The organism is Parabacteroides gordonii MS-1 = DSM 23371 (genome assembly GCF_000969825.1).
GTDB lineage: Bacteria > Bacteroidota > Bacteroidia > Bacteroidales > Tannerellaceae > Parabacteroides > Parabacteroides gordonii.
Genome location: NZ_KQ033919.1, coordinates 344,716 through 402,386, shown reverse-complemented (window position 1 = coordinate 402,386; position 57,671 = coordinate 344,716). Strand labels below are relative to the sequence as shown.

The 57,671-nt window shown below is 45.4% G+C and carries 40 protein-coding genes (2 of these 40 only partly in view); 18 read left to right on the top strand and 22 right to left on the bottom strand.

All coding sequences use genetic code 11. The features are described from left to right. From HMPREF1536_RS01605 to HMPREF1536_RS01575, 6 genes are all read left to right on the top strand, one after another. On the top strand, positions 1-1,130 hold the 3' portion of the coding sequence (locus HMPREF1536_RS01605; RefSeq protein ID WP_028730391.1) for a Gfo/Idh/MocA family oxidoreductase. The gene continues 385 nt to the left of window position 1, outside the view; only the last 1,130 of its 1,515 coding nucleotides appear in the window; its start codon lies off the left edge, out of view; it ends in the stop codon at positions 1,128-1,130. Between the two features lie 22 nt (positions 1,131-1,152). Next, a complete protein-coding gene (locus tag HMPREF1536_RS01600; RefSeq protein WP_028730390.1) occupies positions 1,153-2,007 on the top strand; it encodes a sugar phosphate isomerase/epimerase family protein in 855 nt (284 codons plus the stop codon). Positions 2,008-2,097: 90 nt separating this feature from the next. Then, a complete protein-coding gene (locus tag HMPREF1536_RS26940; protein WP_081693447.1) occupies positions 2,098-2,652 on the top strand; it encodes an RNA polymerase sigma factor in 555 nt (184 codons plus the stop codon). Positions 2,653-2,745: 93 nt separating this feature from the next. Then, the gene (locus tag HMPREF1536_RS01585) at positions 2,746-3,624 is read left to right on the top strand and encodes a FecR family protein (RefSeq protein WP_028730389.1); all 879 of its coding nucleotides are present in this window, start codon (positions 2,746-2,748) and stop codon (positions 3,622-3,624) included. Between the two features lie 240 nt (positions 3,625-3,864). Beyond that, positions 3,865-7,218: a TonB-dependent receptor gene (locus HMPREF1536_RS01580; protein ID WP_374938064.1), complete on the top strand. Its 3,354-nt coding sequence runs from the start codon at positions 3,865-3,867 to the stop codon at positions 7,216-7,218. Positions 7,219-7,236: 18 nt separating this feature from the next. Further along, a complete protein-coding gene (locus HMPREF1536_RS01575) occupies positions 7,237-8,883 on the top strand; it encodes a RagB/SusD family nutrient uptake outer membrane protein (RefSeq protein WP_028730387.1) in 1,647 nt (548 codons plus the stop codon). 65 nt (positions 8,884-8,948) lie between these two features. Here HMPREF1536_RS01575 and HMPREF1536_RS28050 read toward each other — a convergent pair whose 3' ends face one another. The 12 genes from HMPREF1536_RS28050 to HMPREF1536_RS01520 form a co-directional block, all read right to left on the bottom strand. After that, entirely contained in the window at positions 8,949-9,194 is a 246-nt protein-coding gene (locus tag HMPREF1536_RS28050; protein WP_028730386.1) for a hypothetical protein, read from the bottom strand. Then, on the bottom strand, positions 9,161-9,418 hold the full coding sequence (locus HMPREF1536_RS28045) for a hypothetical protein (protein ID WP_225607996.1): 258 nt from the start codon (positions 9,416-9,418) through the stop codon (positions 9,161-9,163). The genes HMPREF1536_RS28050 and HMPREF1536_RS28045 overlap by 34 nt, the downstream gene beginning before the upstream one ends. Positions 9,419-9,426: 8 nt before the next feature. Then, positions 9,427-13,416 (bottom strand): SUMF1/EgtB/PvdO family nonheme iron enzyme, encoded by a 3,990-nt coding sequence (locus tag HMPREF1536_RS01565; protein WP_028730385.1) that lies wholly within the window; start codon positions 13,414-13,416, stop codon positions 9,427-9,429. Positions 13,417-13,659: 243 nt separating this feature from the next. After that, positions 13,660-15,135 carry a RagB/SusD family nutrient uptake outer membrane protein gene (locus HMPREF1536_RS01560; protein ID WP_028730384.1) on the bottom strand — a complete coding sequence of 492 codons (1,476 nt, stop codon included), beginning with the start codon at positions 15,133-15,135 and terminating at the stop codon, positions 13,660-13,662. Positions 15,136-15,159: 24 nt separating this feature from the next. After that, positions 15,160-18,297 (bottom strand): SusC/RagA family TonB-linked outer membrane protein, encoded by a 3,138-nt coding sequence (locus HMPREF1536_RS01555; protein WP_028730383.1) that lies wholly within the window; start codon positions 18,295-18,297, stop codon positions 15,160-15,162. A 169-nt stretch (positions 18,298-18,466) separates the two neighbouring features. Then, positions 18,467-22,564, bottom strand: a complete 4,098-nt coding sequence (locus tag HMPREF1536_RS01550; RefSeq protein ID WP_028730382.1) for a hybrid sensor histidine kinase/response regulator transcription factor — start codon at positions 22,562-22,564, stop codon at positions 18,467-18,469. A gap of 10 nt (positions 22,565-22,574) precedes the next feature. Beyond that, on the bottom strand, positions 22,575-22,940 hold the full coding sequence (locus HMPREF1536_RS01545; RefSeq protein ID WP_028730381.1) for a hypothetical protein: 366 nt from the start codon (positions 22,938-22,940) through the stop codon (positions 22,575-22,577). Positions 22,941-23,327: 387 nt separating this feature from the next. Continuing rightward, positions 23,328-25,796: a glycoside hydrolase family 2 protein gene (locus tag HMPREF1536_RS01540; protein WP_028730380.1), complete on the bottom strand. Its 2,469-nt coding sequence runs from the start codon at positions 25,794-25,796 to the stop codon at positions 23,328-23,330. Between the two features lie 56 nt (positions 25,797-25,852). Then, positions 25,853-27,097, bottom strand: coding sequence for a glycoside hydrolase family 88 protein (locus tag HMPREF1536_RS01535; RefSeq protein ID WP_028730379.1), 1,245 nt, complete (start codon positions 27,095-27,097; stop codon positions 25,853-25,855). A 42-nt stretch (positions 27,098-27,139) separates the two neighbouring features. Continuing rightward, entirely contained in the window at positions 27,140-28,306 is a 1,167-nt protein-coding gene (locus tag HMPREF1536_RS01530) for an alginate lyase family protein (protein ID WP_044193718.1), read from the bottom strand. 179 nt (positions 28,307-28,485) lie between these two features. Further along, complete coding sequence (locus tag HMPREF1536_RS01525) at positions 28,486-29,313, bottom strand: DUF5032 domain-containing protein (RefSeq protein ID WP_028730377.1); 828 nt, start codon at positions 29,311-29,313, stop codon at positions 28,486-28,488. Positions 29,314-29,416: 103 nt separating this feature from the next. Further along, complete coding sequence (locus HMPREF1536_RS01520; protein ID WP_028730376.1) at positions 29,417-31,678, bottom strand: monovalent cation:proton antiporter family protein; 2,262 nt, start codon at positions 31,676-31,678, stop codon at positions 29,417-29,419. A gap of 147 nt (positions 31,679-31,825) precedes the next feature. Here HMPREF1536_RS01520 and HMPREF1536_RS01515 point away from each other — a divergent pair, with 147 nt between their 5' ends. Then, complete coding sequence (locus HMPREF1536_RS01515) at positions 31,826-32,692, top strand: alpha/beta hydrolase (protein ID WP_028730375.1); 867 nt, start codon at positions 31,826-31,828, stop codon at positions 32,690-32,692. Between the two features lie 7 nt (positions 32,693-32,699). Here HMPREF1536_RS01515 and HMPREF1536_RS01510 read toward each other — a convergent pair whose 3' ends face one another. After that, on the bottom strand, positions 32,700-33,698 hold the full coding sequence (locus tag HMPREF1536_RS01510) for an isoaspartyl peptidase/L-asparaginase family protein (protein WP_044193715.1): 999 nt from the start codon (positions 33,696-33,698) through the stop codon (positions 32,700-32,702). A gap of 133 nt (positions 33,699-33,831) precedes the next feature. Between HMPREF1536_RS01510 and HMPREF1536_RS01505 the strand changes: the two genes are divergently transcribed. The 7 genes from HMPREF1536_RS01505 (at position 33,832) to HMPREF1536_RS01475 (ending at position 45,962) form a co-directional block, all read left to right on the top strand. Next, the gene (locus HMPREF1536_RS01505; protein ID WP_044193713.1) at positions 33,832-34,797 is read left to right on the top strand and encodes a tyrosine-type recombinase/integrase; all 966 of its coding nucleotides are present in this window, start codon (positions 33,832-33,834) and stop codon (positions 34,795-34,797) included. A gap of 426 nt (positions 34,798-35,223) precedes the next feature. Beyond that, complete coding sequence (locus HMPREF1536_RS01500) at positions 35,224-35,502, top strand: HU family DNA-binding protein (protein ID WP_028730371.1); 279 nt, start codon at positions 35,224-35,226, stop codon at positions 35,500-35,502. A 55-nt stretch (positions 35,503-35,557) separates the two neighbouring features. Beyond that, complete coding sequence (locus tag HMPREF1536_RS01495; protein WP_028730372.1) at positions 35,558-36,007, top strand: HU family DNA-binding protein; 450 nt, start codon at positions 35,558-35,560, stop codon at positions 36,005-36,007. Between the two features lie 242 nt (positions 36,008-36,249). Next, a complete protein-coding gene (locus HMPREF1536_RS27555; protein ID WP_046151777.1) occupies positions 36,250-37,767 on the top strand; it encodes an Mfa1 family fimbria major subunit in 1,518 nt (505 codons plus the stop codon). 11 nt (positions 37,768-37,778) lie between these two features. After that, positions 37,779-38,789: a FimB/Mfa2 family fimbrial subunit gene (locus HMPREF1536_RS01485; protein WP_028727637.1), complete on the top strand. Its 1,011-nt coding sequence runs from the start codon at positions 37,779-37,781 to the stop codon at positions 38,787-38,789. Beyond that, complete coding sequence (locus HMPREF1536_RS01480; RefSeq protein WP_028727638.1) at positions 38,790-40,118, top strand: fimbrial protein; 1,329 nt, start codon at positions 38,790-38,792, stop codon at positions 40,116-40,118. It begins immediately after the preceding gene. A 15-nt stretch (positions 40,119-40,133) separates the two neighbouring features. Continuing rightward, positions 40,134-45,962 (top strand): T9SS type A sorting domain-containing protein, encoded by a 5,829-nt coding sequence (locus HMPREF1536_RS01475; RefSeq protein ID WP_028727639.1) that lies wholly within the window; start codon positions 40,134-40,136, stop codon positions 45,960-45,962. Positions 45,963-46,055: 93 nt separating this feature from the next. Here HMPREF1536_RS01475 and HMPREF1536_RS01470 read toward each other — a convergent pair whose 3' ends face one another. From HMPREF1536_RS01470 to HMPREF1536_RS01450, 5 genes are all read right to left on the bottom strand, one after another. Further along, positions 46,056-48,272 (bottom strand): GH92 family glycosyl hydrolase, encoded by a 2,217-nt coding sequence (locus tag HMPREF1536_RS01470; protein ID WP_028727640.1) that lies wholly within the window; start codon positions 48,270-48,272, stop codon positions 46,056-46,058. Between the two features lie 84 nt (positions 48,273-48,356). Next, positions 48,357-48,725: a HepT-like ribonuclease domain-containing protein gene (locus HMPREF1536_RS01465; RefSeq protein WP_028727641.1), complete on the bottom strand. Its 369-nt coding sequence runs from the start codon at positions 48,723-48,725 to the stop codon at positions 48,357-48,359. Next, positions 48,718-49,011, bottom strand: a complete 294-nt coding sequence (locus tag HMPREF1536_RS01460) for a nucleotidyltransferase family protein (protein WP_028727642.1) — start codon at positions 49,009-49,011, stop codon at positions 48,718-48,720. Before HMPREF1536_RS01460 ends, HMPREF1536_RS01465 begins: the two co-directional genes overlap by 8 nt. 145 nt (positions 49,012-49,156) lie before the next feature. Continuing rightward, positions 49,157-50,014, bottom strand: a complete 858-nt coding sequence (tatC, locus tag HMPREF1536_RS01455) for a twin-arginine translocase subunit TatC (RefSeq protein WP_028727643.1) — start codon at positions 50,012-50,014, stop codon at positions 49,157-49,159. 3 nt (positions 50,015-50,017) lie between these two features. After that, on the bottom strand, positions 50,018-50,212 hold the full coding sequence (locus HMPREF1536_RS01450) for a Sec-independent protein translocase subunit TatA/TatB (RefSeq protein ID WP_007652767.1): 195 nt from the start codon (positions 50,210-50,212) through the stop codon (positions 50,018-50,020). A gap of 140 nt (positions 50,213-50,352) precedes the next feature. Here HMPREF1536_RS01450 and fabD point away from each other — a divergent pair, with 140 nt between their 5' ends. Further along, positions 50,353-51,234 (top strand): ACP S-malonyltransferase, encoded by an 882-nt coding sequence (gene fabD / locus HMPREF1536_RS01445; RefSeq protein ID WP_028727644.1) that lies wholly within the window; start codon positions 50,353-50,355, stop codon positions 51,232-51,234. 56 nt (positions 51,235-51,290) lie between these two features. On the opposite strand, the gene HMPREF1536_RS26515 is transcribed toward fabD, so the two are convergent. After that, positions 51,291-52,061 (bottom strand): hypothetical protein, encoded by a 771-nt coding sequence (locus HMPREF1536_RS26515; RefSeq protein WP_052349823.1) that lies wholly within the window; start codon positions 52,059-52,061, stop codon positions 51,291-51,293. A gap of 205 nt (positions 52,062-52,266) precedes the next feature. On the opposite strand from HMPREF1536_RS26515, the gene HMPREF1536_RS01435 reads away from it, so the two are divergent. Further along, the gene (locus HMPREF1536_RS01435) at positions 52,267-53,106 is read left to right on the top strand and encodes a formamidopyrimidine-DNA glycosylase (RefSeq protein ID WP_028727645.1); all 840 of its coding nucleotides are present in this window, start codon (positions 52,267-52,269) and stop codon (positions 53,104-53,106) included. Here HMPREF1536_RS01435 and HMPREF1536_RS27810 read toward each other — a convergent pair. Together HMPREF1536_RS27810 and HMPREF1536_RS01425 are read right to left on the bottom strand one after the other, a co-directional pair. Further along, positions 53,103-53,465, bottom strand: a complete 363-nt coding sequence (locus tag HMPREF1536_RS27810) for a type II toxin-antitoxin system RelE/ParE family toxin (protein ID WP_181988966.1) — start codon at positions 53,463-53,465, stop codon at positions 53,103-53,105. The genes HMPREF1536_RS01435 and HMPREF1536_RS27810 overlap by 4 nt on opposite strands. After that, the gene (locus tag HMPREF1536_RS01425) at positions 53,462-53,758 is read right to left on the bottom strand and encodes a hypothetical protein (RefSeq protein WP_028727646.1); all 297 of its coding nucleotides are present in this window, start codon (positions 53,756-53,758) and stop codon (positions 53,462-53,464) included. Before HMPREF1536_RS01425 ends, HMPREF1536_RS27810 begins: the two co-directional genes overlap by 4 nt. A gap of 88 nt (positions 53,759-53,846) precedes the next feature. Between HMPREF1536_RS01425 and HMPREF1536_RS01420 the strand changes: the two genes are divergently transcribed. Beyond that, the gene (locus HMPREF1536_RS01420; protein ID WP_028727647.1) at positions 53,847-54,434 is read left to right on the top strand and encodes a nitroreductase family protein; all 588 of its coding nucleotides are present in this window, start codon (positions 53,847-53,849) and stop codon (positions 54,432-54,434) included. Between the two features lie 72 nt (positions 54,435-54,506). On the opposite strand, the gene HMPREF1536_RS01415 is transcribed toward HMPREF1536_RS01420, so the two are convergent. Next, on the bottom strand, positions 54,507-56,567 hold the full coding sequence (locus HMPREF1536_RS01415; RefSeq protein ID WP_225608080.1) for a glycoside hydrolase family 2 protein: 2,061 nt from the start codon (positions 56,565-56,567) through the stop codon (positions 54,507-54,509). Positions 56,568-57,086: 519 nt separating this feature from the next. On the opposite strand from HMPREF1536_RS01415, the gene HMPREF1536_RS01410 reads away from it, so the two are divergent. Continuing rightward, a protein-coding gene (locus tag HMPREF1536_RS01410) for an HU family DNA-binding protein (RefSeq protein WP_028727649.1) crosses the window boundary here: on the top strand, positions 57,087-57,671 show its 5' portion. 6 nt of this gene lie beyond the right edge of the window; only the first 585 of its 591 coding nucleotides appear in the window; the start codon lies at positions 57,087-57,089; its stop codon lies beyond the right edge, outside the window.

Below are 57,671 nucleotides of genomic sequence, written 5' to 3'. Positions count from 1 at the left end.
ACACACAGAAACCCCTGACCCATTCCGTATATGAATCACGTCTACTGACAAAGCTGGCTAAAAAGTACAAAGTTGCTACACAGATGGGGAATCAGGGTAATTCCTTTGATTGGTGCCGTCAAATTGCCGAATGGATACAGGCTGGTATCATCGGTGATGTATATGAGGTACATTGCTGGACAGACCGCCCTATCTGGCCACAAGGTTTGATGCAACCGAAAGATGCACCGAAATGTCCGAAGACATTGGATTGGGATCTATTCATCGGCCCGGCACAAAAACGTCCGTACAATCCAGTCTATACTCCGTGGAACTGGCGCGGATGGTGGGATTTCGGTACCGGGGCTCTCGGTGATATGGCCTGTCATATTATGGATCCGCTTTATTGGGCACTGGACTTGAAATATCCGAGCAGTGTAATCGGTAGCTCAACCTTGAGTAACCTATATTCACCCCCACATGCTCAAATTGTGACTTACACATTTCCGGAACGTCCTTCTAAAGGGAATGTCAAAATGCCGGAAGTAAAAGTTTACTGGTACGATGGCGGCCTCATGCCTCCACGTCCGGAAGAGCTGAAAGACGGCCAGATGATGGGTGACGAAAACGGAGGTATCATCTTCATCGGAACAAAAGGGCAGATCATGACCGGGTGCTACGGTATGAATCCGACATTATTACCAATCTCGGATATGGAACATTTCAATCAGCCTAAGCCAACGATAGCCCGAATAAAAGGGGGAAACGGTGATATATGGTCTACCAATGCACACGAACAAGACTGGATCAGGGCTTGTAAGGAGTCACCGGAAAACCGGACAGAAGCATCTTCCAACTTCCAGTTCTCAGGGCCTTTCAATGAAATGGTCGTAATGGGCGTTTTAGCCGTTCGCCTTTCGGGTCTGCAGGGATTGCACCGGGAGTTACAATGGGATGGGGAAAACATGAGGTTTACCAATATCTCTCCGACAGATAAAATAAAAATTGTAACGGTAGACGATTTCAAGGTTATCGACGGAGATCCCCGTTTCGATCGCCGCTTCGCTGAATTCAATGCAGCAGAGATGGCAAATGAATGGATCAAACATACATACAATAACGGATTCTCCTTGCCAGAAATGCCCAAATAATCATTAAAACAGTAAATCAGTTATGACAAAACAACTACTCAAGGCTTTTATAGTCCTGGTTTGCAGCCTGTTTACATTTTCGTCACAGGGGCAGACCAAAGCCGAAAAGAACGGATGGCGCCTGGGAATGCAATCGTATAGCTTTCATTTATTCACTTTAACTGAAGCTCTCGATAAGACACAGCAACTGGGATTGAAATATATTGAAGTCTATCCGGGCCATAAACTGGGAGGCAAATGGGGAGACAAAATATTTGATTTCAATCTGGATAAAAAGACTCAAAAGGAACTAAAGGAACTGGCTGCAACGAAAAATATAAAAATTGTAGGAACAGGCGTTTATGTTGCGGAAAAATCCTCTGATTGGGAAAAGATGTTCCAGTTTGCAAAAGACATGGATATGGAATTTATCACATGTGAACCGGCATTGGGCGATTGGGATTTAGTAGAGACACTTTCCAAACAGTACAATATTAAAATCTCAGTCCATAATCACCCCCAACCTTCTGATTACTGGAAACCGGAAAATCTATTGAATGCAATATCCAAACGCAGCACATCTTTAGGCTCCTGTGCAGACGTAGGTCATTGGAGAAGAGAAAATCTAAATCAGATCGATTGTCTGAAAAAGCTGAAAGGACGTCTTATCTCTTTACATTTTAAAGATATAGCCCCTAAAAAGGAGGGAGAAAAAGAACAGCATGATGTAATTTGGGGCACTGGCATATTAGATGTAAAAGGCATGCTGAAAGAACTAAAATCCCAGAATTTCAAAGGTGTGTTCTCTATTGAATATGAATATAATTGGGAAAATTCAGTTCCCGATATCAAAGAATGTATCAGATATTTCGATAAAGTAACTGAAGATATCTTATAAGATAGGTTATAGTTTACAGGTAGTATGCATAGGTCTGAATAATACCAGGCCTGTGCATCTATCTTCATAATAAAAACATTCGACAAGAAAATGACATCTGATGAGCAAATAATCACACAGATTAAATTAGGGGATGTATCCACTTTCAACTCTTTGTTTAATTCAGTTTATATCCAGTTATACATTCATTGCCGGAAATTCATATCCGATCCGGAGGAGGCTAAAGACCTTCTGCAAAATGTCTTTCTTCATTTCTGGGAGAAAAGGGACTCTATTGACATTCATACTTCTTTAAATGCTTATTTATATAAATCGGTACAGAATGAATGCTTAAACCATTTACGTACTCTCAAAACGATCTATACAACAGAAAATAAAGACTCTGATGTAAACAAGGATAAAATAATAGAGAATACAAATCCTTTTTCTGAACTAACAGTTCTTGAAATTGATCAAATAACAGAAAACACGATAGAAGAATTACCAGATCAATGTAAATCCATTTTTAAACTTAGCCGTGTAAACGGATTGAGAAATCAGGAGATTGCCGATTCGCTCGATATCTCAATACGAACAGTAGAAACACAAATTTACAGGGCACTTAAGATTCTAAAAAACAGGCTGAAAGATTATTTGGCTTCTTAACAAATTTATCACATAAAAAAATAAAACAATCTTGTAAGTAGTCCATCCCGTAAATGTGTCATACTTAGAGAAAGGGAAAAGTAAAATAGAAAAATGAAGGAGTATATAAAAAATATAATTGAAGAAAGTTTGATCAATGAAGTAGAAGTCGATAAAGAATGGGAACGCTTGCTATCGTCCATTAACACGAACAAGGGAAAGCCATCCTTTTTTATCACCCAAAAGAAAGCACTTCATCAGATCATGAGGTATGTTGCGGCTATTTTCATTGGAGCCGGACTATCTTTTGCCACTTTCTATATTATAAATCAAAAAACACCCGCAATAATAGGGAACTACAAATTAGTGACCTTGAAAGGAGAAAAAAGCTACCTGCAACTTCCTGATGGAACCAAAGTATGGTTAAACTCCTGCACGACTATTCAATATGCAGAAGATTACGGCCATTCAAACCGTGATATCCACCTGAACGGAGAAGCCTATTTCGAAGTTGCTCCCAATAAGGAAACACCATTCATCGTGAAAACCAACGGGATTAATGTAAAAGCAGTCGGGACGGCTTTCAATATATCTGCTTATGCGGAAGACCCTCAACTGATAACCACACTCTTCAGCGGAAAAGTAGCCGTTCAGCCCACACTTACCAAACAACAGGTTATGCTTACCCCCAATCAGGTTGCTATTTATCATAAAAGCGGGAATAAGATAGAAGTAACCCCTTATGATAAAAAATTATTTGCCCAGTGGCGAGGCGGGTATTTATCTTTTGAAATGATGTATCTGCAAGACATCACCAAACTGTTGGAACGGAATTATAATGTAGTATTTCGTTACGACAATCAAAAGATCAAGAAATTAAAATTCAGTGGAAGTTTCCGTAACAGTGAAGACCTTACCCAAATTCTGAATGTGATCAAAACAAACACAGGCATTCAGTACCAGATAAAACAGGATACTATAGTAATCAAATAATACACAGTATTAACCTTTAAAATTAAATTGCTTATGAAATAAGACTGAAAAATATCTTTTCTGTTTAATGGCGGTTCATTCCGTCAAAGGTAAAATTTATTACTAATCTTAAATTTACAAATTATGGCAAATCATTCAGGGAGCTCCGGAAGAGCTAATTTGGGCACCCTTAAAAGATATACGATTATAGGTTTGTGCCTGATTATTTTTCAATTAAATGTGGTTGCAGCAGCAGCCCAAATGATTTCGTTAAGTATCACGAAAGGTACCATTTCCGATGTTTTTAAAGCGATAGAAGACCAAAGTGATTATAAATTCTTTTATAACAATAAACAAGTCAATATCAACGATGAAGTAGATATCAAAGTTCATGACAGTTCCATAGAGAGCGTTTTAGATAATATCTTCAAAGGAACAGATATTACTTATAAGATTGTAAAAAACCATGTCGTTCTCACGAATAAAAGAATTGAAGAAACTCAATCAGAGTCAGTAAATCAGGATAAGAAATCGGTATCCGGTAAAGTTACAGACCAAAACGGAGAGCCTCTTATCGGAGTAAATGTGGTTGTAAAAGGAACGACAACAGGAGCTATGACCGATATTGACGGTATATACAGACTGGAGAATGTTCCGGCTAATGCAACCGTTGAATTCTCATATATAGGCTATGTTCAACAAAGCGTAAATATTGGGAACCGGAATAGGTTGGACATTATTTTATCAGAAGATACCCAAAAGCTGGATGAGGTAGTTATTGTTGGCTACGGTTCTTTCAAGAAAAGGGACTTAACAGGAGCTATCACCCAGGTTAAAGGGGATGAGATTGCCAACCTGCCACTTCGCAGTGCAGCAGATGCTTTACAGGGAAAAGCCGCAGGTGTTACAATCACTGCCAGCTCCGGTAGCCCAGGTTCTTTGGGCGATGTACGTATCCGTGGTGTAGGAACGATCAACAACAATAATCCTTTATATGTAGTGGATGGCTTACCTCAAGACGATATAGGTTGGCTAAACGCACGCGATATCGAAAGTATCGAAGTGTTGAAAGATGCATCAGCCCAGGCTATTTACGGTGCTCGTGCAGCCAACGGCGTGATCCTTGTCTCCACTAAACGCGGTGACTCAGGAGAAAGTTATCGGAGCAATATCGAGTTTGATATGAATATTGGTTTCCAGAATATCCCCAAACGATACGATGTATTGGATGCCGAAGGTTTTATGGAGTATAAGAACAGAGCCTATACAGCTGCCGGTAAGGCATTGATCGATGACTTCTCCACTCCTGAAAAACGGGAACAGATCCTCTCCTTCCTCGACAAAAACGGAGGACGTGAAGGAACGGATTGGTGGAAAGAGACGACAAGAAAACCCTCTGAAGCAATTAATCAGAATTACAACCTGGCATTTTCCGGAGGTCTTAACAAGCTTAGATACCGCAGCAGCTTTGGATACATGAAGCAGGACGGTATACTGAGAGGCTCCGACTATGAACGTCTGTCCGGACGTTTAAACATGGACTCCGAAGTAACCAAATGGTTGAATTTATCAGCCAATGTGAATGTAATTTATGAATCCAGAAGGAACCTCGATGAGAATAATTCATATACGGCAACCGTATTCAGTACGATCAGTGCCGACCCGATTACGCCCGTGTACAGAGATAACCTTACCGATATTCCGGATTTCCTTCAAGCCCGCATCATGGGAGGATATGAACCTACCAATCCCTGGTCGAGATATACGGGTGTTATTTACTCGAATAAGCCGAATACAGTGGCACAGGTAGACCGCATGGCTCAGAATAAATGGCATGGAATAGCTACAAAATCAAACATTTCAGGAGAATTCAAGTTATTCCCGTTCCTAACATTCAAATCGAGCATCGCTTTAGACCTGAACCGTAATCAAAGCGACGGATTTACACCTAAATATTATCTGGATGGAGATGAATACAGTACCTATGCAACAGTAAGCCGGGGAGTTTCCAACACAGACTATTGGGTCTTCGATAACTACCTTACTTATAATCAGAAATTCAACAAACATTCCGTAAGTGCTATGGCCGGTACCTCAGCCGAAAAGAAACGTTATGAATATATCGGTGCATCCAAGCAGGGTATGGTCAATAATGATCCAAGCCAGCAAATTATAAATGCCGGAACCCTCAACCCGGGAGCTAGCGGATATGTTGTAACAAACTCTTTGAATTCATACTTTGGCCGTATATTCTATTCGTTCGATAATCGTTATATGCTTACAACCAATATCCGTTGGGACGGTTCTTCCCGCTTTGCTGACGGAAACAGATGGGGATGTTTCCCTTCTATCTCTGCCGGATGGAATTTCTCGGAAGAAGCATTCATGAAAAACTTCGACTGGTTATCCCAAAGTAAGTTAAGGATCAGCTGGGGTGAGATCGGTAATCAGACTATCTCAGACGGTGCCTATCTGAATACTTTCGGAAACGGTAGTTACTATATCTTTGGAAATCCTTACACGACCAGTTTATACGGAGGACGTGCACAGGTTGGTAACCCCGACTTAAAATGGGAAACGACCCGCCAGCTCGACCTTGGTTTAGACATGGCATTCTTCAACGGTTCCTTACGAGCCAGTTTCGATTATTTCAATCGCAAGACACAAGACATGCTTGTACAGGTACCTGTCCCGACCAGCCTTGGATATCCGAATGTACCCTGGATGAATGCAGGTAGTGTCAGCAACAAAGGCATCGAATTAACCATAGGATACAATGGCAAGATCGGTAGTGATTTTAAATATGCGATCGACGGTAATATCTCGACTTACCGTAACAAAGTGGAAAGCCTGGGCAGCGGGGCTAACATACCGGGAAAAGGAATCCATCTGGGATATTATACTTATACAATGACCGAACCGGGCATGCCTATCGGCTATTTCTACGGATATAAGACAGACGGTGTATTCCAGACCCAGGAAGAGATCGATAATTATAAAAACAACGGACAAGTCGTTATGCCGGGAGCCAAACCGGGCGACCTGAAGTTTAAAGACCTGAACGGAGACGGTAAATTAGATGACGAAGACCGGACAATGACAGGGAATCCACATCCGGACTTCACATTCGGTCTGACATTATCTGCCGAATATAAAGGTTTCGACATATCGGCTTTCTTCCAGGGATCAGTAGGTAACGATCTATTAAATGTATTGAAGTATGACATCTATTCCGGAACCGGATGGTATAATGCCCCTAAAGATATCCTAACGACTTACTGGAACGGGCCGGGAAGTACCAACAAAAACTTCGGCATCGATGCAGATAGCCGCATGAATCTGGAAATGTCAGACTGGTATGTAGAAAACGGCTCTTATGTCCGCCTGAAAAACCTGCAAATAGGTTATACATTACCGTCTTCTTTAACCAGAAAGATTACGATCGACAACCTACGAGTGTTTGTTGCCACCCAGAATTTATTCACAATAACAGGGTACTCCGGTCTTGATCCTGAAGTCGGTGAAATCAACAGCAACCCTCAATATAAAGGTTGTGATATGGGCTTTTATCCACAGGCAAGAACATTTATGTTCGGTGTAAGTTTCAAACTATAATCTTAAAAAGAAGATATTATGAAATCAATAATAAATAAAGGAAAGCTATTTTTATCGATAGTATGCATTAGCTCCCTGACTGTTAGTTGTAGCTCCGACTTTCTGGACAGGCCGACATTAGGAACTCTTGATGAAACGACTTATCTCAGTACCGAAGATGCAGGATACAAAATGCTGGTAAACTGTTATCAACCCATATTGAACCAATGGGATTTTCAAACAATGAAATTCGATATCGGCGATCAGTTGACAGATGATTGTTCGAAGGGAGGATCGGATGCAGGCGATCGCTCCGTTATTACAGAAGTAACCCGTGGGAACCCTGCTGCCACCAGTAGTATGCTGACACAACTCTGGGATCACCGGTATAAACAAGCTATTTCCCCCTGCAACGTTTTCCTGTCATTAATAACTCCTGAAGTGCAGCTTATACAGGCCGGAGGCGCTTTAGTTTCCACCGAAACAAAGAAGCGCTGGATAGCTGAAGCACATTTTATGCGTGCATTCTACTATTTCGATCTGGCAATGCTGTTTGAAAATGTGCCGATTATCGATAAACCGTTAAATGTAAGCGAGAAAGAAAACATCACAAAAGCAAACAGGGAAGAAGTAATGAAGTTCATACTCGCTGACCTGGAAGCAGCAATAAATGAACCCAATCTGCCGGGAGCAAGTGTATTGCCGGCAAGCGAACTGGGACGTATCACCAAAGAAGCGGCATTAGCATTCCGGGCACGAGTTTATCTGTTTTACGGTAATTATGAAGCCGCAAAAGCTGATCTGAAAACGGTTGTAGAATCCGGTTGTTATGAACTGATCGATAACTATGAGGCTTTGTTTAATAGTGCGGAGAAAGGTTATATGTCTAAAGAAGCTGTATTTATCACTTTACGCTCTTATATTCCTAATTATACCAACGGTAGTGTTTGTCCGCAGATGAATACCGGACGTGCAGGCGTTGGCGGTTGGGGCGGTGAGTGCCCCACGAACGATCTGGTCAGTGAATATGAAGTCGGCGATCCCCGCCTGGTTCATACGATTCTTTCTTCCGGTGATATTTTTATAAAATCAGACGGAACAGAGGAAGTCCATGATTATTCCGGATACGATAACTTCTCGCTGCAACATAGCCGTAAACAATATCCGGACTGGTCAAGAAGACCGATCGGGGATTTACAGAACACAGATTGGACATTCTATCATATCCGCTATGCCGATGTTCTATTGATGTATGCCGAATGCCTGATCGAAACGGGAGACGATAAGCAAAAAGCGGTAGACCTGATCAATCAGGTTCGCCATCGTGCCTTCGTCTCCAGTACAACGACAGACAGTTATGCCCAGTATCGTAAATTCAATATTCCGGAAGAAAACAGGATAACGGAAGAGGTATTTAATTCAAAGTATAAGGTAAAAGTATCCGACGATCTGAAGAAAGCGATCCGCCATGAACGGCGGGTAGAATTAGGATGCGAAGGGCTACGCTTGTACGATTTGCTCCGTTGGGGAATATTCGTTCCTACTATGCAGGCTTTCGGCCAAACAGCCGAAGGTAAATATTCCGGAGCCGGAACACACGTAACAGATAAAACCTGGCCCTATCCTATCCCGCAAAATGAGATCGATTATGTAGGTGGCGCTTTAACTCAGAACGATAATTATTAATTATATTGAGTTTCATTGAAAAGGCTGAATTCTCTCGGAATTCAGCCTTTTACTCTGCTAACCACCTATTTTATCAAAATACACAAAATCTCTTTTTTCTGTCTGGCCATTAACTGTGCGATATACAGGGAACGGGGAAAGATATTGATCTCGTTCTGTCCTTCCCAGACTCCTTCCGGACGATCGGTAAAATGACCGGGATATTTTTCTCCTTTCATTCCTATATTATAGTTCTTTCCCGAAGTCGAATGTGTCCCTACGGGCACGAAGTCGTCCGTTATCTTTGTCCTTGTACCTTGTACTTCCTGCATACTGCCGGATAACAGGGAATACTCCTATTGCCATGATGATAACCGACCCGGCTGAAATCGGGAATTGTGTTACCTTCCTCATCCGGCATATAAGTTAATAGACCCTCATTACTGATCTTTACCAGATCGGATTGCCAGGCCGGAGATAACTTTGTTTGTGCATGAGAACAAACAACTGTTACTCCGGCTACCAATCCTACTACTATTTGTTTAAAAGCGCTCATCTATATAATCAATCTTCGATAATGACACGGAAACCTACATTATGCACTTTCTGCCAAGGAAGATAAGACCGGCGATAGTATGCCGTTGCCGTCTTCGGATGGTCGATCCATGAACCGCCGCGTACCACCTTTTCAAGTCCGCTTCCCTGTACTTTCTCATTATATGGATAAGGCAGATAGTCTGAACGAGTCCATTCCGCCACATTCCCCTGCATATCATACAAGCCCCACGGATTGGAACGGTAGCCGCCCCCTTTGACCATCAGCATATTGCCATCGTCTACCTGATTATCTTTCGGTTGATAGGTGTAATATTTGTACCACGGATCCGTAGGACTCATCGGTTGCGGGTCTACCCCCCTTACAGCCAGTTTGTTCAATTGCTTATCCGCCATATTCTCATAGGCTGAAAAATCGGTATTCAATGCTCCGAACCAGAAATCAGAATCACTACCGGCACGGCAAGCCCATTCCCACTGTACTTCTGTCGGCAAAGTAACTTTCAGGCCAGTCTTCTGACTTAACTCTTCACAGAAAGCCATCGCTTCCTCCCAGCTCACACGAATAGCGGGTTGTTCCGGTTTATTGGCCGGATAACCTTCGTGCACATGGTCTTTCCATAGCTGGTTGATAAAGCGGCTGTTATGATCCGGATAAATTGTACGGAACTGTTCATTGCTCACTTCGATCTCTGCCATCCAAAAAGCTTTCTTCACCTCCTGTTTATTAACCGGGGAATAATCGGAATGTCCTTTGTTGTTTCCCATCACAAACGTTCCGGCCGGAATACGGACAAAATTCATAACAATACCCGGTGCCAGTTCAATGCTTTTCTTTGTCTCCTGCTCTTTCGCCTGCATATTGGAAGCGATTGATGCATCGAACGGCCAACCTTTTATTTTGACTTCTTTATCCTTATACTCTTTCCGTTCCGGTTTTACCGGAGACGGCTTCGGCTGCTTACTCAGGTAGTCGGCATACGAACGGATTTCCTCTTGCCAGTCAACCCCGGAAGAGGCATATTTATTCGTCAGTTCGGTTCTGCGGCTGATCTGCTCCACACCTTTGAAGATGTTCGCTTTAAACTTACTATGATAAGGAGCATTAAAGTCGATCCAGTTATAAAGAGTCTTCCATTCCTTATCCGTCAACGCCACACCATGATGTCCAGTTTTCAGTATCTTGATTAAATCACTGGCCGATGCATGGTATTCATATGGATTCAGCACTTCGATCTCTGCTTCCGGCCCCTGACGGTGAATATACGGATGCAGGTTCAGATAACTTTCACCGAAACCGGAGAAGCTATCGATACGACCGCCTGTAAAATCAGCCAATTTATTTGATCCGTCATGGCAAGCGATACAGGCACGGTCGAGAATGGGTTGTATTTCCAGTTCGAATGTGAAGGGACGTTGTCCGCCTTCCGGTAACGCGATTGCGTGCGGTTTAATCGTTGAAGCCACTACCCGCTTCGGGATAGGTAACTGATTCTGGTCTTCGTGGCAACCGATACAGGATACTGTTTCTCCCGGCATACCGGTCAGCCAACTTCGCATCCATTGTACAGCCCGTCCGCATGAGTCGAGCGGTTGTAGTGAGATCGGTGTATTTGCCGGGATAGTAAATAAAGCCGAGCCATCCTCTTCCACAGGAACCGTACCCAACAGGCGTTTAATATCCCATCCGCTCTGAACGCCCTGCGCCCAATGGTCTGACGGAGTTTTATTATAAGCATATTCATAAGACAGTACACGAAAAGCTTTTACCGTACCACGAGGTACGCCTTTTAATCCTTCACCCTCGTAAATATCCTGGATAAAGACCGTAGCTTCTTTCGTATCCGGCTTGGTTCGATCGGGAACGACCGGCGGGACAGGTGTTTTCTTTACCGGTATCGGATGGATCAATCCTTCCCCTTCATATTCAGCAATCAAGGTCAGGTTATCATAAACATCGACCAGGTAAATCCCCCACAGGGCATTCTCATTCAGCTTGGCCGTTACCAGGAAATATTTATCATTCAACGGATAAGGTTTGATAAACTGCGGCCATACGCCATCCACCAGACGATCTTTTACGATCGGTTCGATCTTCCGGTTACGGTAAGGCAATTCCTGCACCATTCCCTGTACGGACTTACGTCCTTTTGAGGGATCGAACAGGATCAGACGACCGGAACGGGTCACCCCGTGATGGCCGGAAATAATTCCAATGAAACCTGAAGCCTGGCCGGGAATAGGCTTGGCATCGAACGTACTGTTCGGAAAATAAGAACCACTGCCATACAGCGCTTTCTGTTCCGTCCCGTCCGGATTCATGTGCATCACAAAACGGGAGAAGTAGTGCGTCAGGTCGGTATATTCCCAACGGGTGTACATTACTTTCCCGTTATTCATAAGTACGGGCGACCAGTTGGCATCCTGATCGAACGTCAGGCGACGCAACGATCGGTCTTCCGGGTTATAAAGCACCATATTGCCGACTTCATCATTTCCGTTCACACAGGGAACACCATTGTAACCGATATTGGATATAGCCATGATCTTGCCCGAAGGCAGCCAGGTTGCATCAAAGAACTCCAGATCCTTTTCCGGTGAGTCGATCAGTTTCTTTAAACCTTTCCCATCCAGGCCTATTTCAAAAACCTGCCAGCGCTTATCCGTATCTACCATAGAGAATAGGATACGGTCGGCATCCCAATGCAGCTTCAGGTCGGGGACGGATGAGCCGTTATCCGGTTTGAAGATCGTGCGCGACCGGATATCCCCGCGAAGATTGGAGAGTTCGACGATCTCCGCATCAAATCCACCACGGGCGGCAGAGGTCTGGTTCGACCAGTTATTGTTTTGCGTTCCCAATGACCGGGGATTGATCTGACGGGCAGACGTCCCGATACGGTAACGGCCTACGATCAGTTTATCCATATTCAGTTCGGGATTAGCCAAGAGTATCTCCCTTTTTAAACGTAAAGCCTGTTGCGCTTCCTTTATTGTATTTTCATCGTTTGAATAGATACCGGAGAAACCTTTACCGGCCAATCCTTTTAATGCAGAAAGTTTGGATTGGTTGGCAGCCTGGTCAAACGATTTATTCCGTTTCATATCATTGAAAGCCTCTTCGATAGCCTGTATGTTAAGCCAGCTCAAAGACTCCTGCAACTCGTATACCTTCATCGCATCCTGCGCTATGTTCAGATAAGCGATTACTTGTTTTGCCAGTTCCTTTTCCTGACCGGCAGCAGTAATACGGGTTGTAAAATAATTCTTGTCCGCCAGCAGGTCTACAACCGACCGGGCGATATGTTTTTCTATATTTGCATCATAAGTGGTGACTAACGCTTTCATGTCGCTTCCGGCAAACGGAAGGAACTGCGCCGACTCAGCCGGAAAACCGGCTATAATATCTTCGGATAACTTTCTGCCGGTTATCCCTTGCAAGCGGAATATAACTGTTCCTGCAGAAGAACGGTTTTCCAGTCCGATTTCCGCTTCGAAACGGACATATTTCTTATCCAGAGGAACAACGATCTGGGCATTGGCATTCGCCATGATTGTCCGTTCGTATGTTACTCCTTTCATAACGACGGGAACGTCTTTGGCGTTGGCATTAAAGACCAGGCGTCCCGTGCCGGTATCTTTGAAAGTATCTTTCAGGTCATTCAGCCAGACGGAAGAGCCGTCGGCAGCAATTAAGCGGGCGTTTGCCCATACAGCCTGGTCGTCGGTTGTTCCGTCGACAGTTCCCCAGGTGTAAAGCACCATTTCATCCAGTCCGGTCACATCGGCGGTGAACCTTTCGGCAGCCTGTTTTGCTTTTACTACTTTTGAAGAAACCGGCAGGCTGTTTTTCTTCATCTGCTCGTAAGCATTCTGCTTGGCAGCAGCAATTTTCTCCGACCAGGAAGCGGACGTAGCCCCCTTCTTTCCCGGCTTTTGAGGAAAGGCGAAAAGCGACAAGGCCAGACAGGCTGACAAAATAATTAACTTCTTTTCCATGATTCTATCTCTTATATTTTACTATTTGCCGCATTATCGGTTTAATATAATTTCTGGCTGTTACTGGTGACAGTGTGTCACTAACGCTAGTGACAGTCCCTCACTAACGTTGGTGACGATGCCTCACTAACGTTGGTGACAGTGCCCCACTAACGCTAGTGACACCATCTCACCAGAGAAGGAAAGAAAGCCTCGCCAATAACGACGGGGCTTCTTACCCATACTTAAATTATTATCGAATGATCAATAATTCGGATTCTGTATCAATACACCGTTGGAGAAGTCGATCTGATCCTGCGGTAAGGGGAAGTATTCGTGCGCTTTCGACCAGGCTGATACGTGTCCGGACAGTAGCGGATCTAGTTCCACACTATTCAATCTATCCATGATCTTCCAACGTTTCATATCATAATAGCGGATCAATTCGAACGGAGTTTCCACACGACGCTCGTGGCGGATTGCTTCACGCAACTGATCTTGATTCAAGCTGGTGGCCAAATCAGCTAGACCGGCACGTTGACGAACCAGATTTACCATGTCGGCAGCACCGGAAATACCCAGTTCATTGGCTGCTTCAGCTTTCAAGAGCAGCAATTCACCCCAACGAAGGAATACCCAGTCCTGTTCGCTACGGGTACTTGCCTGCCACATATCACCATCTTTCATCAATGGGGTCAGCCATTTTACCATTGCCTTTTTCAAATCGCTTCTATTCAGAGATACGACTTCACCTCCCGGCCACTGATATTTATCATCAAAAGCGACAATCTGTCCCAACCGGTTATCACCTTCCTCATACTCATTTGTCAGGTTAGCGACCGGACGTACTCCGGAATAGTTTCCATATATATGGTCGAAATTATTATAATTGTTCGGAGCCAGAAACTTGATCGAGAAGACAATCTCCGGACTGGTTTCCTGTGTATCATAAGTAAAGTTGTCCGCATAACGACCGGCTAAAGAATAGCCTTTTATTTCATTCAACAAATTGTATGCTTCCTGCACTTCGTTACGATTGGCTACTTTTCCGTCTTCACCAAAAGCATGGAACATCAGGAGACGTGCTTTTAATCCCTGGGCAGCTCCTTTTGTAGCATGTCCGCCGGCACCCTTGAATGTCTTGTCATCCATTTTATCGATCGCAGTCTGTAAATCTGTGATCAGATTATTATAAACTGTTTCAAGAGATTCTTTCGGCATATTCTGAGTTGTAAGATCCAGCGGTTCCGTTGGATAGGGAACTTCACCGTAACACAGATAAAGCAGGTAATAGCAGTAAGAACGTAAGAAAAGCGCCTCTCCTTCATACTGGTTACGGGCAGTATTCATATCTCCTCCCTGATAATTCTTCAGCTGATATAAGAAGATATTCAGACGGGTAATAGCTTCATAAGCTTCTTTATAAAGTTCCGGAACGAATCCTGTCATTGACGGATCTATATTATCCGCCTGGATCAGGTCTGTTTTATACACATAGCTGGAACCGGAACTACCGTAACCATTATCTGTCAGACAGTCGTAAACAACCATCCCATAGGATAATGTTTTAGCCTGCATACCTTGATAACAGCCGGTCAACGCGGAATCAAAATCAGATTTTGATTGCCAGAAAATGCTTTCTGACGGAGAAGTTGTCGGTGGCGTATCCAAAATATCAGAACAGGATGATACAGCCATCATACCGGCAACCAATAGTGAAATATATGATAGTTTATTCATTTTCATAATTACTTTATAATTAAATTAGAATTCAAGATTTACACCGAATGAAATGATACGGTTCTGCGGATAATAAACCAAACGTGTACCCTTTGTGGAATTATAGTTACGTTCCGGGTCACCACCCTGTGGGAATTTAGTTATCGTCAGCAGGTTGTCACCAGAGAAGTAGAAACGCAGACGTTCGATCTTTGCTTTGCTTGTCAGGGCTTTCGGCAATGTGTAACCGAATGTCAGGTTCTTCAGACGGAAATAAGAAGCATTGTATAGCCAGTAGGTACTTTCACGCTGGTTCTTTGCACCACCTAAATCTGCGAAATACAGACGCGGATATTTGGCATCTCTATGATCTTCCGTCCACATATTATCGATATAGTCTTGTGAGATAGGCGTTCCCTGATAGAACGGACGCAATCCCCAGCCGCTGGCATAATGTTTAGCACCTTGTACACCTTGCCCCATCAAAGAGAGGTCGAAACCTTTCCAACTGGCGCCCAGGTTCACGGAATACTCAAAATCAGGGAAGCGGCCATCAAGTACTTTACGGTCGTTTTCATCGACAATGCCATCGGGTACTCCATTAGGGCCGCTGATATCGGCATATTTAATATCACCGGGCAATGTCTTATCATTAAATTGCTTGGGGGAATTGCTTACATCAGCTTCATCCCTAAAGATACCGATTGCTTCATAACCATAGAATGACTCATAAGGTATACCTTCCTTATAGATTAAACCTTTAGAAGAGTCTATATAATCGGCACCATATTTCGTCAACTCATTTCTCGTACGATCAAAGAATACACCGGCATTGTAACTTAAGCCTTTGAATACTCCTTCTTTTATATATCCGTTATAAGCCAACGATATTTCAATACCTTTGTTTACCATTTCACCAGCATTGACATACGGAGCTTTCAAGCCCAGTAATGAATTGCTCTGTGCCTCACGAAGAATATCGTATGTTCTTTTCTTATACCAGTCGAAAGTAATATTGAAACCGTTGAAAGCAGTGATATCGATACCGAAGTCACCGATAGCCGTAGATTCCCATTTCAGATCACGGTTGGTAAGGGCGGTCTGTGCAACACCGGCACCCAGATTCGAGTTGTCGAAACTATAATCCTTACCTGTTGTAACCAAAGCATAGTAAGAATAAAGATCGATATTCTGGTTACCCAGGATCCCCCAGGATCCACGCAACTTCATGCTGTTCAGCCATTCCCAGTTGAGATCCTTCATCCATTCTTCTTCAGTCATACGCCATCCCACAGAGAAGGAAGGGAAGATACCCCAACGGGAATCGGATGAAATGCGGGAAGAACCGTCGTAACGGGCATTCACTTCCAATAAATAGCGCTGCTTGAAAGCATAGTTGGCACGGAAGAAAGCAGACATAATGCCCCATTCTTCAGATTCACCTTTGTTAGTCTGTACAGAAGAAATACCTGTATTCAGTTCATGCAAGGGGAAGTCATAATTCTGACGGTAACCTTCCAGATTATCCATTTTATAATATTCCAGATTGTAACCTGCCATAAAAGAGAAGTCATGTTCTTTATTAGGAGTAGCCCAGTCGTATTTCAAATACGTATATAAGTTATAGTAAGAACTATTTTCCATTGTACTTGTCAAACCTGTTCCGTTTGTATTCAATGTACCATTCTGTACACCGTCATGATAGTAGTAAACCGGTGTCGGAAGCGCTCCCCAGTTCTTCGTATGCTGTTGCTTGTAGCGCATAGCACCTTTGGTATACCAGCTTAACCCTTTGATCGGACTTACTTCCAACCAAGCCTGAGTGTTTACATCCGTATTCACATAGTTCTTGAAGTTTTCCGTTTCAGTAATGGCAACCATGTTTTTATTATTACTTTCAAAGGTAAACGCTTTCATCGTGTAACGCTTAATGCCTGTGCCATCATCCGGTAGCCAGGGCATGTAAGTCGGCGCCTGAGAAATAGTTGACAGATAAGCATCGGTATCCCCCTGGCGTGTCTCCTGGCGATTGCTGCGGCTGCCGGTAAAATACATTCCGAAGCGTATCCAATCGTTTACTTGTGAAGTCAGATCCAACGTTGCATTGTAACGCTTGAATTCCTGCCCTTTCATGGTACCGGGCTGGTTGATCATACTTAAAGAAGCGTTGTAAGAAGTTTTACCGGTAGTACCGGCTACACTCAGGTTGTGCTGCTGAACGAAAGCAGGATCAAACATATAATCCAACCAGTTGAAGCTGGGGTATTTGGTCGGGTCGGACGGATTGGTGTAGTTTGCAATCATCTCTGCCGAATAACGGTCAGTTGCCGGAGCTCCGGAATTATCCTTCGCCATATTGAAATATTTCATATAGGTAGGAGAATCCCAAATCACATCCAGCAGGTTTGTCGGATTGTGTACGGCAAAGTTGCCATTATAACGAACGGAGATGCGGTCTTTTGTTTCCGAACCATTCTTCGTTGTAATCAGAATCACACCATTTGCTGCGCGCGAACCATAGATGGAAGCCGAAGCTGCATCCTTCAAGACGGAAACACTTTCAATGATGTTCGGGTCGAGGGAAGCGAGATCCCCCTCTACTCCGTTAATCAGGATTAACGGGTCAGAGCCGGTACCGGAATAAGTACCCTGGCCACGTACACGGATCTGAACCGATTCGTTACCCGGCTGGCCTTTGTCAGAAGTAATACGCAAACCCGGCATCTGGCCTTGCAACATGGTCGATGTATTGGCTACCGGACGCTTGGCAATTTCTTCACCGGTAACGGCGGAAACAGCACCGGTCAGGTTCACTTTCTTCTGCGTACCATAACCAACCACTACTACTTCATCCAGATTCTGAGTATCTTCCTGAAGAGTTATTTTCAAGCGGGCATTACTTGTTACTTTTATTTCCTGGTCTTTGTAACCAAGATACTTTACCAATATAACATCCCCGGTTTTAGCCGGAACAATAAAATTCCCTTCTACATCCGTAATAATACCTGTGGTTGTTCCCTTCACTAGTACCGATACACCGATCATCGGCTCTCCAAACTCATCCAGAACGATGCCGGAGACAGTCGGTGTTTGCGCAAACAAACTTAGACTTGAATTAAACGCCACCAATAAAAATAATAATCGCCAAAACGATTGAGTGGCACTCTTGATTTCTTTTTTCATTTAATCATGGATTTAATTAGACTTAAAATTTAAACAAATTCAATAACACAAAGAAACGTATTCTCCCCGCTTTCCAAAGAGAATACGCTCCCAATTTAGTATTAAATTATTCTATATGAATAGATTGATACAAAAGTGACAGGAATGTGAAACGATTTTACAAGTTCTCCTATTCCTGGCTGTTATTCATCTGCACAAACTCGGTCGGAGTGCACCCGTAAAAAGCTTTAAATGAATTCGAGAAGTACGAATGGCTATTAAAACCGAGATGAGAAGCTATTTCCGATACATTCATTTCAGATTCTTTCAACAATTTTGCTGCTACTTCCAGACGTTTGTTACGAATCAACTCCATCGGGGAAAGTTCGGTGATGGATTTTAGCTTTCGATAGAGGTTTGCCCGGCTGATACCGATTTCCGAACACAACAACTCGACATCCAGTTTTTCATTGGAGATATTTTTCTCGATCACATCAAACAGCTTCTGGGAGAAACGTTCGTCGGCCGACTTCACCTCGATTCCCATCACTTCCGGTGAGAAACGTTTCCCATACAGTTTCTTCAATTGCTCCCTTAAAGTCAGCAGGCTGCGGATGCGTGTTTGCAACACGTCCATATTGAACGGTTTGACGATATAATCGTCTGCACCCGCCTGGAACCCCTCTTTAATATGGACGACCATCGAGCGGGCGGTCATCAGAATAACCGGGATATGCCCCACCCGTATGTCATTCTTGATCATTGTACAGAGTTCCAGCCCATCGCGTTTTGGCATCATGATATCGCTGAGTACCAGATCCGGGAAGTCCTGCACTACTTTTTCATAGGCTCTTACCCCGTCGGCGGCTTCGATTACCGTATATTCAGTTTCCAGGCTTTTCCGCAGATAATCGCGGACATCCTTGTCATCCTCGACCAGCAGAATCTTATATTTCGGCTGGTCTCCTTTATCTACAACCGGCAGGGAGACGGAGATATCCTCGGTATTCGTCATTTCCGCGATCTTATCTATCTCCCGGCTTTCTATCTGTTCCTCGGAGAAGGCCGCACGGGAAATCGGAAGGATGATAACAAAGCAAGCTCCCTGAGATACAGTATTATCCACATAGATTACTCCGCGATGGAGCTGTACGATCGTATAGACCAGGCTTAAGCCGATGCCTGTCCCGGATAAATTGATACCCGACGTCTCCGGGATCTGGTAGAACGGGGTAAATATCTTATCCGCTTCCTCTTCTGCAATCCCTTTTCCGGAATCTTTTACTTTCAGCCGGACATAATTTATATTTTCACCGGTATATAATCCCTCTGTCCGCTCCGGTTCAAGCTCTTTTAGGGAGACTTCTGAAACTTCCATGACAATCGATTCACCGGGACTGGTATATTTGAAGGCATTCGATAGCAGGTTGAAAACGACTTTCTCCAAAAGGGACTTGTCAAACCAGGCATCGATCGTTTTAGGGGTACAGTTCAAGGTGAATTTGACCTCATTCGTCAAAGCAATCTGGTTAAAGGCATAATATATTTCCTTTATATATTCACAGATGTCTCCTTCGCTCACCTTCAGCTCCATGCTGCCCGCCTGATTTTTATGCAGATCCATCAACTGGTTGACCAGCAGCAGCAATTTTTGTGCATTCTTATAGATGATGGACAGTTTGTCATGCAATTCCACCGGTATGTCTATCCGTTTGACTAATTCCTCAAACGGGGTGATAATCAACATCAAAGGCGTACGTAATTCATGGGAGAAGTTGGTAAACAAGCGTATCTTTGCCTGGTGAAATTCTTCCTGCTTCTGTTTCTCCAGTTGCTTTAACTTCAAACCGGCTTCCAGGTTGCGTTTGATACTCACATAATAGAGGATTCCGTAGATAATGGCGGCAAAAACGATGACATAGAACAGGTAAGCATACCAGGTTCTCCACAAAGGCGGCTGCACGATGATTACGAGCGAACGTCCTGTTTCGTTCCATACATCGTCATTATTAGAAGCTTTCACACGGAATATATATTTGCCGGGGCTCAGGTTGGTATAAAATGCGGAATTACGTTCGCCAACATAGTTCCAGCCGGTATCATATCCTTCGAGCTTATAAGCGTATTGGTTTTGGGTCGAATAGATATAATTCAAAGCCTGATAGGTGATTGAAAAGTTATTTTCGTTGTAATGGAGCCGGATCGTTTCCATGCCGTCCAGCGTCTTATCCAGAATGGCGGATTCGTCGCCGACCATTACCGGCTGATTATTAACGGATAGCTGTTCGAGTACCACTGCCGGGATATTTTCATTCTTATCCATCGCCTCTACCTGGAATGTCACGAACCCGTTACTTCCGGCAAAGCAGAGGTTTCCATCCGGCAAAGCGATTCCGCTGTGTAAGGTAAATTCGCGGATGTCAATCCCGTTATGGCGGTGGTAGTTACGCACTTCGTTGCCGGCAGGATCAAACATCGTTAATCCATTTACGGTACTCATCCATAGTTTCCGGTCGCTGCTTTCTACCAGGGAGCAGATATTATTATCCAGCAAGCCTTCTTTAGCCGTCATGACGCGCCGGATTCCTTGCGAGGGATCAAACTGAAAGAGACCGCCGCCGTAAGTTGAAACCCATATGTCTCCTGATTCCGTGCGGGTGATGGCTGAAATATAATTGTTCGGGATCCTGTACTTTTCTACAGAGGCTTCATTCGTATATTTCGTCAATTGCTTTTTATTCGTGTCGAGGTGAAGCAATCCATCTACGGTACTGCCTAATAAAAGCGTGCCGTCTTCATTCTCCAACATACAACGGATATTCGAGATGTAGAACGGTTCATCCACATTGTTAGTTAATGGCTTAACGAGCTTGTCATCTACGAAACAAGTCAATCCGTATTCGGTCGATGCGCCGCCTACCCATAAAATGCCTTTATGATCGCGGATGATGGAGTAGATCGAGTACTCAACCGGATACCTGTGATAAAGGGAGAATTTACCGGTCTTGATGTCGAACTTGTAAATTTCTCCTTTCGTGGTTCCACACCAGACGGTTCCGTCTTCATAGAAAACAGATTTGATAATGTTTGTGTTAAAGGCAAAACGGGAAGAAGGGTCTACCAGATAATAATGCGACTCATCTGTCTGATAATTATAGCTCAGCAGTCCGTATCCTTCTGTTGCGATCCAGAGTTTCGATGGAGATTCGTAGGTTATGGCGCCGTAAATACCGGTTCTGATGTTCAGTTCCTCTTCCGGTTTATGGAAGACAAAGCGGCTGGTAAATTTGTTCAGGTAGTTCACACCGCCGGCAAACGTACCGACCCATAATGTTTCGTCCCGGTCTACGCAAAAGGCATAGACAGAATAATGGCTCAATGATTTGTTCATGTCATCATATCCAGCCATTTTCATGATCCGTTCGGTCGTCGGATCTAAAGAATATATACCGTCGAAAGTACCGATCAGAAGTTTGTTTTGCCATTCGATCAGGCAACGGACAGAGTTATTGGCGAGCTTGCTGTTTTCACTCGTAAAGGCTAGGATTTCATTATTGCGCAGGTCTACCCTGTTAAGTCCATATTTGCTGCCGATCCATATCTGCTTCTTTGCATCTTCATAAATAGAGGTGATATCGTTATTGTTTATGCGCATGTTTTTCGTTTCGGTCGAAAAATGGCTGATAAGATTCATCTGGTTGTCACATAGAAAGACACCTTTGTTTCTTGTCCCTATCCAGAACTTACCGGTGCTGTCTTCAAATATAGTTGCCACTGCTGTGTTATCCAGTTCTCCGTCCAAGGAAAAGGATTCAAAAGAGTCGTTATCACTGTTGTAACGGCTTAAGCCACTATAGGTTCCAATCCAGAGATGGCCGGAATGATCCGTATATATCGTTGCAATACTGTTTGTTATCGATCCGTTTATCTCGACGCTGTAACGTTTTATCCGGTTCGTGTTCAAGTCTATACGGTTTAATCCGTTGCTTGTTCCTATCCATAGGTTTCCATTCCGGTCTTCAGCTATCGAAGTGATAGAGTTATTGGATAAGCTCTGCTCATTTCCATCTTCACGGCGGTAGATTATGTATTCTTTCCCGTTAAAACGGTTTAATCCGTTCTTGGTGGCAAACCATAAATAGCCTTTTGAATCCTGGAAAATATCCATGACAGACAGCTGTGAAATACCTTCGTTTAAATCTGAATTAAAGATATAGGGATATCTTGTCTTTTCAGCCTGTAAAATGAAGGAAAAACATATAATAGCAAGTGTAAATAGATATCTCATATCAGGAGTATTATTCGTTTTCTTTGCAGGTGGCAAGCTCTAATTCAAGCTTAAGTATATATCGCTCTTTATCGATCAAACGGTCGCTAAGTATTTCAACTTTCCGTTTCAATGCAATGATTTTCGGACTATCTTCTTCATCCGGAGTGATATTTTTGGGAATAAGCATATTTCCTTTACCGACAGCGAGCCATTCGAAGCTGACCTCCGGATAACAATTTATAATCTTTTGTACTGTTTCAATACTTGGGCATGCACCGCGATAACTCAGAGAGTGATAGGTGCTATAAGGAATATGGCTACATCTTAATATTACTGAAGGTTTAATATTATAATATGTTGCGATGTCTTGAATACGGTCGTAGAAGGATTGCATAGTAGTATTTTTATTAGATTAAAGCTATATTTTGTCATCAATTCAGAGATAAAAATAGACAAATATATCTATTTCGCAAATAAAATATGCTATTTATTGATAAAATAGACGTACGATGGGAGTAGAAAACAATTATTAATGTGAATAATCATGGTTTTTGTATGTAATAACGTATTTTTATTAACAAAAACTATGGTATATAGTTGTTTGCATCGATTAAAAACCTTGTAAAACTGGTTCGATATCATTAATAAGCAGTTATTACTAATAAAAACGATCTACGGCCGTAGTTTTCTCTTTTGTTTTCTACTATAATCCGTCTACGAAGGATATTTGCAACTATTTTTGTTCTAAAAAAAGACGGATTATAGTAGAAAAAAAGAGGAATTATTCGACTTCAAGGAATGTGGTAGGCAGTCCACTTGACTTGACTGCGACAATATTCTTCTCTTTTTTAAGATTTACCTTAATGCGAGCCCTTCCATTGTAGGTTTGAAGCTTTCTACTTCCGGTTGAAGTCCCCTGATTCTGTATCAATGAACCATTTCCTATAATTTCAAACTCGACGTACTTCTTTGAATCAAGGCAGCGAATATTATTTTTGTCGAAAAGTTGGGCTTCCAATAAAACGGTATCGCCTTCACGTGAAACAACCGACAACGACATAGATGCTTCCTCACCCCACTTTTCAGATTGGTACTCCTGGATGATCGTATCTGCCATTTCTGTTTTTCCTTTTTTGGCGACAGCACGGATTTCATTTCTGCCTTCTTCATAGACACAGTTCCAACGCAGTCCGGCTGCCGGATAATCCTGGCTATTGCGTTTTTTTACGCCCTGACTGATGCCGTTGACGAATAGTTCGACTTCATCACAATTGGAGTAAACCAGCACCTCTTTCCGGTCGCCTTTGTTTCCCCAACGCACCGGCCAACTATGGCCGTAGATATGAACCATCGGCGCTGTCGTCCAGTAGGACTGGAAAACATAATAGCTTTCCTTCGGTGTAAAATCACGTTCTATTACTCCTTTCTGATTTACGTAGGGAACCGGATTTTCGGGACGTACGGGAGTTGAGAAGTCTTTGAACGGCCAATAGGCAGTGCCCGTCAGCCAGGGCATTGTTTCCTGTTCCTTCAAATGCCAGTCGATCAGGCGGACGATATAGCTTTCCGACCAGTCGCCATCTTTCGAGGCACGGGCAGTTCCCCCGTATAAGGAAGCGTCACCGGCACGTTCATCGGCTCCCTGGCCGGATTCCAGTCCTTTCAGGTTAGCGAATACATTTTCCGAGTGACGGCGGGCATGGCTGTCACCACCCCATTCTACATGCAGGAAACGTTTTACCTTTTGCATTTCCTGCTCCGAGACGTTTTTATAATCGGTAAAGACTCCGCGATACCATCCTGCCCAAATGGATGGGGAATATACATCTACTATATCGCTGCAAAACTCACAGCGCCGGATAGCGGTCATGCGGGTATCATCCAGTCGATGAGCCAAGTCATGCAGTTCCTTCATAAAGGCACGGATAGCCCCTTTGTCGAAGGTACTGAAATCGTTAGGCCAGTCGTTTTCGTTGCCAAGTCCCCAGATGATTACTGACGGGTGATTGTGATGCTGGCCGATCATATTGGTCAGCATACGGCGTGCCTGTTCTTTGTATATCTCACCCCCTAAACCACCACGGCACCAGGGTATTTCTTCCCAGACAAGGATACCTAATTCGTCACAAAGCCGAAGGATGATTTCCGATTGCTGGTAATGGCCGAGACGGATGAAATTGACACCCATGTCTTTCATCATTTGCATTTCAGTGCGCATCATATCTTCAGTCATTGCCTGGGCAACTCCGGCATGGTCTTCATGGCGGTGCGTTCCGCGAAGCAGAAGGCGTTTACCATTCAAGAAGAAGGGGCCTTTTTCTTTAAATTCCGCCTGGCGGAAGCCGAAATGTTCTTCTGCGGACAGAGATTGTCCGGCGGCGTTGATTGTTAGTTCGCAAGTGTATAAAGCGGGATTGTCGACATGCCATAAGGCCGGGTTCTTTACCTTTACTTCGGTCAGGAACTGGTCGCCTAAAGGTAATATACCGGTTATCGTCTGTGTGAATATTTGTTTGCGGTTATTGTCATAGACAGAGACTGTTACATCTGCTTCCTTTATATCTTCGGGGTTATAGAAAGTTGTTTTTACCTTCAATATTCCTTCTTTCCTGTCAGCAGAAAGTTCCGGTTCGAGACGGATCTGTTTGAAAGAAGCTTTCGGTAGATAAACCAGATTCAGATAACGGTAAAGGCCACCGTAAAGATTGAAGTCCGAAAGGTCGGACGGTATCATTTCCAGGTCGCGCGAGTTATTGCAACGGATGGATAAAGGGACTTTTCCTCCGAAACGTTTTACCAGTTTATCATTTTTAAGGAAAGAATCTACTGCTTCCGTTATATCCACGCTCCATTCATCATATCCGCCGACATGTTGGCCGACAAGAGTGGTGTAGACATAAACGTCCGTCTTCTGCCCTGCTCCTTCGAAATCAAGAACGATACGGCCGTCAGGATAAGGATTGTTGATCGACAGTCCGGTCTTGTACCATCCAGGCCCCTGGTAATAATTGAGGTCGGGGTCGACTGCATCTTCTGCATTGAAGCAATGCGGCAGCGTAATTTTCTGCCAGATAGGAACGGTTTCGGGATTTCCCGGTGAGAAGGGGCGCACTGCTTCCCAGATTCCGCCCAGATCCCCTTTCAGGTATTCCCAATTGTCTGTTAATCTTATTTTTTGTTTCGATGGCACCTTCCCTGCAACCGACAAGCAACAGAGCAGGAAAAGGCAAGAGAAGAAAATGTTTTTCATTATCTATTCGTTTTATATTAGTTTATTAAACAGCTATCTATTTAATATTTATATATTCATAATATGGCTGTACCCTCTTTCTCCAGTTTCTGTTTCCGGAGTAAGGCTTCCAGATAATAATAATCGGCATATACAATAGGGACGTCGACTTCTACATTGTGCATTTTCGATCCTGTACTGTGTAGCAACAAAAAGCCTCTGTCTTTGCCTGCTGTCGTACGGTAGTTCTTCGACAGGTTATTCAGTATTGTATTTGCTTTCGATACGTAATCATTCTGTTTCTCCGGGACGTACATGCTTAATTCGTACAAGGCAGAAGCCGTAACGGTTGCAGCGGAAGCATCGCGGGGTTCGTCCGGTATTCCGGGCGCGTTAAAGTCCCAGTAAGGAATTAAATCTTCCGGTAAAGCCGGACTGGAAAAGATATAATCGGCGATATGTCCGGCCTGTTCAAGAAACTCCGGTAAGCCGGTTTCCCGGTAACACATCGTATAGCCATAAAGTCCCCATGCTTGTCCGCGCGACCAGGCTGATTCGTGTGCATATCCCTGATGGGTATGCCTGTTTATTACAGCTCCGGTTATAGTGTCATAATCCACTACATGATAAGAGCTATAATCGTCACGGTAATGATTTTTCATAGTTGTACGGGCGTGGTTAACGGCTACATTATAAAATAAAGAATCGCCGCTGGCTCTGAATGCCCAGAAAAGCAACTCCAGATTCATCATGTTGTCGATGATAACGGGGCACTCCCATTTATCACGGCTGTGATCCCAGGAACGGATAGCTCCTATTTTTTCTTTGTAGCGGGTAGTCAGTGTATAGGCCGATTGCAGCAGGACTTCTTTGTAGTTAGCGTCTCCGGTCAGGCGGTAACCGTTTCCAAAAGAACAATAGACTTTGAAACCCATATCATGCGTACCACCATTCAGTTTTTCGCGTTCAATCAGTGCCGTTTGCTGACGTGCTTTGTCTTTCCAGAAGTCATCTCCGGTGTATTCGTACATATACCAAAGTTCGCCGGGAAAGAATCCGCTTGTCCAGTCGCGTGAGACTACCATGTGCAGCGTTCCGTCAGACTCTATATTTCGCGGGCTGGCCAATGGTCCCTGATTCAGTTTATCACGTAATGCTTGTTTTTCCGGCAGTTCGGAAGAACGGACTAAATCCATTTCAACAAAAGCCTGCTTCAGTTGTGTTCCTGCAAATGTAAAGTTATCACGTACTAAATCGCTCTTATCCGATCCACAGGACGCAAGAGCAGCTAATAAAAGTAAGAGAGGTGTTTTGAATTTCATGTTCATCAACTATAAAGTAAACTAATTATTTTTCTTATGTCTTTACAACCATAAAAGAGGATGGCGAATAGGAAGATTGCGTATCACTTCGTCATTTTCCGGATAATGCTCCAGTGCAGACCAAACCGATACATATTCTTCGTTCGGTGTATCATAAGCGCTGAATAGTAAAGCGGGTTGTGCTACAGGCCATTGCTCCCAATACATTACATCTTCTTCAAAAGGCCAGGCAGACTTATCCTTTATATAAGGGAATAGCCAGGCTACTCCTTTCTGCATATTCCGTCCATCACCGGTTGTATATTGCCATAGGTTGTGAGTATCATCGGAAAGGATATGGCAAATTGTCGCCATTGCGTCGAGGTTAAACAAGGAATAGCCATAAGGCTTGGTACGGTTTAACTCCAGCGGAAAACTGCCATCAGTGTCCATCTGGCCGGGCAACAGGACTGTCTGATAACGGTTACGACAGAAGTCCGTCAGCTCCTTATTGCCTGTATACTTCGCAAACTGGGCCACCTGCATTACCCAGCAAGTCCCGTGATTGTTTTTAGCATTCATTTCATCCAGGCCGTAAGGATGGTTTGTCAACCAGTGGAGATAGTCTGCAAACCATTTCTTCGTCCCTGTTAAGTCTTCTTCAGAGAGTAAGCTCGCATCTTCCAGCATGATCAACGATTGAACGACTTCCAGCAAATGAATTGTATCGATAATACCTATCCCCCGCCCTGTCGCTATCCCTTTTATAGCTTGCGCATATTGAAGATTGGGGCTCATCCGTGTTTCCGGATCGATAAACCAGGCATGGATATGTTTCAGAGCCTGTACTGCATATTTCTTATCTCCGGTAATAATCCAGGCAGATGTCAGGTCACCGACAAGCGTACTGAAACGGATCATGGCATGGCGATGGGCAACAAAGTTATCGGGATTGGTTTCTCCGTCACGCCGGATGTAGGCGCTGTCCGGACTTATGGGGTTCGGCCACCAATAATCGCCTTCGGAATAGAAGTCGTGCATATTGCCGGTACTTCGTTCGGCTATAAAAGAAGTGATGGTAAGAGGGGTCTGTGTTAATGCAGTATTTCCCCGAGTAATGATTTCGGCATGCAACAGACCGGAAACCTGTTTCTTCAGCTGCCCTTCTCCGGAGCAGCTGACAAAGGCAAGCCCTATGACGGATATTAAAAAGAGTAACTTTGTATTCATGGTATATATCGATTATTTCTCGACCAAAAATACAATATTAGGCACACCCCGATTTTTAATATTATCGCAAAAGCTTGTAGATTTATTGCAAATACAACAAATTGAGAGATAATTGTACAATAGCGACAGATAATCGCATCCGATATTGAGGATGCAATTATCTTATTATGATGTATCTGTTACTTCGAATAGATAAACTTGTACTCATAGGTAGTCTGCTTCGCTATTTTGTCCGTAGAGCTGGTCTGCTCCTGGATAGTCATGCCGGTTATATAATCGCCGGTAGTCGTAAAATGATATGTATACTTAGCGGTTGTGTCATCCTCTCCGGAAAGACTATAGTAAGTAGCCGATTCAGGCAAGTTCCTGCTCCGGTTTCCATAGAGTAGGTTTATCGGGGAAAAAGCATCGAAACCCACTGGATTGAAAGATGGTATTACACGCCAGGGGAAGTTGGACGGAGTTAAAGCCGTGCCGTATTTATATTCAATTCTCTTCTTGTCTTGGGTGAAAAGGACTACATTGCTGTTTTCCCATGCATAAGTCTCTTCCTTTTCAAATGTCTGCGATTCGTAGCCTTCTTCTCCCTCTTTCGGCCAGGTCATGGTTCGTGAAGCTCCGGTCAGGCTCGAGCCACTATACTGATATTTATAGTTATCGCTTGTGTAGATCTTTCCGTCAAAAGCATTTTTCTTCATAACAGACTTCTCTGTGACAACCAATCCGCCAATAATATATTCAATACGTTCGACTCCTTCTTCAGGATTCATCATCGTGATCTTTTTGTCTACATATATAAAAGGAATGTTTTTCCCATCAACAAAATCGATAGAAGCAATCTTATCATCATTCGTATAATTGATCTTTGCATAAAACACTACGTCTGCCTCTTTGGTACAAATTACTTGCGTCAATTTGTCTAACTCAGGAACAACCGGTTTATCATCATCTCCGCAGGATAACAGCCCCAGAGCCATTATCACCAATAAGAATGTATACTTTTTCATCTCTTTCGTTTTTATAATTCAACACGACAAAATTAGAACATTTGGAGAAATAAAGGCTGATGTAACCAATTTTAAGTGATCTCTAAAATTTCATAAAACGCTCTCACTCCCCTTTTATCAACTCCTGTATCTTACCCTTGTCGCCTACAACCCAGACCAGATCATCCAATTCAAAGACCGTATCGTTATCGGGGGTCATCAGGGAGTCGCCGTTGCGTTCGAGGGCGACGATCAGGCAATTGTAGCGGCGGCCGACATTCGACTGCATGATACTCTGTCCGAGGAAAGGGAAACTCTCATCGACGACAAACGAATTGACCGTAACATCTTTAGGCTGCCCGTCCGAACATGCAGATCCGTTTTCCTGATCTTCCAGCTTGGCCTGAAAAGCTTTCAGCTGCTCATCGGTTCCCACCACGACTACCTTATCCTGCGGGTAAATATGATCGGAACCTCCAGGGATATAAATCTTATAATCGCCCCGGATAATCTCTACAATACTCACTCCGAAATCTTTCCTGAGAGGCAATTCCGCCAACGCTTTCCCGGCATAGGGAGAACAGGGCGAAACCGGCACGATCGCCAGATGGATATCCTTATCGCTCAATTGGTTGTTAAAGCTCGCTTTCAACGGATTCTGCTTCCGGTCGACTTCTTCCCGGCGATTCAGGTTAGTCAGGAAATGGGCTTCCAGCCTGGAATACTGGTTCAGGTCGCGGCGGAACAAAATGATCAGGATCATAACCCCCACGGCTATAATCGCACCGACCCCATACTGCACATGATAATACTTGATCAGTACGATCGAAACGAACAGGATGGCGACAAAGACCCTGAACAGAACCAGCGCCACCAGCTTACCATGATTATATTTGTTATCCTTCCATAAGCTCATAAATAATTCAGGCGAATTATTCTTATTGGCCACCAACCCCGACAAGAAAGGAGTCATCAGGAGAAGCGTCAGCACACTCATGATAATACTTCCCCACATCTCCATCGCCGGGAACTTCTCCACCAGTAGCGGATGGATAACCTGAGTAGACAACAACAGGATAGCCGTCAGCAAGACCGAGTGGATCAATATCTTTCCGGCATAAATCTTCAGCAGTTTCCGCCAGTCGCTCTCATGGTTGATCGTTTTCGATCCCGACGAATAGCGATCCAGGAAGTCACGCGCCTTATCCGGCAGTATCTTATAGAGCCATTCTGCAAACGGCCCCGACAAACGGATAAAGTAAGGAGTAGTAAACGTCGTTATCACCGACACCGCCACGATAATCGGGTACACATAATCGTCTAGCACTTTAAGCGACACGCCCAGGGCTGCAATGATAAAGGCAAACTCCCCGATCTGCGCCAGGCTGAACCCCGATTGTATGGACGTTTTAAGCGGCTGCCCCGACAACAGGACACCAAAAGAAGAAAAGAACGCCTTCCCTACAATCGTAACCAGCGTGATAAGAATGACAGGCCATGCATATTCAACCAGGACAGCCGGATCGACCAGCATACCCACCGACACGAAGAAAATAGCGCCAAACAAGTCCTTCACCGGCTTGATAATATGCTCGATACGCTCCGCCTCAATCGTCTCCGCCAGGATCGAACCCATGATGAAAGCCCCCAGGGCAGCCGAGAAACCGGTCTTTGTTGCCACAACCACCATCCCCAGACATAAGCCAAGGGCAATTACCAGCAACGTCTCATCATTCATCAGCTTCCTGACCTTTTTCAACAAAGCCGGAATAACGAAGATACCCACCAGGAACCAGAGGATCAGGAAGAAGGCGACCTTCAGGATACTGCCGATCATCTCCTCTCCGGCAAACTCCTGGCTGACGGCCATCGTCGAAAGCAACACCATCATGATAATAGCCACCAGGTCTTCCACCACCAACGTGCCGAAAACAATCCCCGTAAAACGCTGGTTCCGTAATCCCAAGTCATCAAACGCTTTTATGATAATAGTAGTCGACGACATCGACAACATCCCTCCCAGAAATATGGAATTCATTGTAGACCATCCCAGCAGATGCCCGATCAGATACCCAACGATCAGCATAGTTATCACCTCCGTCATCGCCGTGATAAAGGCGGTAGACCCTACATTCATCAGCTTTTTAAAGCTAAACTCGAGCCCGAGGGCAAACAGCAGGAAGACGACTCCCATCTCTGCCCAGAGATTAATGTTTTCTACATCGACAACTGTCGGAAAGATATGGATATAAGGTCCGGCCAATAACCCGGCCACGATATACCCCAGCACGAGCGGTTGTTTCAGCCATTTAAATAATAAGGTTATTACACCTGCGGATATAAGGATCAAAGCCAGATCGGAAATCAAATCGGGTAAATGCGACATATGTAATTATTGATTAGTAAGTTTCGTAAACAAAAATAACATTTTCTGACGTTTTATCAAGCATAGCTCCCCGTTTTTTCTAACTTTGCCTTCCGTATTTACAAGCTGTTTACAGGCAAAGAACTATTCATTTAATACTGTCAGTATATGAAAAACAAATTATTCATCAGTCTTGTTCTGTGCATCCTGTTCAATCTGAATGGAATAGCTCAGAGCGCCGTCTTCGAGTCGCTGAAATTCGATAGTAAGAAACTAGGTAAAGAGGTGTCCTACTCGATCTACCTGCCGTCCGATTACAACACCTCGCAACGTAATTACCCGGTACTCTATCTGCTGCACGGCTACACCGACGATGAAACCATGTGGATACAGACCGGCGAAGTAAAAGAAATTGCCGACAAAGCGATCGGCAGCGGCGACGCTTCACAAATGATCATCGTGATGCCCAATGCCTGGGATACCTGGTACATCAACCAATACGACGGCAAAGCCCCTTACGAAGATATGTTCTTTGAAGAGTTGATCCCCTATATCGAAAAGACCTACCGTGCCCGCAGCCGTCAGGAGTTCCGCGCCATTGCCGGGCTTTCGATGGGTGGCTACGGCTCCTTCCTTTACTCGCTGCATCACCCGGAAATGTTCGCCGCCTGCGCACCGCTCAGCGCTGCAGTTTTCGACGACAGCGTAATGGAAAAACGTCAGGCCCAATCTCACAAAGACCTGTTCAGCCGCCTGTTTGGCCCCGGACTCGACTACTGGCATCAGAACAGCGTATTGAAAATGCTATCCGAACTGGATAAGGACAACCTGCCCCGCATCCGTTATTATATCGACTGCGGAGACAAAGACGGCCTGTTGGAAGGTAATTACCAGGCCCATAAGATTATGCAGGAGAAAGGAATGAAACACGAATTCCGTGTACGCGGCGGCGGACATACTTGGTTATACTGGCGCACCGCTCTCCCGGAAGTACTCAGTTTCGTGAGCGGTGCCTTCCGCCGGAACCAACAATAAAGACAACTTATTCGGTAAAGCGAACCATCGCTTTACCGATACCCACCTTCTTTTCTATCCCGGAACGGCCTTTCTCCTTATACAGATATCCCCGAAACATACCGGTGGTATTAAAGGGAAAAGCGATATTTCCATCCTTATCGACAGCAATCAGACCACCTTCACCGGCATTGACATTCAACTCCGTATGGATAATATAACCGGCCGCCTGTTCTACCGGTTCCTTCAGGTATTTATACCGAGCACACAGGTTAAAAGCTACGGCATGACGGATGAAATATTCGCCATGACCGGTACAGGATACGGCACAGCTCTGATTATCGGCATACGTTCCGGCACCGATCACCGGAGAATCACCGATACGTCCCCATTTCTTTTTAAACGTACCGCCGGTACTGGTTCCGGCTGTCAGGTTTCCCCGCTTATCCAGGACAACGCAACCGACCGTCCCGTTCTTCCGGCTTTCCTGCTTCAGCTTATCGATCCACTCCATCGTCTTGGGAGTGGCGAAATACATATTATCATCGACCAACTCCAATCCCTGTTCGGCAGCAAAAGCGTCAGCTCCCGTACCACTCAGCATAACATGGGGAGACTTTGTTTTAACGGCATAAGCGGCATTGATCGGGTTCTTTATCGTCTTAACTCCGGCAACCGCTCCGGCAGAGAGATCCTTCCCTTCCATAATGGAGGCATCCAGTTCGAAAGTCCCTTCGGCCGTACAGGTGGCACCCTTTCCGGCATTGAATAACGGATTGTTCTCAAAATAATTGATCACAGCCATGACAGCCTGCGGGCCTTCGCCACCAGCGGCAAGAATACAGTCGCCGATCATCAGAGCAGAATCAAGCGCCGCATAATATTGGGCAGAACGCACAGGATCGCTTTCCAGTTTGGCCACATCTCCCGCTCCACCATGTACAACGATTACATACTCACGGTCTTGCGCCTGTGCCAGAAAACTACCGGCCAGTAAAAGAGTTGAAAAGAAGATATTTCTCAGCATGATATATTAGAATTAGTTTCACAAAAGTAATCAATTTAATGAAACCTGCTAATGATAATAACTGTCAACAGCCATCTATCAACTATCACAGGAGAAATCTGTTATCTTTACAACATCTATAAACACGAACGAAATGACAACAGTAAAAACAAGAAAAGGTAAACACCTTCTCCTCACCGAATGTATCCGCAGGCGAGTCGAAAGCAAGCGGTCGATGGGGAAAGACAGTACGGCCGACCTCTACCAGGCAGCCGGCCATCGGTTCCTCGAGTTCCTGGGGGAAAAGGACATTTATCTCAGCGAGATCACCCCGACACAGGTGAGCGACTTCCAGTCCTACCTGCAAGCAAAAGATTTGAAGCTCAACTCTATCAATAGCTATCTCAGCAGCCTGCGTGCCATCTTCAATGCCGTACTGAACGACCATCCTTTCAGTATTAAGAGACATCCCTTCCTGCATCTGAAACTGAAACGGGACGTAACGATCAAAAAACCCCTCTCAGCGGCAAAGATTGAAAAGATTGCGACAGCCGATTTCAGCTACGATCCCCGTCTGTCACTCAGAGTCGACCTTTCCCTCTTCAGCTTCATGGCTTTCGGAATGCCATTCGTAGACATGATCCACCTGAAGAAAAGCAACATACAAGGCAACGAGCTCATTTACAACCGCCACAAGACAGGCATACAGATTCGGATGGAGATCACTTCCGGCATGTGGCATATCATCCGGAAATACCGTAACGACGGCGAATATCTTTTCCCGGTGATGTCGAAACCTGCCACCTACCGGCAATACAAAGGGATGCTGTCCGCCTATAACAATGCATTGAAAACGATCGGCAAGCTATTGAAGATACACCCCAACCTGACATCCTACGTCATGCGGCGTAGTTGGGCGGCCGAGGCGCAACGGCGCCATGTACCGATTTCGGTGATCAGCCAAGCATTGGGGCACACGTCTGAGAAAACAACGCGATGCTACCTGGGACAACTCGATCAGTCAGAGCTGAATAATGCCAACCGGGCAATCACTAAATCCATTAATCTACTACTAGTTAAAAATGTGAAAGGAGGTGCTGCTAAGAATGCTTATTTATGAAATAAGACAGTAGCTCTCTAAATCATTGAATATCTTTGAATAATCTTTGATAGTCACTGCTTATGCGTCACAAATGTAGGAGATTAAATAGAATAAAGGAAGTAAAAAGGCAACATTTTTTATCTAAAGTAGCAATCTCTTAAGTCGTATAGCGGTTTTTATGTTTTTATAGATGTTTTAGGTGAATAAGTTACTTGTTATGGCTTCCTTAGGATAAGTAGGAACATAACGAGCAGCCCTTCTTATGTTTTAACATCCGTTGTTTTAATATTTACTGGAAGAAAAACTGGAGTTTAACACTTTAGGAAGAGGGAAATACAAGAAATAAACATTTTTTCAGAGCTCTTTCGCCCTATTACAATCTATTTAATAGAGGGCGTTTAACTTATTTCATAAATAAGTTGAACTGCAAAACGACACACTAGTATGAATAAAAGTGAACTCGAATCGATCATAGCCCATAAACTGGACAAAACTGTAGGCGAAACCCGCCTGTTTGTAAACACGATGCTGGAATCCATCGCAGAAGCGCTGGCAACAAACGAAGAAATCAATTTACGCAATTTCGGAAAACTCTATCCCAACCGCCGGAAAGAACGCCTGGTACGTAACCCTAAAAACGGTGTCCCCTGTATGCTTAAACCGACCCTGTCGGTCAAATTCAATCCCGGCAAAGGCCTGATCGATTACATAAATACAAAATAACACGCTGCACTGCGGAACCAGTGCGCAACGAATATTAATCTTAAAATTTAAAATCATGAGTGCTAAATACAAATTAGTCCAGCGAAAAGATTTTTCCAAGGATGCACCCGCAGACGCAAAGAAATTCTTTGCGCAACTATTGAACAACGGAACCGTCGCTTTCGACGAGTTCTGTGGCGACGTTGCTGAGGAAACAGCCCTCACCAGCGCCGACGTAAAAGGTTGTATGGACCGTACAGCCCGAATCACTGCTAAACATCTAAAAGAAGGCCGCCTGGTCCAGTTGGGAGAACTGGGCAGCTTTCTGCTGACAGGAGGCAGCACGGGATCGGATACTGCCGATAAGTTTAATGCCGGTTCAATGATGAAGAAACCCAAGGTTCGCTTCATCCCCGGAAAACTTCTTCTGAAGATGCTTTCCGAAGTCACCTTCGAGCGTGTGGGTGACAAGGAGGACAAAAAGCCCAGTGGCGGTGGCGAAGACGACCGTCCGGTAATCGAATAAACTTCGATTCCGGCGCTCCGGCACCCCCTCTCCGGGATCTGCGGCAGATGTGTTCCGGCATCTGCCGCAGGTGTCCGGAGATATCTGCAGCAGATGTCCCAACCTATCTGCCGCAGATGTCGGAGGGTATCTGCAGCAGATATCGGACAGTATTTGCGGCACCCTTTTTCATCAGTCCCCCGATCCGCGAAATCCGCGTCATCCGCGTCTGAAAACACATTGTATTACAATTATTTAAACAAATGACCCAACGTAAACTGACATATCTGGTAACCGCCCTGTTGCTCCTTCTTTCCGCCTGCTCCAACGAAATTCGCATAGGAGGAGACGGTGACGACCCGGCAGTCGCCACCCTGTCTTACCTGCGGGTATCCCTCCGCTGTCCGCCCTCCTCCGCAGGCAACGGCACCCGCTCGAACCCCGCCGGGGGCGAACCGGGCAACGGAAGCGAGACCGGACTCGACAACGAGAACCGCATCGACAACTTCCTCCTCCTCTTCTACCGGGCCGCAGCACGCAGCAACGCCCCGGCCGGCACGCCGATCGACAAGATACTGTATTTCGACCGCGCGGCGAACGAAAAAGACACCACGACCCTGATCGCCGTCGACCTCCCCGAAGGCGAATACGACCTGCTGGTAGCAGCCAACACGGGCGACCTCCGCCCTTCCTTCAGCGGCAAGACGCTCGGCGACATCCGCGACCACCTCCTCACCTCCGCTTGGACAGAAGACAAAGGCATCTGCTCCCGCTTCGTCATGACCTCCGACGGACATACCGCCGACCGCGTCACCCTATGCGGCAACCCCGAAAACAATCCCGCCGACGCAACCGTCGAAGTGGAACGCCTGGCAGCACGCATCGACTACCGCACCACGCAAACCGCCTATCCGGTAGCCGACCCCGACTACGGCAACGCCCGGGTTTCCATCCTCGGCGCAGCCATCCTCAACAAAATGCAGGCGGGCAGCTACTTCCTCAAACGGGTAACCGACGCCGATACCGACGGCCGTCTCACCGCAGCATCCCCCGTCGAATACCTGGGCGACGAACTCCCCGCAACCGGCGGCCCGCAACAAAACTACGTGGTCGACCCCTGGAGCCTTCGCAAAACAAACATCGATGCTTCCGCGCTCTACGCGAATTACTATACCTCCTTCGGCAACACACCCGCAGACTGGGAAAACGTCGCCACCTCCGGCATACCCGCAGGCGACTGGCTACGGCTGGGCTACACGATGGAAAACACCATCAGCCGCGAGCACCAGACCGACGCCTACTGTACCACCGTCGTCTTCCGCGCCCGCTACACCCCGCAAGGGTTCAGCGAAGGGCAGACCTTCTACGTCTGTAACGGCCGGCTCTACGCTTCGCGCGAAGAAGCCGCGAAAGAAGGCGCGACCTACCGGATGCCCGTCCACGAATACTCCGGCGGCATCTGCTACTACACCTGGCGCGTGCGTCACTCCAACGACGGCGACGACGCCCGGCAAGGCATCATGGAATATGCCATCGTACGCAACAATATCTACCGGCTGAAAATCTCGGACGTCTACCGCCTGGGCGGCGAAGTGCCCTTCCCAACTCCCGACCCCGATCCTACGCCGCCTGATAAGCCCGGCCCTGATCCGGATCCCAAGCCGGACCCAGACCCCGATCCCGATCCTGATCCCGATCCTGATCCCGACACCATACAAATAAAGGTAGAAGCCTCTGTCGAAACATGGACTACGATGAAAGGAGACAATATTTACTTATAAACAGAATAAAGATGAAACTTAACACAACGATATTCCGACTATTGCAGGTGCTGATATTCTTTGGAGCCGGGTTCACTTCGTGCGATACGATCCGCGAAGACTTGCCCCCCTGCATCCATTACCTGCATTTTTCCTATACCTATAATATGAAGTTTGCCGATGCCTTCGCCCACGAAATGACCAACCAGCAAAAGGCCAAGCAGGTGGAACTTTATATCTACGACCAGGAAGGCCGCTTCCTCTCCTCGCGTACCATCGCCGGAAACGAGTTGGCGGCTAACCACGTGGCACTCGAACTGACACCCGGCACCTATCAGCTGATGGCATGGGCCGGACTGAATGATACAGATTACACCAGAACCGCTCCACAGGCGGGTGATCCCCTCGACGACTGGAAAATGGCCGTCAGGGGTGAACCCGCTTTTACCGTCAGCCACGAACTGGCGGGCCTTTTCCAGGGACGGATGGAACTCACGATAAAAAACACGGAGAATGAAACCGATATCCAGTTCCCGCTGGTGAAAAACACCAACAAACTACGTCTCGTCCTGATCGATACCAACAGCGGCACGGCTCTCAACCCCGACGCTTTCGCGGTAGAAGCAAAAACGACAGTCAGCGACCTCGATGCCTCGAACAATCCGCAGACATCCGACACTTTCACCTGGCTACCCTACTATACCGGTACCGGACAGGTGAACGCCCCCGACGGGAAAGTGGCTTACTCCGCCGCCATCTACGAATTGAACACACTCCGCCTGATAGACGGCACGCCCACCTCGCTACGGATCACCCAGCAAGGCGACACTGCCCCTTTCCTTAACGTCGACCTGACCGATTTCCTGTTGCTCACCCGCATGGAGAGCCACAACATCAGAGCACAGGAATATCTCGACCGGCAAGACGAATATACCATACTCGTCTACCTCGACATGACAGGCGGCAAAGCGCATTATCTGGAAATCATCGTCAACGACTGGACTGTCCGTCTCGACGACATCAATCTGGGAAAGGAGGGCTAAATGAGCAGTAAGCATATATCATATTATCTGTTAATGATGGGGATGGCTGGTTTCCTGCCGTCCATCGGCCTGAGTGGATGCACCAATGAGTCCCCTGCAGATCCCGATACCGGAGAGGGCAAGCCAGTCCCTGTCATTATTTCACTCACCCCGGAAGAGGCAGCAGCCCCTATCGCTGCGACCGGCAACGGCGGCGACGAAATAAAAACACTCAACATCTATATAGTCAATGCCACAGGCAAAGTGGAAGCTCATGTAGATGAAACAGATTTCACCTTCAACACTGCTCACAATGAGGGGACTACCGCATCTACAGTCAAACTGCAACCCGGCACAAAGACAGTCTATGCCTTTGCCAATTGCGAAGGTGATGCATTCAGCACTCTTTCCCTGTCGGACGACTGGGCTACTGTGCCGGAAGCCGTCAGCGGCAATCAGCCCATCGACATCATCCCGATAAACGCCGGAAACGGTATTCCGATGTCCGCCCGTACAACCTGGGAGGTCAGCGAGTCGCGCACAACCTACAAGGTCGAACTAATCCGCATGGTAGCCAAAATGGAGATTACCTTGAAAGACCAAAGAGAAAGTCAAAGTAATAAAGTCACATCCCTGACGCTTGCACAATTCCAGCCGGACCGTACAAAGCTGTTCCGCCCAAACTACGGGATAGTCGAACTACCCGAGAGTCCGACCCTAAGCTGGTCTGACTGGAAATGGGTACAGGAAAACGAGCGGACAGCCTCACCGTCAATCGCCCCTTTCTATTTGCACGAGACAAAAGGAAGCTTCACCGTATCGATAGCAATCGACCGGGAAGCGTCCCCACGCACGGCAATACTCAACACCACCATACCTCGTAACCATTTCTACCCGCTAACCATCTATCTGACCGACTACTCGCTGGATATCCAGGGTAGCTATCGGTTGGCGGCAATCGGCACGGTAACAGTAAGCAAGAACATTGGAAACGGCTACACAATAGAACTTCCGGAAGGGAGCAGCGATGTTCAGATCAGTATCGGATTGAAAGAGAACGGGACGTTGAAGAGCAGCGATGTTACATGGACTTGTTCGCCAGCGATCGATCATTTCAATTACAATACATCCGGTCAAAATGCGACCTTGGTACTTTCGAGCGAAGCCATCCCGGCCATCCCTGCGGAACACGAAATTATAGTCACAGCCACCTTCCTCAAAAACGGCAAGAAGGAAACCTATTCGTTCGATTTGACCCTCCTGATCAGGCCTCTCGCCGACGACGACCTGACAAAAGCCTCCCCTGCATCTCCCCTTCGGGAAACGCAACCCATCAGTATAGAATTATAAAACGGTAAACCAGATATGAGAAGTAAAAAGAATATATATGTCCTGTTTATGATGCTATTGACAGCATTCGTATTTGCCACCAATACCTGGGGACAAACAACAACAGATGATCTTTATAAGAATGATTATGAATCTAAGTCTATCCAAAGTAAAAAACAAACCAAATGGCATGACTTACGCGATGAAAAAAACCAAGACCTTAAACCTAAAAGAGACGACAAATTCGATATGGGCACTAAGACTTTCAATGTCAATTGGGGAGGTATTACAACCCAGATACAAGCCTCGCATGTACTTGTAGATACTATCTATGTACATGAAGGAAGTTCTTTCGACATTTCGCTACCTGATTTTTTAGAGGTTGGTGCAGATATAACAAGCAGCGTAAAAAGTTATCAGCGATGGTATAATTTCAGAACCGGAAAAATCTTTCAGGTTAATACTCCCCTTGAGAAAGATGGAAAAACGATAACAGATTTATTGCTTCCTAATACAAGTCTGGAAGACCTTCCTTATCGTCTTGCCAACGGTTACGTAGGCCAACCTCTCTCTACAAACTCACGGCTTAAAATGACTTTTTATTATCCTACAACAGAAGAATACAACAGTTTCACAAACAAGACCGAGGTTAATCCAGACAATAACGAATACCTGATAGCCTGTGATGTATCAGGCTATACGGACTATACAGAAAGTTTTGTAAGAGGAGAGTCTGCCAAGAGTGACTTTAAGAATACTTTTTACGAACCCACCTTATCGCACCGTTTCATCTACTGTATACGATCCATAGAAAATAAAGAGGACTGGCGTCGTAAGTTCTTTGAGGAACAACAGAAAGTGACAGATCCTGCCCAACAAAAGTATCTGGAAGAATACGAGATAAATGCGCCTTCCATCCGTATTCCTGATAAAACCAAGGAAATGATAAGCACAGCTTCCAGCCCGAATGCTTATGCCGTTCCGGTCGCAAAAGACCTGGACAATCATGAACTTACAGTTACACTGGTAGAGGGTACAAACACAGCTGGGATAAAACTACGGGGTAAAGCAGCAACTTCTTCTCTCACCCTAACCGGAAACGACCGTATCATTCATTTCGAATATCCTTATACAGATCCAACTTACGGTACAGAAAATGTCAATAAAGGTCCCGACGGAACCTCTACCGCAACCATCCTGGTAACCCGAGATATTAACGGTACAACTTATCGTATCGCCCGATTCAAACTGACTTTCAGGGACAACTCCGTTTTATTAACACAAAGTCAGCTCAATCAAATCACGAATGGAAAAGCCGGCAATACATGGTGGGCCACCTACTCTTACCGTACTCCGGATTACCTGGAAAAGAATTATACCTTCGTAACGGGAATGGATTTTGATTTTGACCCTGACATCGCAAAAGAATACGGGTTAAAGCAAGTCTACCCCTATCCGATCGGCTGGTCAGAAAGCAGTTACGGATTTTACGATGGGAGCGCTACCGCACCTGCAAATAATAATAATAAGGATTTCAAAGGTAAAGAAAACAGACAAGTACCCCAATGGGGTTATTATGCTATACTGAACACTTATACCGAAGTAAAAGCAGACAATTGGGGATTAGGATTACAATTGCCTTACCCACCTTCATATCCATTAGTATCGAAAAATAGAGAAGGGAAGCCAAGTACTTACCATATGTATATCGATGCATCTGACCAACCGGGGCTCATAGCCCGCCTAAAATTCGACAAAAAGCTTTGTCCGGGTTCCGAATTATTTGTGAGTGCCTGGGTTAAAGTGGCGAAAGCATATTATAATAAAACTAATAGTAAAGGCGATAACGCAGGCATGTTATTCACCATTATGGGCGTTACAGATAATAATGGAAAAAGCACCTACACCCCTATCTACCGCCACCAGACCAGCCAGATACCGGCAACCTGTATGAATGGTCAAACAAGTAAGCTTACAAATATTCCAGGCATTGGGACAAATAACGAATGGCTTCAGGTCTATTTCTCGTTCGTCAACCGGAGTGAAACAAAAACAGACTTCGACTCTTATGTATTACAGGTAGACAACAAAAGTGCCTCGACATCAGGTGGTGATATGTACATTGATGATATCCGGGTCTATATATCACCTTCCAATGCTAAAATAGAACAGAAATCATATACTTGCGACTCATACAATTCATCAGCACTATTAAAAATGACTTTCGACTGGGAGCGTCTGCTATCACGAACCGGAGTAATAGAAACAACAAAAAAACAGGATGCTACTGCAAGAGCACATATAAGTTATTGCTTTGTAGACTCCGCCATGTTTATTGCCAAGTACGACTCGATTGGAAATCCTGATAAGGAAACTGCTATAAAAAACGCATTTGAAGAGTCGATCGAGCCAATAGCCTATCCCAATAAGACAGACGATCCTGCCTCCATGACTAACTTTGCCAAGTTTGGCAAATTACTTTTTGATCCTCATTATGACTCCAACAACGAATATCAACCGGAAGAAACAAATATCCAAGATCTTACCGACGCAACAGAAGCAGGGGCTCTATACCGGGTTACAGAATCTTCAATAAGAAACCTTACTGCAGACCTCTACTGTAAATTGAAACCTTTCCGTACGTATTTTCTAATCTTGGAACAAAACCATGATCCAGAGGATATAGAGCACGACGGCTCATATACACCGGATGTAGATAGATTTAAATATTTCTATATGGAACCGAAGTCTCCCAATTCGTGCGTAACGAAAACGAGCTTTCGCCTCAAATCGCAAAACAGGATAAAGGTGAATGGGGTACTTTATGACGGATCGTCCCGGGACTTCTGTGCCGGTCAGATCGTCAACTTTACTGTTCAGCTCTATGCCGATATCCCGGGTAAGGGTTTAACTCTCATCAAAGATGATGTCTATTTCGACTGGTTTACAGGTTCGTTAGAAGAATTTAATAATAATCAGGGGGATATTAGCATCCATGAGTCGTTAATAGACTTCCGCAACAAATACCCTGATGCCACAGACCTAAAAGAGTGGGTAACGAGAACTGAAAAAGAGGAAAAGGAAAAAGAATTATTGACCTCCCTCGTGAAAGAAGGGAGACTAATAATAAGACAACTTCTATTGAATGCCCCGATCACAGGGCAAAGCGGAGATATCTTTAACCTGGTAGTCTCCCCTATCCCTATTGAATTAAAAACCGAAGATGAAGTGGATATTATTATCTGTACAGACCCAACGGAAGTACCCCTGAATATTACCGGGAATACTCCGGTTGCGCAGGTTGGTTTTGAAGATGTGATCTACCCCGACGAGAACGCATCTTCTCCGGATAAATCATATCATTCCGCTATCCGGATAGGTAAGGATCAACTAACAGCCTGCAATACCGCCTCCTCTATGTTAGAGATACCTTTAAGAGGAATTGCCGAAACGAAGGATAGTGACGAATCGGATAATACATCCAATCCGGATACCAAGTCGTCCTCTTCTTTTTCAAAAAGTGCCACATATCCCTACCTCTATCTGATCGACTCGAACGATCCGGTAGTATTAAAGCAAATGGCTGACATAGACGATAAAGGCGTATTTGACAACACCACATGGCCGGTGGCCACTATCAACGAAATAAAAGCTATGCCCAATCCCGATGGTGACATATCTAAAACAGCTGATCAATATATGCGCCTTTATTTCGCTATCGACGGTTTCATGACAAAGGAAAATCTACCGGTAATCAACTTCCGCGAAGGTTACCGCTACACGCTATTGGTATATTTCAACGAGAACAAGCCCGGTAACACCTGTGAGGGTAATCTCACCTTCGATATAAAAGTCGTCCCCGAATACCAGAAGTGGTCAGGCGCCGCCGACGGCTCCGGCAACTGGAACAACGACAACAACTGGCTCCGCTCCACTGCCGACGAATTGCATAAGGGTACCAATTACGACAACGGCTATAATAATCCCAACGAAACTTATTACGGCTTTGTCCCAATGAACTTCACAAAGGTTACCATTCCCGAAGGAAAGCAGGTACAATTATACAAAGCCACTGCAAACACGAATGCAGTCGAAAGCGGCGCAGCCCATCCAATCCTCGATCTAACAACAGATAAGCCCGCCACCATAACGAATCCGGCAACAACGCATATCGAATACGACCTGATGGTAAAGGATGCAGCTACAAATGATAATGGTGTCGCATACAACTGCGAAACTTATTATACCAACACCGTCGACCAGATCCATTTTGAACCGTCGACCGCCATGCCGCACACTGAACTCCTGACCTACAATAAAGCCTGGATCGATTACAAACTGGCAGGTAGACGTTGGTACACCCTGGCCTCTCCACTACAATCCGTAGTGGCCGGCGACTGGTACACCATGAACACAGGAACCCAGGCAACGGAGTACTTCAAGGATATTACATTTAACACGGCCGAATACAACCGCTTCCAACCATCCGTTTATCAACGTGGCTGGAAACAACAAGCCAATATGATAACAATAGGAAGCAGTGACAAAACAGTCGCCGTAGCTGGTAATTGGAGCGGAGTATATAATGATGTGGCTGTACCCTACACGCCAGGATTGGGCTTCTCCGTCAAAGTTCTCAACCTGTCGACAACAACAACCCCGGCAACCGATCCGGCAATAGCTTTATTCCGCTTCCCGAAAGCAGATACACAGTATAGTTATTACGAGTCCGGTACTACCATTACCGGCAATCAGGTTAATGTACGCACAGATGAAGAGCAAAAGAAAGCCGGCAAGCTGGTATCCAACGAACTAAAGCCTACAGGATCAACACCCGATACCCCAACAATCAACATCACACTTGGGGAAAACACAGCCAGTAAGGATGCCGACTATCACCTGATCGGCAACCCCTTCATGGCATATCTGGATGCTTCTAAGTTCTTTGATGCAAACCGCAACCTGCAACCAAAATACTGGCTGGTAACAGGCGGTAACCAAACTGCCGCCGTTGGTGGTACTGACGACAGCAACTGGATAACGACGAACACAAAGGAAGCAGCACCGATCGCCCCGCTCCAATCGTTCTTCGTAAAAAAAGCAGGGACATCAACGTATACAGATAACAATACGGTAACCTTCAGTGCCAACATGCAGGCATTAGCCTCCACCGGCACCTCCGCAAGTTCCGCCGCCTTAAAATCATCCTCCTCGCTCCCACTCCTCACGCTTGTTGTCACCACCGCCGACGGACGCCAAAGCCGCGCCGTCATCGCCTACGACCGGGCAGCCTCCGAAGAGTACAAAGCGAACGAGGATGCCGAACTCTTCCTCGACTCCAACCTGGGCAACCTCCCTGCTATCTACACCGTAGCCGGAACAATGGCCGCCAGCATCAACCGTACCTCCAACCTGTGGAACATCCCGGTCGGCACGTACAGCAACGGAGCCAAGGGGAATAGCAACGAAACAGTCACCCTCTCGTTTGAAGGTCTCGACCGTTTCACCGGTACCACAATTTACGATGCCGGAAAGAAAACCGAGACACCCCTGCACGACAACAGCAGTATCACAATAGCCGCCAACACATACGGCCGCTACTTCCTGCGTGCAGGTACCCCCACCGGCAACGAGAAGATCGAAACAGAAACGATCCGTATCTATACGATTGCCCGCGGGCAACTGATCGTCACCGCCACGGAGAACCTGCAAACCGTTGCCATCTATGATTTTGCCGGCCGGCTGCTTCGTTACTCAGATACCCCGTCGGGCTGTCTCTTCACGACGCACCTCGACAAAGGCAACTACATTGTCCGTGCAACCAGCGAACATCAACAGCAAACCTCAAAAGTACAGATACGATAAATGAAAATGCCGGACCTTTCGGATCCGGCATTTTCTACCTTTGATTGCGAAACTCAACAGTCAACCGTCGCTTGCCGACTGCAAAAGCTTACGTTATTTCTTATACCAAACCGGCCCCGGCTGGCTACCCATTTCAAACTCAAGCGTTGCACCGCTCATAATCTGTTCGTGGGTAATATAACTCTTATCATACGGTTGGCCGTTCAATTTAACCGACTGGATATAAATGTTTTCTGCATTAACACCCGGAGCCAGGATAGTGAATACCTTACCATCTGCCAGATGCATTTTCACTTCAGGGAACAGAGGCGTACCGATTTCGTACTGCCCGCTTACCGGATCGACCGGATAGAAACCCATCGCACTGAACACGAACCAGGCAGACATCTGTCCGCAGTCTTCGTTACCGCAGATGCCGTCGGGAGCATTCAGATACAGGTCATGTAATACCTGTGCAACATATTTCTGCGTCTTCCAGGGTTGGTCTACCTTATTATACAGATAGATCACGTGATGGCTGGGCTCGTTGCCATGCGCATACTGTCCGATCATACCTGTACTGAAAATCGGCAGATCCTCTTTCGCATCCGGAGCATAAGTGAACATGCTGTCCAGTTTCTCCGTGAAACGTTCCTTGCTGCCTAACAGTCCGATCAGGCCGTCCAGATCCTGCGGTACATACCAGAAATACTGCCAGGCATTACTTTCACAGATATCTTCGGTATAATCTTTTGCATTGAACGGAGAAACGAACTGTCCTTTTTCATTACGCGGCTGCATGAAGGTTGTTTCGGGGTTGTACACATTCCGGAAGTTCTGTGAGCGTTTGTAGAATTCATCCGCAATCTCTTTCTTGCCCATCTTCTCTGCCATACGCGCAATACAATAGTCGTCGTAAGCATATTCCATTGTTTTAGACAACGACCAGTTTTCCCATTTAGCCAGATCGCTGTTAGCCGGTACATATCCTAACTTCTTATACTCTCCGATTCCCCGGTAGTCATCGCGGTTGGCTGTGGTGACACATGCCTGCAAAGCAAGTTCCGGATTGAATGTCGCGATACCTTTCAGATAGGCATCCACAATGACCGGAACAGCATGGTAACCGATCATCATATTGGTTTCATGGCCGTAAAGGTTCCACAAAGGAAGCGCGCCATTCTGTTCGTAGAATTTCAGGAAGCCCTGGATCATGTCGTTTACACGCTTCGGATCCGTATAAGTATACAACGGATGAGCTGCACGGAAGGTATCCCACAAAGAGAAAGTGGAATAGTTATTCCATCCGTCCGCCTTATGGATCTGATTGTCGGGGCCGTAATAAGAGCCGTCCACATCGCTGAAGATGGTCGGGGCGATCATCGTGTGATAAATAGCGGTATAGAACTTCACGAGGTCATCCGTATTATTTCCGTTCACCTCGATCTTGGACAGTTCTTTGTTCCAACGGGCAACTGCTTCTTTATGATACTTGTCGAAATCATTCAAAGGAACTTCCGCCTGGAGATTCTTCGCTGCGCCTTCCATGCTGACACCCGAGATAGCCGTATTGACCAGGATATCTTCGTCTTTCTCCGTATTAAAATCGAAACGGGCGATGTAAGCGGTTCCGATCTGTCCCTTATCTTTTGTCACGATAGCAGTCGTATCCATATGATAGGCGACAAACGGTTTGGAGAAACGTGTCTGGAAATAAACATGCTGGTTAGGCGACCATCCCTGCGAGAAACGGTATCCGCGGATAGTCACCGAGTCGATCACCTCAATATAGGAGTCGAGGGTAAAGTCCCAATTCATCGCTTTCTTCAGGTTCAGGAATACCGAAGCTTCAGCTTTCGGGAAGGTATAACGCTGGATACCGCAACGTTCTGTAGCCGTCAGCTCTACATTAATATTATAGTCCTGCAGCAAGACGCGGTAATAACCGGCCGAAGCAGCTTCTTCATTATGCGAGAAGGTAGAATAAATGCCCAGAGGAGCCGGAGCTTCTTTATAAGGACGGGTGACAGGCATAAAGGAGATATCATACAGATCTCCTGCCCCTGTACCGGAAAGATGGGTATGGCTGAAACCGGCAATCGTCGTATCGGGATAGAAATACCCGGAGATACGATCCCATCCCGGCAATCCGTTGTCAGGACTAAGCTGCACCATACCATAAGGAGCCTGTGCTCCCGGATAGGTATTTCCGGTGAAATCGGTACCGATCATAGGGTTAACATACTGTGTATAATCTGCCTCCTTTGGTTCCTCAGGCGTGCAGGCTACCAGAGCCAGCAGGGAGACCGCCAATAATGATATGTGCCTCATTTGCTTATAATTTTGTTCAGACGTTTACAAAGATAAGAATGATCCGAAAGAGAACATACAAATCCAGTATCAAATCTATATAATTTAAATATCCTCTTTCATTTTTTTGATTACTACGATCAATGGATCCAGCTCATTTTCCAATACCCACCACACTTCTTCCGCATCTATATCGAAATAATGGTGTGCTATTACATCCCGAAAACCCATCACCTTTTTCCAAGGTATATCCGGATAAAGCGGCAACAACTCCTTATTCGTCACTTTATCCAGGCTTTTCAGACTTTCACCGATCGCAATAAAGAGCATACAAACAGCATCCAGCTTTTCAACCCGTTCAGGAGATAATAAAAAGTCATTTGCACAATGGATATCAACCGTTCGGTGCTTCAATCGCAATAAAGCTTCTTCTATTTGAATCAGTATGGATGTGGCTAACTCTTTGTTATACATAGATACCTTCTTTTTCTATCTGTTGACGTAAATAAGGATTCATACGTTCACGATAACGAACGATATCGACAGAGTGCTTAAACATATTTTCCAGTTCTTCTTTCAAATCCATCAGTAGAAAAGGGTTGGGAGTTTCTGTTTCCACACAAACATCCAGATCACTACCCTCATGGTTATCTCCCCGTGCAACAGAGCCGAAAAGACGGATAGAACGTAACCCGAACTTCTGCATAAGCTGTTGCTTACAGGCTGTCAACTGACGTATATAATCTTCTTTCTTCAGCATGGGAAATGAATTTAACTTTCACAAAAATAGGATGATTTAAGATAAGAAGCAAATTTTAGGCTATATAATAAATCAGGCATGAACCCCACAGTTTTATCTGCGAAATCCATGCCTGAATAAATTCATTTCTAATGTCTACGGCCTATTAAGCTTCATTTTCTTCTTCATCATCGTCGTCAGGCTCTTCTACCGGAGCTTTTCTGACAAAGAATGCACTTAATTCGTACAATCCGTATAACGGGAAGAATACAACGCTCAATGTAAACGGATCGCTACTTGGGGTAATGAATGCCGCAGCAACCAATAATCCGACGATAGCGTGTCGTCTGTATTTGTGGAAAAACCCTCTGTGCAACAGCCCCAGCTTTGAAAGCAGCCAGGATACCAACGGCATCTCGAAGACAATTCCCATCACAAAGATCAGCATAAGGAAGTTATCCATATACGAATCCAGAGAGACCTGTTCGGTAATGTTAGCACTCAATTGATACGTTGCCAGGAAACGAAGTGTCATCGGGAATACCATAAAATAACCTACGGCGCAACCCAGGAAAAACATAATCGTTCCGAAAAAGAATACCCACCGGATGTTCTTCTTTTCATTCTCGTATAAAGCCGGACTTACAAACTTCCAGATCTCATACATCAAGTAGGGAAAAGTAAGCACGAGGGCCAGCCAGAATGAGGTCGACATGTGAGTAAAGAACTGGGAAGCCAACTTGATGTTGACTATATCTACGTGGAAGCCGTCATTACAAAAGTCAGGCAGAACATCGAACCAGGAGCTTATACTGATAAGCCATATATTTAACTCACACAACCATTTATAAAGAACAAAATCAGCGTAGCAGGGAGCCATGATAACGTGATCGAAAATATCACGCATAAAGGCAAAACTACCGATAGCAAAGACAAAGAGTGCTAAAATAGAACGGAATAAAGTCCAACGAAGTTCTTCCAGGTGATCCCAAAAGGACATTTCATCTTGTTCCAATTCTTCCATTTTTTACTTCTTATCGTTGTCGTCGAGCTTAATATCGTCTTCTAATCCTTTTACACCGTCTTTAAAGTTCTTCACACCTTTACCGATACCTTTCATCAGTTCAGGGATTTTCTTTCCACCGAAAAGTAACAACACAACAATGGCGATGATAACAATTTCGCCAGTACCTAAGTTTCCTAAGAATAGTAATTCGTTCATGATATTATAATAATTAGTCGTTAATATTCGCCTTTTAATAGGGGCAAAGATACTATTTGTAACGAATAGTCACTCCATTATTCTAATTTTATTACCTTTGCACCGTCTTAAAAAACTGAAATTAGAAAAAGATTAGAAAGATGAAAGCTTATGTATTTCCCGGTCAGGGTGCACAGTTTGTCGGAATGGGAAAAGACCTTTACGATAACAATCCCCTTGCAAAAGAGTTGTTTGAGAAAGCAAATGATATTCTTGGTTTCCGCATCACAGACCTGATGTTCGCAGGAACAGACGAAGATCTGAGACAGACGAAAGTTACGCAGCCTGCTATATTCTTACACTCGGTTATTCTCGCTAAAACTCTAGGCGACCAGTTCAAACCGGATATGACAGCAGGTCATTCCCTGGGTGAGTTCTCTGCACTCGTTGCAGCAGGAGCACTGTCTTTTGAAGATGGTCTGGTACTGGTTTCCAAACGTGCTATGGCTATGCAGAAAGCCTGCGAAGCGACTCCTTCTACAATGGCTGCCGTTCTGGCTTTGCCGGATGCAACAGTTGAAGAAATTTGTGCAAGCATTACTGACGAAGTTGTTGTTTGTGCAAACTATAACTGCCCGGGGCAGCTGGTTATCTCCGGTTCGATCCCCGGAATCGATGCGGCTTGCGAAAAGTTGCTGGCTGCCGGTGCTAAACGTGCACTGAAGCTGAAGGTTGGTGGTGCATTCCACTCTCCGTTGATGGAACCGGCCCGTGCCGAACTGGCTGCTGCCATCGAAGCAACTCCGATCCACAAACCTGCTTGCCCTGTTTACCAGAATGTAAGTACAAAAGGCGAAACCGATCCCGATACAATCAAGGCAAACCTGATCGCCCAGCTGACAGCTCCGGTTCGCTGGACTCAGAGCGTTCAGAACATGATTGCCGACGGTGCCGATCATTTCATCGAATTAGGCCCGGGTGCCGTACTTCAGGGACTGGTTAAGAAGATCAATAAGGAAATGACAACGGAAGGTATGCAATAAGCTTACAATTCAACTTATATATAAAAAGGTTGGCAGAAAGGATCTGCCAACCTTTTTTATTCATTTATCTGTTTTATGATTTCATCCAGCTGCTGCCCCAACCGCTCTATCTCCTGGTCGTACGCATCCGTTTCCTCTTCTACGATCTTTGCTGTCACCTTATACATATCAAGACGAACCCGGCAATAGTCCAGCAATAAGTTGGAGTACTTTACATATTCGGAAGGGATATCTTCTATCGCAACCACTGTTTTCAATAAATCCATATTTTCCTGTAACTTAGGTATGCTGACCGTTTCAATATACTCTATTACTTGCTTCTTCGGCTTATCATCCAGTATATCATAGACATGGAGACCTAAAGCATCGTTCCGGTCGAACTGTTCCATCTTCGCATTATATTGATCCATATCCCAGTCTTTTTCACCGAGCCAAAGGCCACCTATCAGTACGGCAACAGAGATCAAACAGCAAACGGCCCCTATCCCGGTAGCGCGCCAGTTTGAATAGAAAGCTCCGTTCCCCGCTTTATGAGCCTTCAGTTCCTTTCCCTGCAACTTCTCTACGATATAATAAATGATAGCGGTATAGATAGTCGGGAACAAGGCATTCGGTACTTTGTCCAAATCGGACTCCGGTATCACGAAAATACATCCGAAAAGGAGAAATGTAGTAATAATACCGATTACCAGTGCGTTAAATCCCTGCCGCTCATGCCCCAGGGTTATACAGTTCTTCCGTATCAGAATACCGGCGGCAAAAGGGCCACCGAAAAAGGTCGCTACAGCTATCGCATTCTGCGAATAGAGTTTGTTGTTTTCTTCCATATAAGACTATCGTTTAAAGTAGAGTTCCAATAATAACACTTGTTGTTACCGTTATTGAATATCATTAACTGAACGTAGCCAAAGATATAAAACTATTTACGAAATGCCGGCCTATTCGGTATAATACTTTTTCCCGTTTCATTTTTTATTCCCACATTTGTGCTTCAAACAAGTCGTTTTATCCAGTAACTAAATACATTATATTATGATAGAAGCACCGGAAGCCCTGTATATCTCGGAACAAATGAATCAGACGATCAAAGGGAAAAAGATCACTTTCGTCAGTGCGGGATATACTCCGCACAAGTTTACCTGGTATTATGGTGATCCGGCCGGCTATCCGGATAAGCTCCTGAATAAGACTATCGGAGAAGCACATGCCTACGGGGGATTGATAGAGATCGATATAGAAGACGTAAGGCTTCTTTTCGGAGACGGGATGAATATCCGCTATTACGCTCCGGGGGAAAAGATACCGGAGAAGCATCAGCTGCTTATCGCCTTTGAAGATGAAAGCTGCATCATGGGATCGGTGCGCATGTACGGAGCAGTCATGTGTTTTCCGGAGAACAACTTCGAATGCAACTTCAGTTCCTACAGGGAAGGAGCCCGTACGAAACCGCAGGTTCTGTCCGAAGCATTCGATAAGGCTTATTTTTTCAGCCTTATCAACAGTGAGGAGAAGCAGAAGAAAACGGCCAAAGCGTTCCTCGCCACCGAGCAAACAATCCCGGGATTAGGGAACGGAGTCTTGCAAGACATCCTGTTCCATGCTCGCATTCATCCCAAAACACGTATCAATGCCTTGACAGAGAAACAAAAAGAAATGTTGTTTGATTGCGTAAAGAGTACCTTGCAGGAAATATACCGGGCCGGTGGCCGTAACACCGAGACAGACCTGTTCGGGAATAAAGGGCGCTACATCCCTGTCCTATCGAAAGACACAGGCGGCAAACCTTGCCCGGTCTGCGGAGAAGCGATCCGGAAGGAAAACTATATGGGAGGCAGTATATATTACTGTTTTGAATGTCAGAAACAGATTTAGCCGTAAGGCTCCATGTCTTCACATACCCAGTCGGAGCTGTGTTCGATGGTATAACGTACTTTCTGCGGATCCTGAGGGGTATCAAAGAGCATAGCTATTTTTACAGCATTGTCCTCCACCCAGTAAACGATCTTCAGATTCGGATGTTGAACAAATGTCCGAAAACACTGGGGATAATCGAGCAATGAAGGCTCTACATATCCTAAACCCGGAAAATCAGATAGAACCTGAATGCATTCCTTGATTGAAGAGTAAATTTGATCAGCTCTAAGCTTTCCATACAAGACCTTATTAAATGCCCTCAATTCTCTCAATTGCATTTTAGCCAAAGGAGACATAATCCGCTTCAACTTTTTCATCTGTTTAACTCATTTTCTTCTTCAAGAGCCCACTCTCTTTCCAACTCGGCAAAAACCTCATCTGCATCCTGCATCCTCCCGTTCCTATCATCCTCCAGAACCTGATCGATCAGACTACGAAAATGCTCTACTGAATGGATCTTTAAACTTTCAGGAGAAGACAATGCTTCCTGCGCTCCCTGTCGATAAGTAAATATCTGATCTTCGAGTGTAATCAGCAGTTCCTCATCCTCTATTTGGCTGATCTGTTTAATAAGGTCTTCCCGGCGTCTGTTTATTGAATTGATTGACATAATGCTTAAGTATTAACGTGACCTCACAAAGATAGAAATAATATTACTCGATATCATATTTGTCCGGATCAATTTGTATGTTTGCAGTATGAAATGGAAATATTCTTTTATTGTATTATTATCAGCCCTGGTTGCCTGCAACGGTACGGAAACCAAAGAAAGCGATGGCTCTAACCAGACATTGGAAACAATCTTCAACCGGAAAAGTGTACGTAAATACACGGAACGTCCGGTAGAGAAAGAGAAACTGGAAACGCTGGTTCGCGCCGGCATGGCTGCCCCCTCCTCCAGAGACCGCCGTCCCTGGGAGTTCGTTATTGTCACGGATCGGGATTTGCTGGATAAAATGGGAGATGGATTGCCACTGGCACGCATGCTGAAAGAAACCAAGCAAGCTATTATCGTTTGCGGAGATACCGTTAAGTCGGAGAACGCCTGGCAACTGGACTGCTCCGCCGCAGCACAAAACATATTGCTGGCCGCCGAGTCGATGGGACTGGGTGCCGTATGGACGGCAGCTTATCCATACCCCGAACGAATGAAGATAATCCAGGATGCTTTACAACTACCAGAGCATATCCTTCCGCTCACGGTGATCCCGCTCGGCTATCCTACGGGCATCGAGAAGCCGAAAGATAAATACAACAAGAAACAGATACATTACAACGGCTGGTAAAAACAGAACAGGTGTTGCAAGAACGAGTCTTACAACACCTGCTTTTTATTCATCCTTTAGTTCCGGGAGAAATCAGAATCCCGCATGTTCCTCCTTGTTGACCGACTGGTCTGAGTCGCGTTTCTTCTCACCGCTATACATCCACTCTATCTCGTCTTCGTAAGTCTTACCGTCTTTCACAACGACAGTCTTTACAATATTCTTTCCATTCTCCAGGGTAACATGATCTATTATATAATGTACGGGAGTATATCCTTCGCGGATGCCGGACAGCTCCTTACCGTTCAGATACACCTTCGGCGTTCCGATATTTGAATAGACAGTTACGGATGTCTCTTTCTTCTCACGATCCCAGTTACGGCGTTGCGTCAGGAAAAGAACCGGATCTTTGCTCCAGTTGGCTTTATACCAGAAATAAGAATCCTTCTTCACCTTACGGTCGAAAGTAACCAGCCCTTTCATGTTACGGGCCGGGACACCTCCACGTACCCACAACGGAGCACAGAAATCGAACGTATTCCAAAGGTAAGAGGCGATAATATACGGATGTGCCGCAATCACGCTCCACTGGTATTCGTGCGTCTTGGTCTGGAATGCCTCGGGATAGAACTCCTTCGTCCAGTTCAGCGCTTCACCCAGATACTCCGTCTGATGGTTCAGGTTGGCATCTGCACCGTATTCGGTAAGCATCAGTTTCTGGTGAGGATATTCTTTCTCCAGATTCTCCACCCAGGGTTTAATGTCCTGTATCTTCTTTTCGTACCAGCCGAAGTAACGGTTCATTCCCTGAATATCGGCAACCAGATTCACCGGATGCTCCATATGCCCGTAGCCGTTGACCGAAACGGTATAGCGATCCGGATCTTCCGTCTTGGCCAGGTCGTGCAAAGACTGTGTCAGCTCTCTGGTATACTGGTGCGGCTGATATACTTCGTTATGCAATCCCCATACATAGATGGAAGGATGATTAAAGCTCTGGCGGATCATTTCGCGCAACTGGTTACGGCAATTCTCCGCTTCCTCCCCGCTGACACGGTTTACAAAAGGTATTTCCGCCCAGATGATCAATCCCAGGCTATCGCAACGGGAGTACAGATAGTCGGACTGCTGGTAATGGGCAAAACGGACGGTGGTTGCACCGACATCCATAATGGTCGCCAAATCGAAATCATGGTTCTCATTCTTCAAGGCACTGCCCAGCCCCCACCAATCCTGATGGCGGGTAACGCCATACATCGGGTACTTCTCCCCGTTCAGATAGAAGCCTTTCCCGGCAACGATCTCGTACTTGCGCAATCCCAGCGGCTGCACCATTTCGTCGATCACTTTCCCGTCTTTAATCAGGCGGCTGACCACTTTATACAGATAAGGATTCTCGCGTCCCTGCCACAAGGTAGGATTTTTGATCGTGAAGGAAGACTCATAAGCCTGCTCACCCTGCGCGCTCAGTTCGAAAGACCGGCTTTGCGTCGCGATCTGCTTCCCTTCCTGATTATAAATAGTATTCTGCAAAGTGACAGACGCAGGCTGCAACGTTCCGTTATCCAGCTTCACCTTCACGTTGACATCGGCCTGTTTCTTAGATACATTCTTCTGGGTCACATAAACACCCGGAGAAGCACAATCGGTTACAGATATATTATAAGGCTCGGTAACGATCAGCCATACCGGACGATAGATACCACCATATACACCAAACAAGTTATGATTGATAGGGATAACATCCGGACGCGATTTATTATCCGCCTTCACGATGATCTCGTTCTCCTCCCCCGCTTTCAGCAACGGGCTGATCTCGCAGGCAAAGGCGGAGTAGCCACCTTTATGAGAGGTCGCCAGCATCCCGTTCACAAACACTTCTGCGCAGGAGCCGACTCCTTCGAAACGCAGGAAGACACGTTTGCCCTTCAGTTCGGTCGGAAAGAAATATTGTTTCTTATAATAGGCTGCCCCTTCGTAAAAGTTGTCAGCCTGCACCTGCATATCTTTTGCATTCCAGGTATGAGGGATTTCAACTTCCGACCAACCGCTGTCCCACTTACGGGCATTAACGGCCAGTTCTTTTTCCGCCGGGGCCTTTTTAAATGACCAACCGGAGTTGAAGGACTCTACGCTCCGGCCTTCCGCCCGCATGGTAACCAGACTCAGGCAGGCAAATAATAAGGTTAAACTCAATACTCGTTTATTCATGATATGTTAATTATTATGCTGCAAATATACGCCAGTCTTGCTTACCCTATTAATAAAATCATCTCAATACCGATCAGGATTGTCTCTATTCACCGGTAAAAAACAACTATAAGAGGCGAAACAAGCCGCTAAAGGCCAGTCGGCACCTATCCAGGATACAACCGGCGGGAGGAAAGAAAAAATAAAAAAGGTGCCCGACAGAGATACAATATGTGCCGAGAGTAAGTATCTTTGGTGCCGAGAGTAAGATTGTCCGACGGGTGTCGAACAGCTGTTCGACCCTTGTCAGACAGCTGTTCGACCTCCGTCAGACAGCTGTCCCACAGGGGTCGGACAAACATTTTGTGCCGAGGTAGGCAAGATTACCTCGTCTATCGTTGAAGATTAGTTCGGCTACTGTTGAAGATCAGCTCGGGATGATGAAGAATATAACCGGGATATCCCACTTAAACAATACAGCCTATGTCAGCCACTTATAACCTATTTAAGAATCCGGGGAAGGGGGACAACCTCCATGCCCGCCAGGTAAACCAATATACTATACGCATCAACGAGCTTTGCGACGAGATCTCCGAAATCAGCGCTTTCTCTTCTTCGGATGTGAAGGGAATGCTGGAAGCGTTGAAGAACCGCATCGCCTCCCATCTCAAATACGGGGCTATCGTCGAACTGGAAGGACTGGGAACGTTCAACGCCTCATTGAAGTGCCCGCCCTTATCCAGTGAGAAGCAAATCACCCCTCATCTGGTGAAATTCAGCAAAGTAGTCTTTCGCTGCTCCAAGGAGTTGAAAAATGAGTTGCGACAGATGAAGCTGGAACGGGCAAACGAGCCCAGCCGCCTGAAAGGATACACGGAAGAGAAGCGGAAAGCCAATATATTGAATTACCTGAAACAGAATAAGACGATCTCCAGCTTTACGTGCCGCTCCATCAACGGTTGCTCGAAATACATCGCGTTGAAAGATCTCCGGACTTTACTAACCGAAGGGAAAATCATTCGTTTGGGCTACCGTTCCAATGCGCAATACGGCCTGCAAGAGAAGGAG

Excerpts from the sequence above, each read along its gene's own strand:
- HMPREF1536_RS01495 (WP_028730372.1), top strand. The coding sequence starts at position 35,558 with ATGAGTGCTAAATACAAATTAGTCCAGCGAAAAGATTTTTCCAAGGAT.
- HMPREF1536_RS01465 (WP_028727641.1), bottom strand. The coding sequence starts at position 48,725 with ATGTATAACAAAGAGTTAGCCACATCCATACTGATTCAAATAGAAGAA.
- HMPREF1536_RS01450 (WP_007652767.1), bottom strand. The coding sequence starts at position 50,212 with ATGAACGAATTACTATTCTTAGGAAACTTAGGTACTGGCGAAATTGTT.
- HMPREF1536_RS28050 (WP_028730386.1), bottom strand. The coding sequence starts at position 9,194 with ATGCAGGAAGTACAAGGTACAAGGACAAAGATAACGGACGACTTCGTG.
- HMPREF1536_RS01505 (WP_044193713.1), top strand. The coding sequence starts at position 33,832 with ATGACAACAGTAAAAACAAGAAAAGGTAAACACCTTCTCCTCACCGAA.
- HMPREF1536_RS01415 (WP_225608080.1), bottom strand. The coding sequence starts at position 56,567 with ATGCGGGCGGAAGGCCGGAGCGTAGAGTCCTTCAACTCCGGTTGGTCA.
- HMPREF1536_RS01480 (WP_028727638.1), top strand. The coding sequence starts at position 38,790 with ATGAGCAGTAAGCATATATCATATTATCTGTTAATGATGGGGATGGCT.
- HMPREF1536_RS27810 (WP_181988966.1), bottom strand. The coding sequence starts at position 53,465 with ATGAAAAAGTTGAAGCGGATTATGTCTCCTTTGGCTAAAATGCAATTG.
- HMPREF1536_RS01580 (WP_374938064.1), top strand. The coding sequence starts at position 3,865 with ATGATTTCGTTAAGTATCACGAAAGGTACCATTTCCGATGTTTTTAAA.
- tatC (WP_028727643.1), bottom strand. The coding sequence starts at position 50,014 with ATGGAAGAATTGGAACAAGATGAAATGTCCTTTTGGGATCACCTGGAA.
- HMPREF1536_RS01500 (WP_028730371.1), top strand. The coding sequence starts at position 35,224 with ATGAATAAAAGTGAACTCGAATCGATCATAGCCCATAAACTGGACAAA.
- HMPREF1536_RS28045 (WP_225607996.1), bottom strand. The coding sequence starts at position 9,418 with ATGAGCGCTTTTAAACAAATAGTAGTAGGATTGGTAGCCGGAGTAACA.
- HMPREF1536_RS01460 (WP_028727642.1), bottom strand. The coding sequence starts at position 49,011 with ATGCTGAAGAAAGAAGATTATATACGTCAGTTGACAGCCTGTAAGCAA.
- HMPREF1536_RS01600 (WP_028730390.1), top strand. The coding sequence starts at position 1,153 with ATGACAAAACAACTACTCAAGGCTTTTATAGTCCTGGTTTGCAGCCTG.
- HMPREF1536_RS27555 (WP_046151777.1), top strand. The coding sequence starts at position 36,250 with ATGACCCAACGTAAACTGACATATCTGGTAACCGCCCTGTTGCTCCTT.
- HMPREF1536_RS01520 (WP_028730376.1), bottom strand. The coding sequence starts at position 31,678 with ATGTCGCATTTACCCGATTTGATTTCCGATCTGGCTTTGATCCTTATA.
- HMPREF1536_RS01420 (WP_028727647.1), top strand. The coding sequence starts at position 53,847 with ATGAAATGGAAATATTCTTTTATTGTATTATTATCAGCCCTGGTTGCC.
- HMPREF1536_RS01435 (WP_028727645.1), top strand. The coding sequence starts at position 52,267 with ATGATAGAAGCACCGGAAGCCCTGTATATCTCGGAACAAATGAATCAG.
- HMPREF1536_RS01585 (WP_028730389.1), top strand. The coding sequence starts at position 2,746 with ATGAAGGAGTATATAAAAAATATAATTGAAGAAAGTTTGATCAATGAA.
- HMPREF1536_RS01515 (WP_028730375.1), top strand. The coding sequence starts at position 31,826 with ATGAAAAACAAATTATTCATCAGTCTTGTTCTGTGCATCCTGTTCAAT.
- HMPREF1536_RS01475 (WP_028727639.1), top strand. The coding sequence starts at position 40,134 with ATGAGAAGTAAAAAGAATATATATGTCCTGTTTATGATGCTATTGACA.
- HMPREF1536_RS01525 (WP_028730377.1), bottom strand. The coding sequence starts at position 29,313 with ATGAAAAAGTATACATTCTTATTGGTGATAATGGCTCTGGGGCTGTTA.
- HMPREF1536_RS01425 (WP_028727646.1), bottom strand. The coding sequence starts at position 53,758 with ATGTCAATCAATTCAATAAACAGACGCCGGGAAGACCTTATTAAACAG.
- fabD (WP_028727644.1), top strand. The coding sequence starts at position 50,353 with ATGAAAGCTTATGTATTTCCCGGTCAGGGTGCACAGTTTGTCGGAATG.
- HMPREF1536_RS01555 (WP_028730383.1), bottom strand. The coding sequence starts at position 18,297 with ATGAAAAAAGAAATCAAGAGTGCCACTCAATCGTTTTGGCGATTATTA.
- HMPREF1536_RS01485 (WP_028727637.1), top strand. The coding sequence starts at position 37,779 with ATGAAACTTAACACAACGATATTCCGACTATTGCAGGTGCTGATATTC.
- HMPREF1536_RS01565 (WP_028730385.1), bottom strand. The coding sequence starts at position 13,416 with ATGGAAAAGAAGTTAATTATTTTGTCAGCCTGTCTGGCCTTGTCGCTT.
- HMPREF1536_RS01535 (WP_028730379.1), bottom strand. The coding sequence starts at position 27,097 with ATGAAATTCAAAACACCTCTCTTACTTTTATTAGCTGCTCTTGCGTCC.
- HMPREF1536_RS01470 (WP_028727640.1), bottom strand. The coding sequence starts at position 48,272 with ATGAGGCACATATCATTATTGGCGGTCTCCCTGCTGGCTCTGGTAGCC.
- HMPREF1536_RS26515 (WP_052349823.1), bottom strand. The coding sequence starts at position 52,061 with ATGGAAGAAAACAACAAACTCTATTCGCAGAATGCGATAGCTGTAGCG.
- HMPREF1536_RS26940 (WP_081693447.1), top strand. The coding sequence starts at position 2,098 with ATGACATCTGATGAGCAAATAATCACACAGATTAAATTAGGGGATGTA.
- HMPREF1536_RS01530 (WP_044193718.1), bottom strand. The coding sequence starts at position 28,306 with ATGAATACAAAGTTACTCTTTTTAATATCCGTCATAGGGCTTGCCTTT.
- HMPREF1536_RS01560 (WP_028730384.1), bottom strand. The coding sequence starts at position 15,135 with ATGAATAAACTATCATATATTTCACTATTGGTTGCCGGTATGATGGCT.
- HMPREF1536_RS01575 (WP_028730387.1), top strand. The coding sequence starts at position 7,237 with ATGAAATCAATAATAAATAAAGGAAAGCTATTTTTATCGATAGTATGC.
- HMPREF1536_RS01540 (WP_028730380.1), bottom strand. The coding sequence starts at position 25,796 with ATGAAAAACATTTTCTTCTCTTGCCTTTTCCTGCTCTGTTGCTTGTCG.
- HMPREF1536_RS01550 (WP_028730382.1), bottom strand. The coding sequence starts at position 22,564 with ATGAGATATCTATTTACACTTGCTATTATATGTTTTTCCTTCATTTTA.
- HMPREF1536_RS01545 (WP_028730381.1), bottom strand. The coding sequence starts at position 22,940 with ATGCAATCCTTCTACGACCGTATTCAAGACATCGCAACATATTATAAT.
- HMPREF1536_RS01510 (WP_044193715.1), bottom strand. The coding sequence starts at position 33,698 with ATGCTGAGAAATATCTTCTTTTCAACTCTTTTACTGGCCGGTAGTTTT.